The following is a 56,387-nucleotide window of genomic DNA, read 5'->3' as shown; positions in this document are numbered from 1 at the left end:
CGGCGGGTGGCTCGCCGACCGGATCCTCGGTTCGTACCGCGCCGTGCTGTGGGGCGGCATCCTGATCGCCTGCGGCCATTACGCCATGGCCGTGCCCACCGCCGCCATGACCTGGGTGGGCCTGGGCCTGATCAGCGCCGGCACCGGACTGCTCAAGCCGAACGTGGCCAGCATGGTCGGCAAGCTGTACCGGACGGACGACCAGCGGCGCGACGCCGGCTTCGCGCTCTACTACATGGGCATCAACATCGGCGCCTTCGCCGGCCCGCTGATCACCGCCTGGCTCGGCGAGAACGAGGGCTGGCACTGGGGCTTCTCGGCCGCCGCCGTCGGCATGACCGCGGGTCTCGTCCAGTACGTCGCCGGGCGCCGTCACCTGGCCGGGCGCAAGCACTCCGCCGAGTTCGCGCTGGCGCCCGACGCGATGCGCTCCACCGTGTGGAGGATCGTCGCCGGGCTCGTGGCCTTCGCCGCGCTCGCCACTCTTCTGGCCGTACTGGGCTGGCTGACGATGGACCGGTTCGTCGACCTCCTCACGCTGGTCTCGGTGATCGCCCCGGTCGTCTACTTCGCGGTCATGTTCCGCAGCGACCGGGTGACCACCGAGGAGCGGGGGCGCCTGCGCCCGTACGTGGTGCTCTTCCTGGCCTCGGTCGCCTTCAACTTCATCCTCTTCCAGGCGTACTCGACGATGATGCTGCTCGCCTCGACGAACGCCCGCACCGAGATCCTCGGCTTCACCTTCCCGGCCGGCTGGTACGCCTCCGCGCTCGGCGCGTTCGAGGTGCTGCTGGCCCCGGTCGTGGCCGCGCTGTGGGTCCGGATGGGCCCGCGGCAGCCGCACGCCTCCAACAAGATCGCCATCGGTGTGATCCTGGGCGGCCTGTCCTTCCTCCTGATGGTCGTCCCGACCTCGGGGCACAGCGGCGACACCTACCAGATCGCCGTCTGGTGGATCATCGGCTCGTACCTGCTGCTCGGACTCGGCGACGTCCTGCTGGAGACCTCGGGCATGTCGGCCACCACGAAGCTCGCCCCGAAGGCCTTCGGCAGCCAGACGATGGCGCTGTGGTTCCTCTCGCTGGCGCTGGCCAACGGCATCCAGGCCCAGGTGGTCAAGTTCTACGGGCAGGTCTCCCACCCCGTCTACTTCGGCGTCAACGGCGCCGTCGCGGTGGCCGTGGGCCTGGCCGTGATCGCGCTCGCGCCGTGGCTGAAGCGCACGATGCACCCCGTCCACTGACCGTCCCCGAGGCGATTGGCGAGAGAGCTTCGATGATCATCCGCACCGATTTCCCCTACGGGACCACCCACGAGGACGTCCGGATCCCGATGCGGGACGGCACGGAGCTGTACGCCCGCATCTGGCGCCCGGTCACCGACGAGCCCGTCCCGGCGCTGCTGGAGTACCTCCCGTACCGCCTCACCGACTGGACCGCGCCGCGCGACTGGCAGCGCCACCCCTGGTACGCCGGCCACGGCTACGCCTCCGTACGGGTCGACGTGCGCGGCCACGGATGCAGCGGCGGCGACCCGGGTGACGAGTACGACGCCCGGGAACTCGCGGACGGCGTCGCGGTGGTGGAGTGGCTCGCGGCGCAGCCCTGGTGCACGGGGTCCGTGGGGATGTTCGGGATCTCCTGGGGCGGCTTCAACAGCCTCCAGATCGCGGCGCTGGCCCCCGAGGCGCTGAAGGCGGTCGTGACCGTGTGCTCCACGGACGACCGGTACGACAACGACGTGCACTACATGGGCGGCTCGCTGCTCGCCGTGGACATGCACGCGTGGGCGGCGACCATGCTCGCCTTCGTCGCCCGCCCGCCGGACCCGCTCTACGCGGGCGACGGCTGGCGCGAGCTCTGGCTCTCGCGCCTCGGCGCGGTCGAACCCCTGATCCACACCTGGCTCTCCCACCAGACCCGCGACGCCTACTGGCGCCACGGGTCCGTGTGCGAGGACTACGGCGCGATCGGCGCGGCCGTCCTCGCCGTCGGCGGCTGGCACGACCCGTACCGGGACACCGTGCTGCGGCTGGTGTCCGCGCTCCCCGCCGACCGGGTGCGCGGCCTGATCGGCCCGTGGTCGCACCAGTACCCCGACCGGGGGCTGCCGCCGGGGCCCGCCATCGGCTTCCTCCAGGAGACCCTGCGCTGGTGGGACCACTGGCTCAAGGGAGCGGACAACGGCGTGATGCGGGAGCCGCTGCTGCGGTCGTGGATCTCCGGTTCGCACCCGCCGGCGACCACCTACGAGGTGCTGCCGGGCCGGTGGGCCGGCGAACCGTCCTGGCCCTCGCCGAACGTGGATCCGGTCACGTACGCCTTCCAGGGCGCCCCGGTGGTCGTGGCCTCCCCGCAGCACACGGGCCTGGACGCGGGCCGCTTCTTCCCCTTCGGCAACGACGCCGACCTGCCGCCGGACCAGCGCGAGGAGGACGCGAAGTCCGCGTGCTTCGAGTTCCCCGTCGGGGAGGGCTCCGGCCCGGTGGAGATCCTCGGCCGGCCCGTGGTGCGGCTGCGCATCCGGATGGACGTGCCGTACGGGCAGGTCGTGGCGCGGCTGTGCGACGTCGCTCCGGACGGGTCCTCGACGCTCGTGACGCGGGGCGCGCTGAACCTCTCGGCGCGCCAGGGGCGTGACAAGGCCGTGCCGTGGCCGGTGGGCTCGTACGAGGACGTGGCCTTCGAGCTGAACGGCATCGGGCACTCCTTCCCGCCGGGCCACCGGATCCGCCTCGCCCTGTCCTCGGCCTACTGGCCGTGGATCTGGCCGCGGGCCGGCTCGGAGGCGGGCTGGACGCTGGACCCGGCGGGGAGCGCGGTGGAGCTTCCGGTGCGGGACCCCTCCCGCGCCCCCGACGGCGAGCCGATCCTGTTCGAGGCTCCCGAACAGGCCGAGCCGCTGGGCGTGTCCTACCCGGAGACGCTGGACGGGCCGGGGCCGGAACGGCTCGTCGTACGGGACGTGGCGCGGGGCGTGTGGCGGCTGGAGGTCGACCCGCGGTACGGGGGCACGCGGGTGTATCCCGACGGGCTGGAGTTCAGCGAGGAGGCGAGGGAGGTGTACGAGATCCAGGAGGCGGACCCGCTGTCGGCGCGGACCCGCTCGGACTGGACCGTGCGGTTGCACCGGCCGGACCTGGGGTGGGACGTGTCGGTGGTGACGCGGTCGGAGATCTCGTGCGACGAGGGCGGGTTCCTGACGTCGAACGAGGTGGTGTGCCGGGAGGGCGGCGAGGTGCTCTTCCACCGCACGTGGGAGCGCCGGCTGCCGCGTACGGCGAGTTAGGGGGCCGGGCCCCCGGGCGGCGCGCCCGGGGCCCGCGGCGCCACCCGGGGCCCGCGGCGCCACCCGGGGCCCGGGGCGTCGGCCCGCGTCCGCGCCCCCGGTCACCTCCGCCAGAACAGGTGGTGCGCGACGCCGCTCGCGCTGGGCACGACCTCGAGGTGGAACCGGTCGAGCAGCTCGTCGGGCGAGTCCCAGAGGCGGAGTCCGGACCCGAGTTCCAGGGGCGAGACCACTACGTGCAGGGTGTCCACGAGGTCGGCGTCGAGGAACTGCCGGACGGTGGTGACCCCGCCGCCCAGGCGTACGTCCTTGCCCCGGGCCGCCTCCCGCGCCCGTTCGAGGACCGCGACCGGCTCGCCGCCGACGAAGTGGAAGGTGGTGTCGGAGAGCGTGATCGAAGGACGCGGGTGGTGGGTCATGACGAAGACCGGGGTGTGGAACGGGGGCTCGTCGCCCCACCAGCCCTGCCAGTCGTGGTCGTGCCAGGGCCCGCGCTGGGGGCCGAACTTGTTGCGGCCCATAATCTCGGCGCCGATGTTCCGGGCGAAGTCCCGCGTGAAGTAGTCGTCGAGGCCCCGGCTGCCTCCCGGGTCGGTGCGCATGGGCCAGCTCGCCGTGGCGCCCGCCCAGGAGAACAGCCTCCCGGGGTCGACGTGTCCGAACGGTTGCTCGAGGCTCTGGTGCTCCCCGGCACCGATTCCGTCACGCGAGACGCAGAAGTTCATGACTCTCAGTAGCTGGTCCATGTGGTTCCTCGTCAGGTCCTGTCGCATCCTCGTGTGGCGCGGTGCCCCACATCAGGATGTCGAACGGGACGTGCCCGGATCGACAGCGGCTCGCAGCTCTTTTCCGGGCGGGCCCGGCCTCCTGCCCGCGCTCCTGGAGGCCGGCCGCCCGAGGTCGCTTCGGGGCTTCACGGGAGGGTGAAGCGCCAGTTGTTGCTGACGTGGTGCTGGCCCGGGGGGTATTCGTGCACCGTTTGGGCGATGAGGGTGAAGCCCACCGCGCGGCAGACCGCGTTCGAGGCTGAGTTCGCCACCCGGGGAAAGGCGTGGACCGCCGGCCGGCGGTGCGCCGAGGGAAGGGCGGCCAGGTGGTCGAGGAGGGCTCGGACGGAGGCCGACGCCCAGCCTTGGCGCTGGTACTCAGGGAGGACGCCCCAGCCCACTTCGAAGACCGGGTTTCCCTCGTACTCCTTCGGTGTGAAGGAGACCGTGCCCACGGTGTCCCCCGGCGGGGATTCCACGCGGAACACCCGGCCCTCGTGCGCGGCGTTCGCGCTCATGGCTGTCCAGCGGCGATGGCGGGCGAGGAGCGCGGTATCAGGTTCGGGGCCGCCGAGGTGAGCCGTCATGTCCGAGGTATTGCGCCGCCGGAGCAGCCAGAGGTCGCGGTCCGCCCAAGGGTGGAGACGCACCGGTCTCGTCGTGTGCATGACGTGAGGAAACACTCTGGGGCCAGCGACCCGCACCCGCTTTTTTCGACTCCGGACTCGGCTTGACGAGCGGGCGCGCGGTCGTCACATGATCGGCCGGACGGCTCCTAGCCGTACAGCCGCTCCAGGACCACCGCGATGCCGTCCGCCTCGTTCGAGAGGGTGACCTCGTCGGCCACGGCGAGGAGTTCGCCGTGGGCGTCCGCCATCGCCACCCCGTGCGCCGACCACGCGAACATCGGGACGTCGTTCGGCATGTCGCCGAAAGCGATCGTCGACGACCCGGTGACGTCCAGGAGCTCCGCCGCCACCGCCAGGCCGCTCGCCTTGTCGATGCCCGGCGGCTGGAGTTCGACCGTGTGCTCCCCGGCCATGGTGACGTTCACCAGGTCGCCGACGACGGACCGGGCCACCTCCGTCAGCTCGTCGTCCGAGAGGCGGGAGTGCTGGAGCAGCACCTTGTTGATCGGGGAGGCCCAGAGGTCGCAGCGCCGGGCCACCGGCACCGTCGGCAGGTGCGGGTGCCACATCCGGTAGCCCGGCCCTATCAGCATCTCCGCGTCCAGGCCCTCCTGGTTGACCGCCGCGTAGACCTCGCCGATCTCCGCCTCGATCTTGCCGAGGGCGACCTCGGCCAACTCCCGGTCCATGGCCACGGAATGCAGCAGCAGCCCGGCCGCCGCGTCGTAGACCTGCGCGCCCTGGCCGCACACCGCGAGCCCCGTGTATCCGAGGCGGTCCAGGACGTGGCGGACCTGCGGGACGGGGCGGCCTGTCACGATGATGTGCCGGGCGCCGGCGGCGCGGGCGGCGGCGAGAGCGGCGTAGGAGCGGTCCGAGACGGTGTCTCCGGCACGCAGCAGAGTCCCGTCCAGGTCGGTGGCCACGAGCGCGTAGGGGAGGGCGGAAGTCACGGGTCAAGGATACGGACCCCTTCGGACAAGTCCTACAAATAGAGCCCGAATCCGGCCTCCCGCACGCCCCACCAGCCCCGTAACGTGTCAACCAGCTCCCGGGACACCCCCGGACCGCGTCGAAAGCGAGGCAGCACCCCATGCCCCAGCAGAGCCCCCTCGACCTCCCCGAGGGCGACCCGTTCGGGCCGCACAACCTCCCCTACGGGGTGTTCTCCACCGCCGGTGAGGCCCGCCGCCGCATCGGCGTCCGCATCGGCGGGTACGTCCTCGACGCCGGGGCGGCCGCGGCCGCGCTCGGGTCCCCGTACGCCGGGCTGCTCGGGCACCCCTCCCTCAACCCGCTGCTCGCCGCGGGCCGTACCGCCTGGCACGACGTGCGCCGCGCGCTGACCGCCTGGGTCACCGACCCCGGCCACCGGCCCGCCGTGGAACCGCACCTGCTGCCGCTGGACGAGGCGGTGCTGCACCTCCCGTACGAGGTCGCCGACTACGTCGACTTCTACGCGAGCGAGCACCACGCGACCAACGTCGGCAGGATCTTCCGCCCCGACGGCGACGCCCTGACCCCCAACTGGAAGCACCTGCCCATCGGTTACCACGGCCGCTCCGGCACCATCGTGGTCTCCGGCACCGACGTCGTGCGGCCCAGCGGGCAGCGCAAGGCGCCCTCCGACCCGGCGCCCGTCTTCGGACCGTCCGTGAAGCTCGACATCGAGGCCGAGGTCGGCTTCGTCGTCGGCACGCCCTCCGAGATGGGCCGCCCGGTGCCGCTGGGCGAGTTCGAGGACCACGTCTTCGGCCTGTTCCTGCTCAACGACTGGTCCGCGCGCGACGTCCAGGCCTGGGAGTACGTGCCGCTCGGACCGTTCCTCGGCAAGTCCTTCGCCACCTCCGTCTCCGCCTGGGTCACCCCGCTGGAGGCCCTGGACGCGGCCCGCGTCGAGCCGCCCGCCCGCGACTTCCCGCTGCTGCCCTACCTCGACGACTCCGGCGCGGAGCGCCCCGGCGGCTTCGACCTGCGCATCACCGTCGCCATCAACGGGCAGGAGGTGGCCCGGCCTCCGTTCGCGTCGATGTACTGGACCGCCGCCCAGCAGCTCGCGCACATGACCATCAACGGTGCCTCGCTGCGCACCGGCGACGTCTACGGCTCGGGCACCGTCAGCGGTCCGGAGGCCGGCCAGCGCGGCTCGCTGCTGGAGCTCACCTGGAACGGCCGTGACGCGATCGAGCTCGCCGACGGCAAGCGCACGTTCCTGGAGGACGGGGACGTCGTCACCCTGACCGCGTGGGCACCGGGCGCCGACGACACCCGCGTGGGCCTCGGCGAGGTCTCCGGCCGCATCGTGGGCTCCCGCTAGCCGGCGGGCGGGGGACGGGGCCGCTCCCCCATTGGGCGCCGCCCGCGTGCGGTGGGCGGCGCGGGCGGACAGGGTGGACGGACGGAACCTGCGAGGCCCGTGGCCCCGTATCCCGCACCCCCACCGCGAGGAGTCCCATGACCGCCCGTCACCTGAAGACCGCCCTGACCTGCGCGGCCGCCGTGTCCCTCGCCCTGGCCGCGGTGCCCTCCGCCCAGGCGGTGGACGGTCCGGCGCCCGACCCGCGCAATCGGCAGGCGATGCGCGACATGGCCACGGCGATGGCGGTGACCGCCAAGTACGCGGACGAGCGGGAGGCCCTCAAGGACGGGTACGTACCGCACGGCCAGGCGTGCATGACCAACCCGTTCGGGGCGGGCGCCATGGGCTACCACTACGTCAAGGAGGCCTACTGGGGTTCCCTCGACCCCAGCAGGCCGACCGCCCTCCTCTACAGCACCGAGAAGGACCGGCACGGCCGCCGCAAGCTCCAGACCGTGGAGTGGATGTCCACCGACCGGGACCAGGACCTGAAGACCACCGACGACCGGCCGAGCATGTTCGGACTACCGTTCGACGGGCCGATGCCCGGCCACTGGGCGGGCATGCCGAAGCACTACGACCTCCACCTGTGGGCCTACAAGGACAACCCGGCCGGCCGCTTCCACAACTGGAACACGGCCCTGACCTGCCCCAAGGGCTCCACCTCCGCAGCCCACCCGCACTGACCCGCGGGTCAACACGGCGCCCCCGTTCACACGTCCGGACGCTCGCGGTCCGATCCCCGGCGATACGCTGGACGGAATCGCGAGAATCCGGCTCATGGGAGCACTGATGAACCCGGAACACCGCTGGCCGATCCCGCCGCCGGGCGGCTGGACTGCCGACGACCTGGACACGCTTCCGAATCTGCCTCCGCACACGGAGCTGATCGACGGGAGCCTCGTCTTCGTGAGTCCGCAGACCCTCTTCCATTCGCGCGCGGTCAGCTTCTTCGAATGGCAGCTCCAGTCGCTGGCCCCTCCAGGTCTGGAAGTCGTCCGCGAGTTCACCATCGACATCGATCGGCACAACCGCCCCGAACCTGATGTGATCGTGGTCGACGAGGACGTCGTCGACGATGGGAACCAGACCCGGTTCCCGGCCGGGTCGGTCCTGCTGGCCATCGAGGTCGTGTCCCCGGAATCGATCGACCGAGACCGCGAAGCGAAGCCGCTCAAGTACGCCCGGGCCGGGATCACGCACTTCTGGCGCGTCGAGAACAAGGACGGCCGGGCCGTCGTCTACGTCTTCGAACGCGAGCCCGCCACCGGCGCGTACACGAGCACCGGCATCTTCCACGACCGTCTGAAGGTCTCCGTCCCCTTCCCGGTCGACCTGGACCTCACCGAGATCACCCCGAAGCGGCGACGTCCCGAGTAGTCCCCCTGGACCAGTCCCCCCTGCACGACAGGGCCCGGCCCCCTTTCGGGGGCCGGGCCCTGTCAGGTGACCCGATGGCTCAGCGCACGAACGTGCTCGCCTGACCCGCCAGGTCCAGGAAGTACTGCGGGGCCACACCCAGGACCAGCGTCACCGCTACGCCCACCGCGATCGTCGTCATCGTCAGCGGGGAGGGCACGGCCACCGTCGGGCCGTCCGCCTTCGGCTCGCTGAAGAACATCAGGACGATGACCCGGATGTAGAAGAACGCGGCGATCGCGGACGACAGGACACCGACCACGACCAGCACTCCCGCGCCGCCCTCCGCCGCCGCCTGGAACACGGCGAACTTGCCGGAGAAACCGGACGTCAGCGGGATGCCCGCGAACGCCAGCAGGAACACCGCGAAGACCGCCGCCGTCAGCGGCGAACGGCGTCCCAGCCCGGCCCACTTGGACAGGTGCGTCGCCTCGCCGCCCGCGTCGCGGACCAGGGTGACCACCGCGAAGGCGCCGATCGTCACGAAGGAGTACGCGGCCAGGTAGAAGAGGACGGACCTGACGCCCTCCGGCGAGGTCGCGATCACACCGGCCAGGATGAAGCCCGCGTGCGCGATCGAGGAGTAGGCGAGGAGCCGCTTCACGTCGGTCTGGGTCACGGCGATGATCGCGCCCGCCAGCATCGTGACGATCGCGACCGCCCACATCACCGGCCGCCAGTCCCACCGCAGGCCCGGCAGCACCACGTAGAGCAGGCGCAGCAGGGCGCCGAACGCGGCGACCTTCGTCGCCGCCGCCATGAAACCGGTGACCGGCGTCGGGGCGCCCTGGTAGACGTCCGGGGTCCACATGTGGAAGGGGACCGCGCCGACCTTGAAGAGCAGGCCCATGAGGATCAGCGCACCGCCGATGAGCAGCAGTGCGTCGTTGCCCATGGTCGTGGCGAGCGCGGGGTCCACGTTCGCCACGGTGCCGTCGACGACGTCCGCGATCACCGCATACGAGACGGAGCCCGCGTACCCGTAGACGAGCGCGATGCCGAAGAGGAGGAAGGCGGAGGAGAAGGCGCCGAGCAGGAAGTACTTGACGGCGGCCTCCTGCGACAGCAGCCGCTGGCGGCGGGCGACGGCGCAGAGCAGGTACAGCGGGAGGGAGAAGACCTCCAGGGCCACGAACAGCGTCAGCAGGTCGTCGGCCGCGGGGAAGATCAGCATCCCGGAGATCGCGAACAGAGCGAGCGGGAAGACCTCGGTGGTGGTGAAGCCCGCCTTGACGGCCGCCTTCTCGCTCTCGCTGCCCGGAACGGACGCCGCCTGCGCGGCGAAGGAGTCGACCCGGTTGCCGTGGGCGGCCGGGTCCAGGCGTCGTTCCGCGAAGGTGAAGACCGCGACGATCGAGGCCAGCAGGATGGTGCCCTGGAGGAACAGGGCCGGGCCGTCGACGGCCACGGCGCCCATCGCCGCGACGTGCGCCTTGGTGCTTCCGTACCCGCCGGCGGCGAGCCCGACGACCGCCGCGAAGGCACAGGCCAGTGCGGCGACGGCGAGGAACACCTGGACGTAGTAGCGGGACTTGCGCGGTACGAAGGCCTCTACGAGGATTCCGAGGATCGCCGCGCCCAGCACGATGAGGGTGGGCGAGAGCTGGGCGTACTCGATGTGCGGCGCCGGGATCTTGTCGATCGGCGCCGCGGCCGCCAGTGTCGCCAGCTTGCTCTGGGCAGCAGTCATGGTGCTCACTTCGCCGCCTCCCCCTTCAGGGCGTGCTCGGCCTCGACGGCCACGTCGGGCTTCGGGTCCGTCTGCTTCACGTCCGACATGGTGTGCTCCACCGCCGGGTTGACGATGTCGGTGAGCACCTTGGGGTAGACGCCCAGTCCGATCAGCAGCGCGATCAGCGGGGCGACCACCAGCAGCTCCCGCAGGTGCAGGTCCGGCAGGGTGCGGACCTCCTCCTTCAGGGGGCCGGTCATGGTGCGCTGGTAGAGGACCAGCGTGTAGAGCGCGGCCAGCACGATGCCGAAGGTCGCGATGATGCCGACGACCGGGTACCGGGTGAACGTGCCGACCAGGACCAGGAACTCGCTGACGAACGGGGCGAGCCCCGGCAGCGAGAGGGTGGCGAGGCCGCCGATCAGGAAGGTGCCGGCCAGGACGGGGGCCACCTTCTGGACGCCGCCGAAGTCGGCGATGAGCCGCGAGCCGCGCCGCGAGATCAGGAAGCCGGCGACCAGCATGAGCGCCGCCGTGGAGAGGCCGTGGTTGACCATGTACAGCGTCGCGCCCGTCTGGCCCTGGGAGGTCATCGCGAAGATGCCCAGGATGATGAACCCGAAGTGCGAGATCGAGGCGTAGGCGACCAGCCGCTTGATGTCCCGCTGCCCGACCGCGACCAGCGCGCCGTAGACGATGCTGATCAGGGCCAGTACGAGGATCACCGGCGTCGCCCACTTGCTGGCTTCGGGGAAGAGCCCGAGGCAGAAGCGGAGCATCGCGAAGGTGCCGACCTTGTCGACGACCGCGGTGATCAGGACGGCGACCGGGGCCGTGGCCTCGCCCATCGCGTTCGGCAGCCAGGTGTGCAGCGGCCACAGCGGGGCCTTCACCGCGAAGGCGAAGAAGAAGCCGAGGAAGAGCAGCCGCTCGGTGTTGGTCGCCATGTCGAGCGTGCCCGCGGCGCGGGCGGCGGCGATCTCCTGGAGCGAGAAGTTCCCGGCGACCACGTACAGCCCGATGACGGCGGCCAGCATGATCAGGCCGCCGACCAGGTTGTAGAGGAGGAACTTGACCGCCGCGTACGAGCGCTGCGCGGCCGCGTTCTCCCCGGACCCGGAGTGGGCCCGGTCTCCGAAGCCGCCGATGAGGAAGTACATCGGGATGAGCATGGCTTCGAAGAAGATGTAGAAGAGGAAGACGTCGGTGGCCTCGAAGGAGATCACCACCATCGCCTCGACCAGCAGGATCAGGGCGAAGAAGCCCTGGGTCGGCCGCCAGCGGGAGCCCGCGGCGAAGCTGCTGTCGGCCGCTTCGGCCTCCAGCGGGTCGGCGTCGTTCCAGCCGGCGCCGATGACGAAGGGGATCAGCAGCGCGGTGAGCGCGATGAGCACCACCCCGATCCCGTCGACGCCCAGTTCGTAGCGGACTCCGAAGTCGGGGATCCAGGAGTGGGATTCGGTGAGCTGGTAGCGGTCGCCACCGGGATCGAAGCGGACCGCGACGAGCACGGCCAGGGCCAGGGTCGCCAGCGAGAACAACAGGGCGAGCCATTTGGCGGCGGTCCGGCGGGCGGCCGGGACGGCCGCCGTCAGGACCGCACCGACCGCGGGGACCGCGGCCGTCACCGTCAGAAGCGGGAAACTCATCTCACACCGCCCTCATCAGCAGGGTCACGGCGATCAGGACCGCCGTGCCCCCGAACATCGAGACCGCGTAGCTGCGGACGTAGCCGTTCTGCAGCTTGCGCAGCCGGCCCGACAGCCCGCCGACTCCGGCGGCCGTCCCGTTGACCACGCCGTCGACCAGGCTGTGGTCGACGTAGACGAGGGAGCGGGTCAGGTGCTCCCCGCCGCGCACCAGGACCACGTGGTTGAAGTCGTCCTGGTACAGGTCCCGTCGGGCCGCCCGGGTGAGGAGCGAGCCGCGCGGGGCGACCACCGGGACGGGCTTCCTGCCGTACATCGCCCAGGCGACGGCCACGCCGACGACGAGGACGACCATGGTGGCCGCGGTCACCGTCATGGCACTCACCGGCGGATCGCCGTGCTCGTACCCGGTGACGGGCTCCAGCCATTTCACGAACCGGTCGCCGATCGCGAAGATGCCGCCCGCGAAGACCGACCCGAAGGCCAGGACGATCATCGGGACGGTCATGGACTTCGGGGACTCGTGCGGGTGCGGCATCTCCCCGGCCCGGTGTTCGGCGGCGGGCTCGGCGCTGGGCGCGGTGTCCGCGTCCGGCGCCGGCTGCCAGCGCTTCTCGCCGAAGAAGGTGAGGAGCATGACGCGGGTCATGTAGAAGGCGGTGATCGCCGCGCCGAGGAGGGTCACGCCGCCGAGGATCCAGCCCTCGGTACCGCCCTTCGCGAAGGCGGCCTCGATGATCAGGTCCTTGGAGAAGAACCCGGACAGTCCCGGGAAGCCGATGATGGCCAGGTACCCCAGGCCGAAGGTCACGAAGGTGACCGGCATGTACGTCCGCAGGCCGCCGTACTTGCGCATGTCGACCTCGTCGTTCATCCCGTGCATCACGGAACCGGCGCCGAGGAAGAGGCCCGCCTTGAAGAAGCCGTGCGTCACCAGGTGCATGATCGCGAAGACGTAGCCGATGGGTCCGAGGCCGGCCGCCAGGATCATGTAGCCGATCTGCGACATCGTCGACCCGGCGAGGGCCTTCTTGATGTCGTCCTTCGCGCAACCGACGATCGCACCGAAGAGCAGCGTGACGGCGCCCACGACGGTGACCACCAGCTGTGCGTCCGGCGCCCCGTTGAAGATCGCGCCCGAGCGGACGATCAGGTAGACGCCGGCGGTGACCATCGTCGCCGCGTGGATGAGGGCGGAGACCGGGGTCGGGCCCTCCATCGCGTCGCCGAGCCAGGACTGGAGCGGCACCTGGGCCGACTTGCCGCAGGCCGCGAGCAGCAGCATCAGGCCGATGGCCGTCAGCTTGCCCTCGCCCGCGTCGCCCACCGCGCTGAAGACCGGCCCGAAGGCGAAGGTCCCGAACGTGGTGAACATCAGCATGATCGCGATCGAGAGGCCGATGTCACCCACACGGTTGACGATGAAGGCCTTCTTCGCGGCGGTGGCCGCGCTGGGCTTGTGCTGCCAGAAGCCGATCAGGAGGTACGAGGCGAGACCCACGCCCTCCCAGCCGAAGTACAGCAGCAGGTAGTTGTCGGCGAGGACCAGCAGCAGCATGGCCGCGACGAACAGGTTGAGGTAGCCGAAGAAGCGGCGGCGCCGCTCGTCGTGCTCCATGTAGCCGATGGAGTAGATGTGGATGAGCGTGCCCACGCCGGAGATCAGCAGGACGAAGGTCATCGACAACTGGTCGAGCTGGAAGGCCATGTCGGCCTGGAAGCCCTCGACGGGGATCCAGGTGTACAGCCGCTGGTGCATGACACGGTCCTCGGCCCCGCGCCCGAGCATGTCGGCGAAGAGGGCCACGCCGATCCCGAAGGAGACGGCGGCCAGGAGAGTGCCGAGCCAGTGCCCCGCCTTGTCGAGCCGGCGGCCGCCGCAGAGCAGCACCACCGCTCCCAGCAGGGGCGCCGCGATCAGCAGCGCAATCAGGTTTTCCACTGTGAGCGCCCCTTACAGCTTCATCAGGCTGGCGTCGTCGACCGACGCCGAGTGGCGGGTACGGAACAGCGACACGATGATCGCGAGGCCCACCACGACCTCGGCGGCGGCGACGACCATCGTGAAGAACGCGATGATCTGGCCGTCGAGGTTGCCGTGCATCCGGGAGAAGGTGACGAAGGCGAGGTTGCAGGCGTTGAGCATCAGCTCCACGCACATGAACACCACGATCGCGTTCTTCCTGATCAGGACTCCGGACGCCCCGATGGTGAACAGCAGTGCCGCCAGGTACAGGTAGTTGACGGGATTCACTTCGAGGCCTCCTCACGGCCGAGCCGCTCGAACGACCGCTGCTCCAGTGCCTTCAGGTCGTCCAGCGCCTTGCCGGAGACGTCCCTGATCTGGCCGCGGGCGCGCAGCGTCTGGTTGACGGTGAGTTCGGACGGGGTGCCGTCCGGCAGCAGGCCGGCCACGTCCACGGCGTTGTGCCGGGCGTATACGCCGGGTGCGGGCAGCGGCGGGAGCTGGACGCCCTCGCGGACGCGGCGCTCGGCGAGCTCGCGCTGGGTGGCGGCCCGCTCGGTGCGCTCGCGGTGGGTGAGCACCATCGCTCCGACGGCCGCGGTGATGAGGAGGGCGCCGGTGATCTCGAAGGCGAACACGTACTTGGTGAAGATGAGCGTGGCCAGGCCCTCGATGTGTCCGCCGGAGTTGATGCGGCCGAGTCCGTTGAAGTGGGTGAGCCCGGCGTTGGCGATGCCGGCGATCAGCAGGATGCCGAAGCCCAGTCCGCACAGGACGGCGAGCCAGCGCTGCCCCTTGATGGTCTCGGTCAGCGAGTCCGCGGCGGTGACGCCGACGAGCATGACGACGAAGAGGAAGAGCATCATGATCGCGCCCGTGTAGACGACGACCTGGACGATGCCGAGGAAGTACGCGCCGTTGGCGAGGTAGAAGACCGCCAGGACGATCATCGTCCCGGCCAGGCTCAGGGCGCTGTGCACGGCCTTCTTCATCAGGATCGTGGACAGGGCGCCGATGACGGCGACCGTGCCGAGGACCCAGAACTGGATCGCCTCACCAGTGGAGGTGAGCGTGGCGGCCGCGGCGACGGTGCTCATGCCCCCACCTCCTCGGTGCCCTGGGAGGAAGGTGCGGTCCCGGCGGTCTCGCCCTTGGACACGGCGACCTGGCGGACCGTGCCGGGAGCCGCCCCGGTCACGAGCCCGCGGTAGTAGTCCGTGTCGTCGGTGCCCGGGAAGATCGAGTGCGGAGCCTCGACCATGCCCTCGGTCAGACCGGAGAGCAGCTGCTCCTTGGTGTAGATGAGCGCCTCACGGCTGGAGTCGGCCAGTTCGAACTCGTTCGTCATGGTCAGTGCCCTGGTCGGGCACGCCTCGACGCACAGCCCGCACAGGATGCAGCGGGCGTAGTTGATCTGGTAGACCCGGCCGTACCGCTCACCCGGGGAGTAGCGCTCCTCCTCGGTGTTGTCGGCGCCCTCGACGTAGATGGCGTCGGCGGGACAGGCCCAGGCGCACAGTTCGCACCCGATGCACTTCTCCAGACCGTCCGGGTGGCGGTTGAGCTGGTGCCGCCCGTGGAAGCGCGGAGCGGTGGTCTTCGGCTGCTCCGGGTACTGCTCGGTGAGCCGCTTCTTGAACATGGCCTTGAAGGTCACGCCGAAGCCGGCCACCGGGTTCTGCCACTTCTCGTTCTCGTCCGCGTCAGACATTCTCAGCACCCTCCTCTCGGTCGCTGTCGGAATTCGCCGCGCCACTGACGATCAGCTCCCGCTCGCTGCGAGGCCGCCTGCGCGGTACGGGTGCCAGGTGCTGGCCGGGCTTCGGCGGTACGGGGAATCCGCCCGCCAGCGGATCGAAGGGCTCGGCCGCGGCCTGCTCGGCGTCCGCGAGGGCCGCCTTCTCCTTCTTGCCGCGGAAGACGTCCGCGACGAAGGACAGCAGCAGGAGCGCGATGACCGCGCCGCCGACGTAGAGCACGATCTCCGTGAAGTCGTAGTTCTCGTTGCGCAGCGCCCGGACGGTGGCGACCAGCATCAGCCAGACCACGGAGACCGGGATCAGCACCTTCCAGCCGAGCTTCATCAGCTGGTCGTAGCGCACGCGCGGGAGCGTGCCGCGCAGCCAGATGAAGAAGAACAGCAGCAGCTGGACCTTGAGGACGAACCACAGCATCGGCCACCAGCCGTGGTTGGCGCCCTCCCAGTACGTGGAGATCGGCGCCGGGGCCCGCCAGCCGCCCAGGAAGAGGGTGACCGAGACGGCGGAGACGGTGACCATGTTGACGTACTCGGCCAGCATGAACAGCGCGAACTTGATCGAGGAGTACTCGGTGTTGAAGCCGCCGACCAGGTCGCCTTCGGACTCCGGCATGTCGAAGGGGGCGCGGTTCGTCTCGCCGACCATCGTGACGACGTAGATGATGAAGGAGACGGGCAGCAGCACGATGTACCAGCGGTCCGCCTGGGCCTCGACGATCGCCGAGGTCGACATCGACCCGGAGTAGAGGAAGACCGAGGCGAAGGCCACGCCCATCGCGATCTCGTAGGAGATCATCTGCGCGCAGGAGCGCAGGCCGCCGAGGAGCGGGTAGGTGGAGCCCGAGGACCATCCGGCCAGCACGATGCCGTAGATGCCGACCGAGGCCACCGCGAGGACGTAGAGCATCGCGATCGGCAGGTCGGTCAGCTGCATCGTGGTGCGCTGGCCGAAGATGGAGACCTCGTCGCCCGCGGGGCCGAAGGGGATCACCGCGATGGCCATGAACGCCGGGATCGCCGCGATGATCGGGGCGAGGACGTAGACGACCTTGTCGGCCCGCTTGACGACGAGGTCTTCCTTGAGCATCAGCTTCACGCCGTCGGCGAGCGACTGGAGCATGCCCCAGGGGCCGTGCCGGTTGGGGCCGATGCGCAGTTGCATCCAGGCGACGACCTTGCGCTCCCACACGATGGAGAAGAGCACGGTCACCATCAGGAAGGCGAAGCAGAACACCGCCTTGAGGACGACGAGCCACCAGACGTCCCTGCCGAACAGGGAGAGGTCCTCGGCAGCGATCTGAACGGTGTTCACGCGCCCACCTCCGCAGTGGCGTCGCTGCTGTCGGCCGGGGTCGCCGGGCCGATCCGTACGAGGGTGCCCGGCTGGGCGCCGGTGTCGGCGAGGACCCCGGACCCGGTGGAGTTCATCGGGAGCCAGACCACCCGGTCGGGCATCTCGGTGATCCGCAGCGGCAGTTCCACGGAGCCGGCCGGGCCGGTCACCGCGAGGACGTCGCCGTTCTTGACGCCGGTCTCGGCGGCCGTGGCGGCCGACAGGCGGGCGGGAGCCTCGTGCCGGGTGCCGGCCAGTGCCTCGTCGCCGGCCTGGAGGAGGCCCTGGTCGAGCAGGAGCCGGTGGCCCGCGAGGACGGCCTCGCCCGCACCTGGGCGGGGCAGGGGCTCGGTGTCCGCGGTCTGTTCGGCGGCGCGCGTCCCGGCCCACTGACCGAGCCCGTCGAGCTCCCGGCGCACGGCGTGTACGTCCCCCAGGGCGATCGGACGGCCGGCCGCGTCGGCCAGCATGTGCAGCACGCGGGAGTCGGCCGGAGCCAGCCGCCGGGTCATCTGCTCGGGCTTGAGCGCGGCCTCGAACGGCCGGACCCTGCCCTCCCAGTTGATGAAGGCGCCGGACTTCTCGGCGACGGCCGCGACCGGCAGGACCACGTCCGCGTGGTCGGTGACCTCGCTGGGCCGCAGTTCCAGGCTGACCACGAAGGCCTCCTGGAGCGCGACCCGGGCGCGCGCCGGGTCGGGCAGGTCGGCGAGCTCCACGCCCCCGACCAGCAGGGCGGACAGTTCGCGGGAGGCTGCCGCCTCGACGATCTGGCCGGTGTCGCGGCCGTAGCGGTGCGGGAGCTCGTCCAGGCCCCAGGCGGCGGCCACCTCGTCGCGGGCCCGCGGGTCGGTGGCCGGGCGGGCGCCCGGCAGCAGGGACGGCAGCGCGCCCGCCTCGACGGCGGCCCGCTCTCCGGCCCGGCGCGGGATCCACACCAGCCGGGCGCCGGTCGCGGCGGCGGCCCGTACGGCGGCGGTCAGCGCGCCGGGCACGCCCGCGAGGCGCTCTCCGACGACGATGACCGCGCCGGGCCGGCGCAGCGCCTCGGCGGCCTCCCGGCCGCCGTCCTCCAGGCCCGTGCGGGACGCCAGCGCGTTCAGCCACTCGGGCTCGGTGCCGGGGGCGGCGGCCAGCAGGGTGCCGCCGGCCTTGTCCAGGCCCCGCGTGGCGAACGGGGCGAGGGCGAAGGTCCGCTGCTTGTGCTTGCGGTGGGCCTTGCGCAGCCGCAGGAAGACGCCGGGGGCCTCCTCCTCGGCCTCGATGCCGACGAGGAGCACGGCCGGGGCCGCCTCCAGCGAGGTGTTGGTGACCGCCCTGTCGCCGCCGCCGAGGTCCTTGCCGGTGCCGGCGACCGAGGCGGCCAGGAACTCGGCCTCCTCCGCACTGTGCACCCGGGCCCGGAAGTCGATGTCGTTGGTGTCGAGCACGACCCGCGCAAACTTGGCGTACGCGTAAGCGTCCTCGACGGTGAGGCGGCCTCCGGTCAGTACCCCGGCCCGGCCGCGCGCGGCGGCGAGTCCGTTCGCGGCGGCTTCCAGCGCCTCGGGCCAGCTCGCCGGGGCGAGGACCCCGTCGCTCCCGCGCACCAGCGGGGTGGTGAGCCGGTCGGGGCGCTGCGCGTAGCGGAACCCGAAGCGGCCCTTGTCGCAGATCCACTCCTCGTTGACCTCGGGGTCCTCCGCGGCCAGGCGGCGCAGCACCTTGCCGCGGCGGTGGTCGGTCCGGGTCGCGCAGCCGCCCGCGCAGTGCTCGCACACGCTCGGGGAGGAGACCAGGTCGAAGGGGCGGGAGCGGAACCGGTAGGCCGCCGAGGTGAGGGCGCCGACCGGGCAGATCTGGATGGTGTTGCCGGAGAAGTACGACTCGAAGGGGTCGCCCTCGCCGGTACCGACCTGCTGGAGCGCACCGCGTTCCAGCAGCTCGATCATCGGGTCGCCGGCGATCTCGTTGGAGAAGCGGGTGCAGCGCGCGCACAGGACGCAGCGCTCGCGGTCCAGCAGCACCTGCGTGGAGATCGGGACGGGCTTCTCGTACGTCCGCTTGCGTCCCTCGAAACGGGACTCGGCGTTGCCGTGCGACATCGCCTGGTTCTGCAGCGGGCATTCGCCGCCCTTGTCGCAGACCGGGCAGTCCAGCGGGTGGTTGATGAGCAGCAGCTCCATCACCCCGCGCTGGGCCTTGTCGGCGACCGGGGAGGTCAGCTGCGTCTTGACGACCATGCCGTCGGTGCAGGTGATGGTGCAGGAGGCCATCGGCTTGCGCTGGCCCTCGACCTCGACGATGCACTGGCGGCAGGCGCCGGCCGGGGAGAGGAGGGGGTGGTCGCAGAACCGGGGGATCTCGATACCGAGCTGCTCGGCGGCCCGGATGACCAGCGTGCCCTTGGGCACCGACAGTTCGACGCCGTCGATGGTCAGGGAGACCGTGTCGTCCGGCGGCACCGCGGCCTCGCCGCCACCGGCGGGGGCGTTCGTGGTGACGGTCATGCGTTCACCTCGGAGTTCTTCTCGGGACCGTCAGCCCAGAGGGTCGACTTCTTGGGGTCGAAGGGGCAGCCCTTGCCCGTGATGTGCTGCTCGTACTCCTCGCGGAAGTACTTGAGCGAGGAGAAGATGGGGCTGGCGGCTCCGTCGCCGAGCGCGCAGAACGACTTGCCGTTGATGTTGTCGGCGATGTCGTTCAGCTTGTCGAGGTCGGACATGACGCCCTTGCCGGCCTCGATGTCGCGCAGCAGCTGGACCAGCCAGTACGTGCCTTCGCGACAGGGCGTGCACTTGCCGCAGGACTCGTGGGCGTAGAACTCGGTCCAGCGGGTCACCGCCCGCACGACGCAGGTCGTCTCGTCGAAGCACTGCAGGGCCTTGGTGCCGAGCATGGAGCCGGCCGCGCCCACGCCCTCGTAGTCCAGCGGGACGTCCAGGTGCTCGTCCGTGAACATGGGGGTGGAGGAGCCGCCGGGGGTCCAGAACTTGAGCCGGTGGCCGGGGCGGATGCCGCCGCTCATGTCGAGCAGCTGGCGCAGCGTGATGCCGAGCGGAGCCTCGTACTGGCCGGGGCCGACGACGTGGCCGGACAGCGAGTACAGCGTGAAGCCGGGGGACTTCTCGGTCCCCATGGACTTGAACCAGTCCTTGCCCTTGTGGAGGATCGCGGGAACCGAGGCGATGGACTCCACGTTGTTGACGACAGTGGGGCACGCGTAGAGCCCCTCGACCGCGGGGAAGGGGGGACGCAGCCGGGGCTGACCGCGCCGGCCTTCGAGGGAGTCCAGGAGGGCCGTTTCCTCGCCGCAGATGTAGGCGCCCGCTCCCGCGTGCACGGTGATGTCGAGCTTCAGCCCGCTCCCGAGGACGTTCTCCCCGAGGTAGCCGGCCTCGTACGCCTCGCGCACCGCTTCGTGCAGGCGCCGCAGTACCGGCACGGCCTCGCCGCGCAGGTAGATGAAGGCGTGCTCCGAGCGGATCGCGTAGCAGGCGATGATCATTCCCTCGATGAGGGAGTGCGGGTTGGCGAAGAGGAGGGGGATGTCCTTGCAGGTCCCCGGCTCCGACTCGTCCGCGTTCACGACGAGGTAGTGCGGCTTGCCGTCGCCCTGCGGGATGAACTGCCACTTCATTCCGGTGGGGAAGCCCGCGCCGCCGCGCCCGCGCAGACCGGAGTCCTTCACGTAGGCGATGAGGTCGTCCGGTGTCATGGCGAGCGCCTTGCGCAGGCCTTCGTAGCCCTCGTGACGCCGGTAGGTCTCCAGCGTCCACGACTGCGGCTCGTCCCAGAACGCCGACAGCACGGGTGCCAGCAGCTTCTCCGGGCTGGTGCCGTTCTCGTGCGTCTCAGCGGTCACCGTCATCACTCCCCCTCCTCGGTGGCGGTCTCGGCACGCGGGCGCACGACCTTGCCGAGCTGCGGTGACTCGCCGCGCGCGATGCGCAGGCCGATCAGCGAGGCGGGGCCGGCGCCGCCGCTCGCCTCCACCGCGCCCGCGCGCTCGTCCGGGAAGCCCGCCAGGATCCGGGCGGTCTCCTTGTAGGTGCACAGCGGCGCGCCCCGGGTCGGCTCGACCGGTCGGCCGGCCAGCAGGTCGTCCACCATGGCCTTGGCGGACTCGGGGGTCTGGTTGTCGAAGAACTCCCAGTTGACCATCACCACCGGCGCGTAGTCGCAGGCCGCGTTGCACTCGATGTGCTCGAGGGTGACCTTGCCGTCCGGGGTGGTCTCGTTGTTGCCGACCCCGAGGTGTTCCTTGAGCTCCTCGAAGATGGCGTCGCCGCCCATGACCGCGCACAGGGTGTTCGTGCAGACGCCGACCTGGTAGTCGCCCGAGGCCTTGCGCCGGTACATCGTGTAGAACGTGGCCACCGCGTTGACCTCGGCCGTCGTCAGGCCCAGCACCTCGGCGCAGAACCGGATGCCGGTGCGCGAGACGAAGCCCTCCTGCGACTGGATGAGGTGGAGCAGCGGCAGCAGCGCGGAGCGGCTGTCGGGGTAGCGGGCGATGATGTCGGCGGCGTCGGCCGCCAGCCGTTCGCGCACCTCGGCCGGGTAGTCGGGGGCGGGCAGCTGGGGCATTCCCAGGCTGAGGGGGGCCTGGGGGGTGTTCCCGTCAGAAAACGCGGTCGTCATCGGTCGACGCCTCCCATCACGGGGTCGATGGAGGCGACGGCGACGATGACGTCGGCGACCTGGCCGCCCTCGCACATCGCGGCCATGGCCTGCAGGTTGGTGAAGGACGGGTCGCGGAAGTGGACCCGGTAGGGGCGGGTGCCGCCGTCGGAGACCACGTGGACGCCGAGTTCGCCCTTGGGGGACTCGACCGCCGCGTACGCCTGCCCGGCCGGGACCCGGAAGCCCTCGGTCACCAGCTTGAAGTGGTGGATGAGGGCCTCCATGGAGGTGCCCATGATGTTCTTGATGTGGTCGAGCGAGTTGCCGAGGCCGTCCGGGCCCATCGCGAGCTGCGCGGGCCAGGCGATCTTCTTGTCGGCGACCATCACCGGGCCCGGCTCCAGCCGGTCCAGGCACTGCTCGACGATCCGCAGGGACTGGCGCATCTCCTCGAGGCGGATCAGGAACCGCCCGTAGGAGTCGCAGGACTCGGTGGTCGGCACGTCGAACTCGTAGTTCTCGTAGCCGCAGTACGGGTCGGACTTGCGCAGGTCGTGCGGAAGGCCGGCGGAGCGCAGGATCGGGCCGGTGGCGCCGAGCGCCATGCAGCCGGTGAGGTCGAGGTAGCCGACGTCCTGCATGCGGGCCTTGAAGATGGGGTTGCCGGTGGCGAGCTTGTCGTACTCCGGCAGGTTCTTCTTCATGGTCTTCACGAACTCGCGGAGCTGGTCGACCGCGCCCGGGGGCAGGTCCTGTGCGAGGCCGCCGGGGCGGATGAACGCGTGGTTCATGCGCAGTCCGGTGATCGTCTCGAAGACGTCGAGGATCAGTTCGCGGTCGCGGAACCCGTAGATCATGATCGTGGTGGCGCCCAGCTCCATGCCGCCGGTGGCGATGCACACCAGGTGGGAGGAGATCCGGTTGAGCTCCATCAGCAGGACGCGGATGGCGGTGGCGCGGTCCGGGATCTGATCGGTGATGCCGAGCAGCTTCTCGACGCCCAGGCAGTACGCGGCCTCGTTGAAGAACGGGGTCAGGTAGTCCATGCGCGTGACGAACGTGGTGCCCTGCGTCCAGTTCCGGTACTCGAGGTTCTTCTCGATGCCGGTGTGGAGGTAGCCGATGCCGCAGCGGGCTTCGGTGACCGTCTCTCCGTCGATCTCCAGGATCAGCCGCAGCACTCCGTGGGTGGAGGGGTGCTGGGGACCCATGTTGACCACGATGCGCTCGTCGTCCGCGCGGGCGGCGGACTGGACGACCTCGTCCCAGTCGCCGCCGGTGACGGTGTAGACGGTGCCTTCGGTCGTCTCGCGGGCGGAGGCGTGGTGCGATGCGTTCTGGGTGTTCATCAGCTGTACGACCTCCGCTGGTCGGGAGCCGGGATCTGGGCGCCCTTGTACTCGACGGCGATGCCGCCGAGCGGGTAGTCCTTGCGCTGCGGGAAGCCCTGCCAGTCGTCCGGCATCATGATCCGGGTGAGGGCCGGGTGCCCGTCGAAGACCAGGCCGAAGAAGTCGTACGCCTCGCGCTCGTGCCAGTCGTTGGTCGGGTAGACCGAGACGAGCGAGGGGACGTGCGGGTCGCTGTCCGGGACGGACACCTCGAGCCGCAGGATCCGGCCGTGGGTGAGCGAGCGCAGGTGGTAGACGGCGTGCAGCTCGCGGCCCTTGTCGCCGGGGAAGTGCACCCCGCTGACGCCGGTGCAGAGCTCGAAGCGCAGGGCCGGGTCGTCGCGCAGGGTCTTCGCCACGAGGGCGAGGTGCTCGCGCGCGATGTGCAGGGTGAGCTCGCCCCGGTCGACGACCGTCTTCTCGATGGCGTTCTCGGGGACCAGGTCCTGCTCCTCCAGCGCCCCTTCGAGCTCGTCGACGACCTCGTCGAAGTACGAGCCGTAGGGACGGGCGCTCTCGCCGGGCAGGGCCACGGTGCGCACGAGGCCGCCGTAGCCGCTGGTGTCGCCAGCGCCGGCGGCACCGAACATGCCCTTGCGGACGCCGATCACCTCGGGTCCGGCGGAGCCGCGGGGGGCGGGCACGTTCTCGCCGCCGTTGCCGTTGCCGTCGCCGGTGGGGGGGCCGTTCTGCACGGCCGGGTCGTCGCTCACCGCAGGAGCCCCTTCATCTCGATGGTGGGGAGGGCCTTGAGGGCCGCCTCCTCCGCCTCTCGGGCCGCCTCTTCCCGGTTCACGCCGAGCTTCGATCCCTGGATCTTCTGGTGGAGCTTGAGGATCGCGTCGAGCAGCATCTCGGGGCGCGGCGGGCAGCCGGGCAGATAGATGTCCACGGGGACGATGTGGTCGACGCCCTGGACGATCGCGTAGTTGTTGAACATTCCGCCTGAAGAGGCACAAACACCCATAGAGATGACCCACTTGGGAGCGGGCATCTGGTCGTACACCTGCCGCAGCACCGGGGCCATCTTCTGGCTGACCCGGCCCGCCACGATCATCAGGTCGGCCTGGCGCGGGGATCCGCGGAAGACCTCCATGCCGAAGCGGGCCAGGTCGTACCGGCCCGCTCCGGTGGTCATCATCTCGATCGCGCAGCAGGCCAGGCCGAAGGTCGCGGGGAAGACGGATGACTTGCGCACCCAGCCCGCGGCCTGTTCGACGGTGGTCAGCAGAAAGCCGCTCGGCAGCTTCTCTTCCAGTCCCATGGAAAATTCAGCCCCTCAGTCCCATTCCAGGCCGCCGCGGCGCCATACGTAGGCGTAGGCGACGAAGACGGTGAGCACGAAGAGGAGCATCTCGACGAGCCCGAAGATCCCCAGCGAGTCGAAGGTGACCGCCCAGGGGTAGAGGAAGACAACCTCGATGTCGAAGACGATGAAGAGCATCGCCGTCAGGTAGTACTTGATGGGGAAGCGTCCGCCGCCGGCCGGCATGGGAGTGGGCTCGATGCCGCACTCGTACGCTTCAAGTTTTGCCCGGTTGTACCGTTTTGGACCGATCAGCGTGGCCATGACCACGGAGAAGATCGCAAACCCTGCGCCGAGGGCGCCGAGCACGAGGATGGGCGCGTACGCATTCACGCTCCTCGCTCCTTCCAGTCGTCCTTGACCGTATGGACCGCTGCGCCGGCACCGCGTGCCCCGCCTCGCGAAGATCGCGCTCCTGATCGGGCGCTTGCATGTGAGGCAGTTCACAAGCCGGACTGGTGCGCATCCTATGCCTGCCCGTCTGTGATCTGCGACACGGGTTGCAACAACGAGTTTGTGATCTCCACCACCTGACGAACGATCATGAAGTCCGATGAGTGGTGATCTTCATACGCGAAGCATCCACATGATCACCAAAGGTGACATCCGCCTCTGTCGTCGCAGGTGGAAGGGGTGTCGCACTATCAAATCGTGGCCTCTGCACGCAAATTGGCATCGTGATGTGCGTGATGATAAAGGGATCGGCGTCCCCCGGCCGGGGGAGCCCTCGCGTACGGGAGTGGACGCGTGCGCGCGTTCACTAGGTCGGGACGCGGGCGGACGGGCGCGCGGGACCGGGAGCGGACGGGGGGCGCGGCCGGGAGTGCGGAGTGCGCGGGCGCGGCCGGGAGCTCGACGGGAGGTGCGGACCCGGATCGCGAGGGGAGCCGCGCTCCGGCGGCGGGTCCGGATGTGATCCGGGCGGAAGTCTGGGCAGGAGGGCCCGCAGAGGGGCCGTCGGCGGCCGGGCGGCCCTACCCCGGCACGGCGGTGGCGCGATCCCGACCGGGCGGTGGCGCGGACCCGACCCGGCGATGCGTTCACGAACAGGTCACGAACGGGCTACGGCGTCCGCATCCCGTGACGCTCCTGTGACCTGCGCCACTCCCGCTTCGCGCTGCCGAAAGGGGGCTTGGCCATCTGCCCGGCGGGATGGTAGGCCAGGGATCATTCCGGACTTATTTCGAAAAACCCATGATCACAGCCTTGCGACGGGGTGTCCGTTTAGCCCGTTAGGGCGTCAATAAGTGGTCCGACGCGCCCGGTTAACGGCCTTCGCGCACAACTGTGGCGCAGACCACGTTTCTTGAAGGGAACCGTGACGCCCTGATAGCGGTTGTACCCATGTCCCTCACCGCTCACATACCCAGCCACCGGAAGCCCCGCCGCAGCGCCTCGAAGCTCGCGGTCCGCGCCGGAGTTGCCGGTGGCGTCCTCAGCACCCTGGCGATGGCCGGCACCGCCAGCGCCACGCCCTCCGCCGAGCCCGCGCACGAGACCACCCTCGAGATGCCGGTCCTCAACATGGACCTGGCCGCCGAGGTGTCCTCGTCCGTCGCCAAGGCCGCGGAGAACACTCGGGCCGCCGCCGTGGACGGCGAGCTCAACGCCCTGGAGGAGAGCGCCCGCACCGGCGCCGCCGCCGAGGCCAAGAAGGCCAAGGAAGACGCGCAGCAGAAGGCCGACGCCGAGCAGAAGGCGAAGGAGGAAGCCGACCGCAAGGCCGAGTCCGAGCGCGCCAACCGCAGCTCCGCCCGCGCCTCGCTGTCGGCCAAGTCCGCCTCGGCGCCCTCGGAGGGCTCCTCCTCGCAGGGCTCCGGCACCGTCTCCGCCCCGGCGACCGGTTCCGCCGCCGCCATCGTGAACTTCGCCCGCGCGCAGGTCGGCAAGGCCTACGTCACGGGTGGCACCGGCCCGTCCTCGTTCGACTGCTCGGGTCTGGTCCAGGCCGCGTACCGACAGGCCGGCATCAGCCTGCCGCGCATGTCGCAGGCGCAGTCCTCGGCCGGTACCTCGGTCTCCCTGAACGCCCTTCAGCCCGGCGACATCCTGTACTGGGGTGCCAAGGGCAGTGCTTACCACGTGGCCGTCTACGTCGGCGGCGGCAAGTTCGTCGGCGCGCAGAACTCCAGCACCGGCATCGTCGAGCGCTCCCTGAGCTACGACAAGCCGACGGGCGCCGTCCGCGTCCTCTGACCGAACCGTTCGACGGATCCGCCCGCGTACGTCCGTCCCCGCGGACGCGCGAAGGCCGGTACTCCCCCGCTCGGGGGTGGAGTACCGGCCTTTCGGCTGCCCTGGGCCCGTACGCGGGGCCGCAGGGGTCGTTGGGGCCTCCTGAGGGCTCTGATGCCCCGGGGACCCGCCCGGGGCCGTCGTGGACCGCTCGGGGCCGCCACTGCGGGCCCCGTTGCCTTCCGTCCCGTCGCCGCGGGCCCCTCGCCGCGGGCCCGGCCGCCGGTCTCAGTCGGAGCGGAACGTGGCCGAGGTGATCTTGTTCTTGAAGTTGATGCTCGCGTTGCCCACGTAGCCCGGGGGGACCGACCCGACGAGGCCGCCGAGGTTGATCTCGGTGGCCACCCGCCAGGTGTAGGTGTCGCGGTTGCGGTAGGACGCGGTGTCGTCGTCCACCAGCCCGGCGATGCCGGTGCAGTTGTACGGGCCGGTGAAGTAGTCGTTGGCGAAGTTCCAATCCGACCCGTACAGGTCGAAAACGCAACCCCCGGAGTTCGAGTTGTAGTAGAGGCCGAACTCGGAGTCCTCCAGATAGCCGTTCCGCTCCGTAGCGGCCGACGGGCCGGCCGTCGCCACCAGAACGGCCCCCACCGAAACCGCGGCGGCACAGCCGGCGGCGAGTTTTCGAATGACTTTGTTCATCAGGTACGCCTCTGTCTTCGGATCTTCAAGGAATTCCGTCCAGCCCGGGATTCAACCCGCCGGACCGTTCCGGAGCAAGCATCTTCTCGGCTTACCGGCGCACAACTGGCCTGGCTCATACCGGGCTTGTCCGCTCCATCGGCGCCCGCCTACGATCGCCCGGCGGCGAGCGCCCCGCCGCCGCACCCTCCAGTCCTTCCGCCCGCACCTCCGGACGCGCTCGTTCCATTCCACCGACCGCAAGGGAAACGACGTGCGCGTACGCGATTTCGCCCTGTTAGTCCTCATGTGCAGCGCACTGACCGGATGCGGGGAAAAGGGAATGCAGCAGGCGGACACCGGGGCGATGCCCGGCGCCTCACCCGGCACCTCCCCCGGGGCGACGCTGGCGACGCCCGGCGCCTCCCCCGGCTCTCGGGCGAATCCCTCGGCCGTGGCCGCGGAAATGCCCTTCTACCGGTGCATGGAGGAGCACGGACTGACCCTCGCCTACCGGGACAGCGGAATCCCCCGGGTGGTGGAGGAGGACGGTCCGCGGTTCGCCGCGGCGCAGGAGACCTGCCTGCCGCTGCGCCCGTCGCGCACCCCCGTACAGGCTGCTCCCCGGGACCTCACCGCCGCGCGGATGGCGTCCGAGTGCATGCGGGCGCAGGGCATCGACTGGTATCCGGACCCGGATCCGGTCACGGGCGAGATCAACCAGGCGGCCGGCGGGACCCCCGCGCAGTGGTCGGCGCTGAAGCAGGATCACATGGACGCCATGCTGAAGTGCATGCCCAGGCCGTGAGCGGTCCGCGGGCCGGACGGCCCCGGACTGGGCGGGGGTGGCCGCTCAGCCGGGGGTGGCCGATGAGGCGAGGGTGGCCGCCAGCTTGAAGCGGGCCTCGCGCTGCTTCTTGTACAGCGCGAGCGTCTGCGCGTGCTCCTCCACCAGCCGCTTCTGGTAGGCCTCCTCCACCGCCGCCCAGATGCCCACGAGGTTCACCTCGCGCTTGCAGGCGACGTCGGCCTTGGCCGCCGCGATCGCCTTGGGACCGCCCGGGCCTCCGTCCGGCCCCGCGGCCGGGCCGCCGTCCAGGCCGAGCTTCTCGGTGACGTCGTACGGTGATTTCACCTCGCCGTAGCCCGATTTCGCCATGCACGCCGACCAGTTCTTCAGCACCTCGACGACCCGGGAGTCCCGTTTGGACCGGTCGTGCGCTTCCGAGGCCAGCCCGAAGGGGAAGAGCAGGTCGACGCTGTCCTTGGTCGGGGCGTACAGCTTGCGGTACCCCTCCCGCCCGCACCCGCCGGACGGCACCTTCTGGCCGCCGGCCGTCAGGCCGCTGTCCAGCTGCGCGGCCTCCTCCTCCGTCCGGGCGTCGGCGGGCGGCTGACTGGTTCGGGTGCCGCGCTGCTCGCCGTTCAGGACCACGTACGCGCTGTCGCTGACTTCGGGGGCGGGCGGTTTGACCGGGCTGCCCGCGCCCGCCGTCTGGTCGTAGCCGTGCGCAGCGGCGTACGCCGGGTCGGCCAGGCCGAAGAGGTAGCGGTGCCGGTCCTCGGGCGCCGCGCCGGGGGCCCCCTGCCGCGGTGTCGGGCCCTCGTACGTGAACCCGTACCGGGCCATGCACTGGGAGACGAGCATCCCCTGCACCTGGGCCATCCGGCCCGCCTCGGCGTCGGTGTCCGTGTACGCGTCCATGGGCAGCGAGAGCGCGGACGTGGCGGGCCGGACCGCCACCGGTCCGAGCTCGGGCTCGCCCTTCCCGTCCGCGCCCCCGCCGCCGCCCTGACCGCAGCCCGCCAGCAGCGCGGCCGCCAGCAGGACGGCCGCGGGGGCGGCTGCGGGCCGGGGGCGGCGGGTGGGACGCATCGGGGAGCTCCTTCTGGGGGCGGTGGCGCGGTGGTTCGGGGGTGCGGTGGTGCGGTGGTTCGGTGGCTGGTGGACGGTGACGGCGGATCAGAGGACAAGGGCGGCTGAGCTGATCTCGTTCGTGAAGGTGGTCGAGGCGATTCCCCGGTAACCGGCCGGGAGCGTGCCGGCCTTTCCGCCGAGGTTCTCGTCCTGTGCCTCGCGTATTCCCTCGCTTTCCGAGTGAAAGGCGGGTACGGCGACAGGACGTTCCGGGGGATGGACACCCGGCCGGGATTCAACCGTCCGCCGCCGATCGCGAGCAAGCAGTTTTGAGCCTGCCGGATCCTCAGATTGTTTGGCAAGGAGGGGACTTGCGGACTTCGGAAGGCGCGCCTTAACTGTCACGCGGCGCGCCCCGGGCCGTCCCTCCCACGGACGCGCCCGTTCCATTTTTCTCACGCCCAAGGAATCGCCGTCGTGCGCGCACGTCATTTGGTCCCACCGCACCGCGTATGCATTCCCTTGGCCGGGTGCGCGGAGGGAGAGCGGGAGCCCGGGGCCGAGGACGGGCCGCCGCACGCCTCCGTACTCCAGACGTGCCGGAACCCCCGTTGACCCGCCTCGAACCCCACCGACCCCGCCAGGCCGCCGGCGAGGACGAACCCACGGACCACGCCGGGGCGGAGGCGGACACCGGATCCGATCCCGGGGCCGAGCGCTCGGCCGGGCCCTGGGCCGGGACCGGGGACGAGGCCAGGGACGAGGCCAGGGCCGGGCGCTCGGAGCGGGGCAGGTCCGGGCGTCAGGGTCCGGCCGGGGTCGCGCGCGGGCGGCGAGTCGTGCTCGGGGTGGTCGGGGGAGCCGCGTTGATGGCGGTGGGCGGGTTGCTCACCACCACGTGGGTGCGGTCCCCGGCCCAGGTGGTGGCGGACACCGCGCCGCCCGCGCAGGGCGCGTTGACCGCCGAGGTCGAGCGGCGGGTGCTCGCCGAGACCGTCGTGATGCGCGGGACCGTGGTCGCGGACCAGAGCGTCTCCGTGTCCCCGCAGGGGATACGGACCCCTGGGAGTGACGGCGCGGGCGCGGGCGCGGCCGTGGTGACCAAGCTGCCGCTGAAGGCGGGGGATCCCGTCCGGGCGGGCCAGTTGCTCGCCGAGGTGTCCGGCCGGCCGGTGTTCGCCCTGCACGGCGGCCTGCCGATGTACCGGGACCTCAAGCCGGGCGCCACCGGCGATGACGTCGCGCAGCTCCAGCAGGCGCTGCGCGAACTCGGGCACGACACCGGCGCGGACGCCACGGGCGTGTTCGGGTCCGGTACGAAGGCGGCGCTCGCGGCGCGCTACCACGCCGTCGGATACGCCCCGCTCCCCGCCGTGGCCGACGGCGGTACGTCGCTCAAGGCGGCGCGGGAGGCCGTGCGCTCGGCCCAGTGGGCCGTGGAGGACGCGGAGGCGGTCGTCGCGGGCGGAGGCGCGGGCGGGGGCGCGGGCGGGGCCGGTTCCGGCGCCTCGACCGGGCCGGCCGGCGCCACGGCCCCGGGAGGCCGGGGCTCCGCCGAGTCCGGCGGCACCGGAAGTTCCGGGGCCACGGGGAGCATCGGGGGCACGGGGAGCGCCGGAGGTTCGACAGCCTCCGGAGCCACGGCGGGCGCGGGCATCGGGGTCGCGGCGGCCACGGCCGGGCCCGGTGCGGGCGCCGGGGGGGCCGGGGGATCGGTGGACGCCGGGGCTCGGCGGGCCCTCGACCGGGCCCGGCAGTCGCTCGTCGAGGCACGGGCCGCGCTCGCGGTGGCCGAGGCCGCCGACGGGCCGATGCTGCCCGCCGCCGAGACGGTGTTCCTCGGAGGTTTCCCCGCACGGGTCAGCGCGGTCAGCGCACGCATCGGCGCCCCCGTGTCCGGTCCGGTGCTGACCTTGTCCGCCGGTGAACTCGTCGTCGAGGCCTATCTCAAGGACGACAGGAAGCAGCTGCTGCGCGCCGGGATGACGGTGGTGATCTCCTCGGAGCTCGCGGGCAGCGACACCCGGGCCAAGGTGGTGTCGGTCGCCACCGAACGCTCGAGCGCCCCGCCCTCGGGGCCGCAGCAGGGCCAGGGCCAGGGCCAGGGCCAGGTCCCGGGCCAGGTCCCCGGCAGCGGTGGCGGCGGAGCCGGTGGTGGCGGAGCCGATCTCGGCTACCGGATGGTCGTCCGCCCGGACCAGCCGTTGCCCGCCTCCTTCGCCGGGCAGGACGTACGGCTCACCATCGAGTCGGCCGCCACCGACGGCGAGGCCCTCGTCGTCCCGGTCACCGCGGTCTCCGCGGGCGCGGACGGCCGTACGGTCGTCACGGCCGTGGCCGCCGACGGCGCGCAGCGGCGCATCGAGGTCCGCACCGGCACCACCGGCGACGGCTTCGTGGCCGTCACCCCGGTGGAGCCGGGCTCGCTCGCCCCCGGAACCAAGGTGGTCACCGGCGTCGCCCGCAAGGGAACCCCCGGATGAGGTTCCGCTTCCGCCGGCCCGGCCCCCCGCCGGAGTACGACCCCGGAGGCTTGGGTGAGGGGGGCGTCACCGTGCCCGTCACCGTGCCCGTCATCGAGTTCCGGGAGGTCGGGCTCGTCTATCCCGGGCCGCCGCCCGTCGAGGCGCTGCGGGGGTGTGAGCTGGTCGTGCGGCGCGGGGAGTTCGTGACCGTCGTCGGGCCTTCCGGGTCCGGGAAGTCCACCTTCCTCAACGTCGCCGGGCTGCTCGATTCGCCCACCGCCGGCCGCTACCTGCTCGACGGGGTCGACACCGCCCGGCTGCCCGACCGTGAGCGCACCGCCCTGCGCGGGCGCCGGATCGGCTTCGTCTTCCAGTCCTTCCACCTGCTGCCCCACCGCTCGGCCCTGGAGAACGTCACCCTCGCGATGCTCTACACCGAAGTGCCGCGCCGCCAGCGCCTCGTTCGGGCCCGCGAGGCCCTCGACCAGGTCGGGCTCGGGCACCGGGCCGACGCCGTCCCCGGGCGGCTCTCCGGCGGCGAACGCCAGCGCGTCGCCATCGCCCGCGCCCTGGTGGGGCGCCCCTCGCTGCTGCTCTGTGACGAGCCGACCGGAAATCTCGACTCCGCCAACGCCGCCTCCGTACTCGCGCTGCTCGACGCGCTGCACGGCGCGGGCCTGACCGTGCTCGTGATCACCCACGATCCGGACGTGGCCCGGCGCGGGCAGCGGACCGTGACCATCCGCGACGGGCGGCTGAACTCGTGAAACCCTTCACCAGCCCCAGCCCCGGCTCCAGTCCCGCCCCCCACCGCCCCCGCATCCCGCGCACGCGGCTCTCCGTGCGCGACGCCCTCGGCGAGGCCGTCGCCGGGATGGTGCGCCGGCCCGGGCGGACCGTCCTGACCGCGCTCGGAACCGTGCTTGGCGTGGGGAGTTTCGTCGCCGTCCTCGGGCTGACCGCCACCCTCTCCTCCCAGATCGACGGCCGCTTCAACGCCCTCACCGCCACCGAGGTGACCGTCGAGGACATCGCCGCCCGCCAGGACCCCTTCGCCGCCCCCGGCTTCCCCGCGGACGCCGAACAGCGGCTGCGCCAGGTCGCCGGGATCGAGCACGCGGGGGTGTTGTGGACGGTGCGCCTGGACCCCTCGGCCACGCTCGGCTCGCTGCCCTCCGGCGGCACCCGCGCCACCGGCACCCCCGTCGTCGCCGCCTCCCCGGGGGCGGTGGCCGCGCTCGCGCCGACCCTGCAGCAGGGCAGGCTCTACGACGAGTTCGCGGAGCGGAGCCACCAGCGCGTGGTGGTCGTCGGGAGCGGGGTCGCGGAGCGCCTCGGCATCACCACCCTCGCGACGCGCCCCGCCCTGTACATCGGTCAGGAGCCGTTCACCGTCGCCGGGATCGTCTCCGACGTGCGCAGGCGGCCCGAGCACCTGCTCTCGGTGCTGGTCCCCCGGGCCACCGCCGAGGAGTTGTGGGGCCCGCCGGAGCCGGGCGCCGCGAGCATGCTGATCTCCACCGACCTCGGGGCCGCCCGCCAGGTCGCCGCCCTCGCCCCGCTGGCCCTGCGCCCCGACCACCCCGACCACCTGAAGGCCGTCCCACCTCCGGACCCGCGGCTGCTGCGCTCCGGCGTCGGCTCCGACCTGAGCGCGCTGTTCCTGCTGCTGGCCGGGATCTGCCTGGTCATCGGCGCGGTCGGGATCGCCAACACCACGCTGGTCGCGGTCCTGGAGCGGACGGCCGAGATCGGGCTGCGGCGGACCCTGGGGGCGCGCGGGCGGCACGTGGCGGCGCAGTTCCTCACGGAGTCCGCCGCGTTGGGCGCGCTGGGCGGCCTGGTGGGGACCTCCCTCGGCGAACTCACCGTCGTCGCCGTGTCCCTGGTCCGGGACTGGACCCCGGTGATCCATCCGGTGACGGTCGCCGTCGCCCCGCTCGTCGGGCTGCTGACCGGACTGCTCGCCGGGGTCCATCCCGCCTGGCGGGCGGCACGTGTCGAACCGGCCGAAGCCCTGCGAAGATAGGTCCGGCGAGCCCGCCCGAGTCCCGCCAGAAGGTGGTGATCCGTGATCACCAGGCCGTCCGACGCATCCTCCGGCCCCGACCGCAGCCGTGGCCCCGGCCACGACGCCCTAGCCGCCCAAGCCGCCCAGACCGCCCAGACCGCCGATCCCACGTCCCTCCCGGCCGCCGCGGGGCTGGGTCTGCTGTCCCTGGGCGGCTGGCTGCTGACCACCTCGCGCCCCTGGCAGAAGCCCGGTTCGCCGCTCACGCTCACCCTCGACTGGACGGCCTCGGCGACACTGCTGCTCTGCGGTCTGCTCCTCCTGGCCCGCTGTGTCCGGACCGTCCACCGCCCGGCCGCAGCCCCGTACGCGGTCCCGTACGCCGACCCCTGCGCCATCCCCCGGCAGCCGTGCGATCCGGGTGGCGGTTCTCCCGGTTCCCTCGATCCGTCCGATCAGTCCGATCACTCCGGTCCGTCCGCCGCACCTGCGCGGCCGACGGACCGGTGACGTCACGAGGCGCGAACGGTCACGGCCACACCCCACGAGCCGGGCCGCTCGACTGTCCGGCGAACGGCCCGGCGTGGAACCGTCAAGCGCGGGGAGCCACCTTCGAGAGGCCGTTGATGACGCGGTCCATCGCGTCGCCGCCCGTCGGGTCGGTGAGGTTGGCCAGCATCTTCAGGGTGAACTTCATCAGCACCGGGTGGGACAGGCCGCGCTGGGTGGCGATCTTCATGATCTTCGGGTTTCCGATGAGCTTCACGAACGCGCGGCCCAGCGTGTAGTAGCCGCCGTAGGTCTCCTTGAGGACCTTCGGGTAGCTGTGCAGGGTCAGTTCGCGCAGCGCGGGCGTGGCGCGGGAGTGGGCCTGGACGATGACGTCGGCGGCGATCTGGCCGGACTCCATCGCATAGGCGATGCCCTCGCCGTTGAACGGGTTGACGAGCCCGCCCGCGTCACCGACGAGCAGCAGGCCCTTGGTGTAGTGCGGCTGCCGGTTGAAGGCCATCGGGAGGGCCGCGCCGCGGATCGGCTGCGTCATGTTCTCGGGGGTGTAGCCCCAGTCCTCCGGCATGGACGCGCACCAGGCCTTCAGGACCTCGCGCCAGTCCAGCTCCTTGAAGGCGGAGGAGGAGTTGAGGATGCCGAGGCCGACGTTGGAGGTTCCGTCGCCCATGCCGAAGATCCAGCCGTAGCCGGGCAGCAGGCGGTCCTCGGCGCCGCGCCGGTCCCACAGCTCCAGCCAGGACTCCAGGTAGTCGTCGTCGTGCCGGGGCGAGGTGAAGTACGTACGGACGGCGACGCCCATCGGGCGGTCCTCGCGGCGGTGCAGGCCCATCGCGAGGGAGAGGCGCGAGGAGTTGCCGTCGGCCGCGACGACCAGCGGGGCGCTGAAGGTGACCGGGGTCTTCTCCTCGCCCAGCTTGGCCCGCACGCCCGTGATGTGGCCGGTACGGGGGTCACGGACGGGCTCGCCGACGTTGCAGCGCTCGTAGAGGCGGGCACCGGCCTTCTGCGCCTGGCGGGCCAGGGTCTCGTCGAAGTCGTCGCGCTTGCGGACGAGGCCGTAGTCGGGGAAGGAGGCGAGTTCCGGCCAGTCCAGCTGGAGCCGCTGTCCGCCGCCGATGATCCGCAGGCCCTTGTTGCGGAGCCAGCCGGCCTCTTCGGAGATGTCGATGCCCATCGACACCAGCTGCTTCGTGGCGCGCGGCGTCAAGCCGTCGCCGCAGACCTTCTCGCGGGGGAACGCCGTCTTCTCCAGGAGCAGGACGTCGAGTCCGGCCTTGGCCAGGTAGTAGGCGGTGGTCGAGCCGGCGGGCCCGGCCCCGACGACGATCACGTCCGCGGAGTGCTCGGAGAGGGGCTCGGTCACGGCGGGGTCTCCCGGAAGGCTCGTAATGGGGTGCCGGGGGGCACCAGACGTGTGCAGTCTATGCAGCGAGAGAGATCGCGATTCGAAGGGCTGCCCACTGTGACCACCTCGCCGACCCGGCCGCTCCCCGCCGTCCAGCTCCGTGTGCCCACGGACGAGGACGCGCACGCGTGGTACCGCATCTTCAACGACCGTGACGTCATGGAGTTCCTCGGGGGGCCGGCCGAGCCGTCCCTGTACGAGGAGATGACCGCGCGGCAGCGGATGCACGACGCCCGTCTCGGTTTCTGCCTGTGGACGCTGCTGGACGCCGACGGGGAGGTCATCGGCTTCGCCGGAGCCCAGCCTTGGCCGGCGGAGAAGGGGTGGGGGCCGGTCGGTGAGATCGAGATCGGCTGGCGGCTCGGCCGTGCGGCGTGGGGCCGGGGGTACGCGTACGCCGCCGCGCTGGCGACCGTGGAGCGGCTCCGGGAGGCGGGGCCGTCGCGCGTGGTGGCGATGATCGACGCCCGCAACGCCCGCTCGGTGGCGGTCGCGGAGCGCCTGGGCATGACCCTGGCGGAGGAATTCCCCAACCCGGTGGGCGACCTGAGCCGTCGCTACGAACTGACGCTGCCGCACGTGGCGGACGTGGCGGCCCTGCCGGACGTGGCGGCCCTGCCGGCCCCGCGGGCGTAGGACCGCGCCTCGCGCCCGGCGGGCCCCGGCCCCCGGGCGCCCGGGCGCGAGGCGCGAGGCCCTGGGCGCGAGGCCCTGGGCGCGACGACGCCCCGACGCCCGAGGCGTCAGAAGACGGAGAGCCCCGTCAGGGTCGTGAACCGGTCCAGTGCCGCCACCGCCGCCACCGAGTTGCCCTGCGGGTCGAGCCCCGGGCTCCACGCGGCCAGCGTGCACGCGCCCGGGACCACCGCGACGATCCCGCCGCCCACACCGCTCTTGCCCGGCAGGCCGACCCGGTAGGCGAACTCCCCCGCCGCGTCGTACGTCCCGCACGTGAGCATGACCGCGTTGATCTGCTTCGCCTCGCTGCGCGTCAGCAGCCTCGTGCCGTCCGCGCGCAGCCCGTGGCGCGCCAGGAAGCGGCTCGCGCGGGCGAGGTCGGCGCAGCTCATCTCGATCGAGCACTGCCAGAAGTAGTGCTCGAGGAGGGCCGGCACCGGATTGTCGATGTTCCCGTACGAGGCCATGAAGTGGGCCACGGCCGCGTTGCGGTCCCCGTGCTCGTGCTCGGAGGCGGCGACCTCCGCGTCGAAGGCGAGGTCCGGGTTGCCGCTCTCCTCGCGGAGGAAGTCCAGCAGTTCGCTGCTCGCGTCACCCGTCAGGGTCAGCAGCCGGTCGGTGACGACGAGCGCGCCCGCGTTGATGAAGGGGTTGCGCGGGATGCCGTTCTCGTACTCCAGCTGCACGAGGGAGTTGAACGGGTTGCCGGAGGGTTCCCGTCCCACCCGCTCCCACAGGCTGTCGCCGCCCTCGGCGAGCGCGAGCGCCAGCGCGAAGACCTTGGTGATGGACTGGGCGGAGAACGGCGTCCGCCAGTCCCCCACCCCGAAGACGTTGCCGTCGAGGTCGGCGATGGCCATGCCGAACTGCCGGGGGTCCACGGAGGCCAGCGCCGGGATGTACTCGGCGGGGGTGCCGCCGCCCACCAGCGGGGCGATGTCGGCGGCGACCTGCTCCAACAGCGCTTGGTAGTCCATCGCCGTGGCCCGTCCTACCGCTTGACGCCGCGGTGCAGCGCCACGATGCCGCCGCTCAGGTTCCGCCAGGCCACCTGGGACCAGCCGGCCTTCTGCAGCAGCGCCGCCAGCTCCGGCTGGTCGGGCCAGGCGCGGATGGAGTCGGCGAGGTACACGTACGCGTCGGGGTTGGAGGAGACCGCGCGGGCCACCGGCGGCATCGCGCGCATCAGGTACTCGGTGTACACGGTCCGGAAGGGCGCCCAGGTGGGCTGCGAGAACTCGCAGATCACCACCTGGCCCCCGGGCTTGGTGACCCGGTACAGCTCGCGCAGGGCGGCGTCGGTGTCCTGGACGTTGCGCAGGCCGAAGGAGATCGTGACGCTGTCGAAGACCCCGTCCTTGAACGGCAGCTTCGTCGCGTCGCCGGCGGTCAGCGGGAGCCAGGGGTTGCGCTTCTTGCCCTCGCGGAGCATGCCGAGGGAGAAGTCGCAGGGGACGACGTACGCGCCGGTCGCGGCGAAGGGCAGCGAGGACGTGGCCGTGCCGGCGGCCAGGTCGAGGACCTTGTGGCCGGGGCGCGCGCCGACCGCCTTGGCGACCTCCTTGCGCCACAGGCGGGCCTGCCCGAGGGAGAGGACGTCGTTGGTGAGGTCGTAGTTCGCCGCCACACCGTCGAACATGGAGGCGACTTCGTGCGGCTGCTTGTCCAGGGAAGCGGTGGTCACTGGCATTGGCCCCTCGGGTGCGGTGCGAATGGTTCGGCGTGGTCCGGCGCGGGTCCCGGAGGGGTCCGGCGGATACCGGGCCATTCTCGCAGGCCGTCCCCGGGTCCCGCTCAGCGGCGGCGGTGCAGCAGCCTGCCGCCGATGACCGTGGCCACGCAGGTAGTCGGACCCCGCTCCAGGAGCTCCGCCGGGCCGTCCACGGCGAAGGCGGCGAACCGGGCCGGTGCGCCCGGCTCCAGAGTCCCGTGGAAGGCCTGCTCCGCCGCGTCCCGCCCCGCGAACGGGTCCAGGCGGGCGGGGCCCTCGTAGGCGGCGGGCGGCAGGACGGCGAGCCCGGAGCGGATCACCGCCGTCCGCACGGCGGGGCTCGTGAAACGGCCGGTCACGGCCACCACCCCGCGCGCCAGGAGCTTCTGCGTGCCGCGCCGGGCGCTGTTGCCCCAGCGCGGCTCGGTCATCTTCAGGGCGGCCAGCGCCTCGGGGCCGCTGATCGGTCCGGTGCCGAGCTCGGTGGTCTCGTACGGGTCGTCCGGGTAGTACGTGCGCTCCAGCAGCTCGTCGCCGCCGCGGACCAGCAGCCCGGGGGTCAGCGTCCCGGGCCAGCGGCGGGTCCGCGCGTGCGGGGAGGCCGCGGCGAGCTCCTCGTACGGGCCCACGTCCGCGATCCTGTCGCCCTCGACGAGGACCGCGCCGCCGGGCAGCGGCGCGGATCCGCTCCCGGCGGGGCCGGTGACGAGGAGATCGGCGGTGTGGATCGTCAGCACCGGCGCGTCAGTTCGAGGAGATGAGCTTCAGCTCGGGGTGGGCCGTGCCGCCTTCGATGGCGGTGGAGGAGATGTGCGAGACGACGCGGTCGTCGACCGGGTCGTTCGCCGGGTCGTCGTGCACGAGGAGGTGCTCGTAGGTCGTCGCGCGCTGCGCCGGGACGCGGCCCGCCTTGCGGATCAGGTCGATGATCTCCATGCGGTTGGAGCGGTGCTTGGCACCGGCCGAGGAGACGACGTTCTCCTCCAGCATGATCGAGCCGAGGTCGTCGGCGCCGTAGTGCAGGGAGAGCTGGCCCGCCTCCTTGCCGACGGTGAGCCAGGAGCCCTGGATGTGGGCGATGTTGTCGAGGAAGAGCCGCGCGATGGCGATCATGCGCAGGTACTCGAAGACGGTCGCCTGGGTACGGCCCTTGAGGCGGTTGTTCTCGGGCTGGTAGGTGTACGGGATGAAGGCGCGGAAGCCGCCCGTACGGTCCTGGGTGTCACGGATCATCGCGATGTGCTCGATGCGCTCGGCGTTGGTCTCGCCGGTGCCCATCAGCATGGTGGAGGTGGATTCCACGCCCAGCGCGTGGGCGATCTCCATGATCTCCAGCCAGCGTTCGCCGGACTCCTTGAGCGGGGCGATCGCCTTGCGCGGCCGCTCCGGCAGCAGTTCGGCGCCGGCGCCCGCGAAGGAGTCGAGGCCGGCCGCGTGGATGCGGCTGATGGCCTCTTCGGCCGAGACGCCGGAGATGCGGGCCATGTGGTCGATCTCGGAGGCGCCGAGGGAGTGGATGACCAGCTGGGGGTAGGCCTTCTTGATGGCGGAGAAGTGGTGCTCGTAGTACTCCACGCCGAAGTCCGGGTGGTGGCCGCCCTGGAACATGATCTGGGTACCGCCGAGTTCGACGGTCTCCGCGCAGCGGCGCAGGATGTCGTCGAGGTCACGGGTCCAGCCCTTGTCCGTGTCCTTCGGGGCCGCGTAGAAGGCGCAGAACTTGCACGCCGTCACACACACGTTGGTGTAGTTGATGTTCCGCTCGATGATGTACGTCGCGATGTGCTCGGTACCGGCGTAGCGGAGGCGGCGCGCGGCGTCGGCGGCCTGGCCGAGCGCGTGCAGCGGCGCGTGGCGGTAGAGGTCGAGCGCCTCTTCCTTGGTGATCCGGCCCCCAGCGGCGGCGCGGTCGAGGACAGACTGGAGATCGGCCTGGTCGGTCACCGGTGCGTCACCTTTCGGCTGTGTCATTCGGCTTGTGTCAAGGGTCCGGACCGATCCAGCCTACGCCAGCGGCCGCGGCCGCCTCTCAGACACCCCCCAGGCCCGCGTAGACCACCCCGACCAGCGCTCCGCCCGCCATGAAGGGGCCGAAGGGGATCGGGGTGGTGCGGTCGCCGCGGCGCAGGACCATCAGGGCGAGGCCGTGCACCGCCCCCGCGAGGAAGGCGGCGAGGGTGCCGGCGAACAGGACGGGCCACCCGTACCAGCCGAGGACCTGGCCGACGGCGAGCGCGAGCTTGACGTCGCCGAAGCCCATGCCGCGCGGGTTGACGAGGTGGAGCAGGCCGTAGCAGCCGCCGAGGACGAGCCCGCCGAGCAGCGCGCGCCGCCAGGAGCCGCCGGCGCCGGGGACGAGGGAGGCCGCGCCGAGCGTGACGGCCGTCGCGGCGGCGAGCGGAAGGGTCAGCACGTCGGGGAGGCGGTGCACGGCCGCGTCCACGAGGCAGAGCAGGACGGTGAGCGGCGCGAGCAGCAGCCAGGCGAACAGTTCGGGCCGCCCGCCGACCCCCGCCCCGAGGGCGAGGCAGACGAGGGTGGTGAGCAGTACGGCCGCCCCGGCGGGCGCGAAGGCGGCCGTGCACCGGGGGCACGTCGCGCGGCCCAGCCAGCCGCGGGCCGGGCCCGTCAGGGGATGACCGGAGGGACAGGAGGAGCGCCACGGGCTGTCCGGCTCGACGGAGAGGCGGTAGACGACCCGGGGAACGAGCAGTCCGGTCGCCGCGCCCCAGAGCGCGACCGCCGCCACGAGCGCCGTGACGCCCATGGGTCCCACCCCCTTCAGCCAGCCGCCCCCGTACCCCGCGCCCCGACCCGCGACGGAGGAGAGGGCACGGTAGCAGCGGCTTCCGCACGCCTCAAGGAGTCCCGGAAAGCCTGGGGAAACAGCCCGTCAAACCGGCCCGGAGAGGGAAAGGGAACACATTCCCGCTCAAGAGGGCAATCGCCTTTCCCGGTGGGGGAAAGGCGAACGGTCATAAGCCTCGCTAATACCCCGCGGCTTCGACCGCCAGAAGCTCCACGGCCACATCCGACGCATAGCCGGTCGTCTCTCCCGTGCGCCTCGCGAATTCACGTACGCCGGCCAGCTGCTCCGAGCCGAAGCGGAAGTCGAGCGTCGTGAAGTAGCGCTCCAGGAGTTCCGCGTCGAAGGCCTCCCAGCGGGCCGCCTGCTCGGCGACCTTGGTGACTTCCTCCAAGGACACGTCCCGGGACGCGAGGAAGGCCTCGTGGACCTTGCGGACGACGTCCGGCTCACGCTTCAGGTAGTCCTTGCGGGCGGCCCAGACGGCGAAGACGAACGGCAGCCCCGTCCACTCCTTCCACATCTGCCCGAGGTCGTGCACGGCGAGTCCGAGCCGGGGCGCGTCGTGCAGCGAGGCGCGCAGCGCGGCGTCGCCGATCAGCACCGCCGCGTCCGCCTCCTGCATCATCACCCCCAGGTCCGGGGGGCAGGTGTAGTAGTCGGGACGCACGCCGTACTGCTCGGTGAGCAGCAGCTGAGCGAGGCGTACGGAGGTCCGCGAGGTCGATCCCAGGGCGACGCGGGCGCCGTCCAGCTGGTCCAGGGGCACCTGGGAGACGATCACGCAGGACATGACGGGACCGTCGCAGCCGACCGCGAGGTCGGGGAAGGCGACGAGGTCGTCGGCGTTGCGGAGGAACTCCACGAGGGTGATCGGACCGATGTCCAGGCCGCCCTGGACGAGGCTCGCACTGAGCTTCTCCGGGGTGTCCTTGGTCAGCTCCAGGTCCAGCAGCGTGCCGGTTCTCGCCAGCCCCCAGTAGAGGGGCAGGCAGTTCAGGAACTGAATGTGGCCGACACGGGGCCGGCTGCGATAGGCGTCCACATCGCGAGACTAGCCCCCCTGTCTCCGTCAGCCGTCTGGCGGGTCTCAAACGTCCGAGTGACGTGATCTTTCCCTCTGGTCTCGGCCGCGGGGTGCGTGCTAGGCTCGTCGCAAGTTGCAGTTTGGTTTCCCTTGCAGTACGAGGCCTGCGGAGAATGTGACCCGCAGGCTTTTGTAGTTTTCAGACTTCTTAGCAGGTTCTGGAGCAGGGCGACCCTTTGGCCCATAGGAGGGCTCATGGCTACCGGAACCGTCAAGTGGTTCAACGCTGAAAAGGGCTTCGGCTTCATCGCCCAGGACGGCGGCGGCCCGGATGTCTTCGTCCACTACTCCGCGATCAACGCCGCCGGCTTCCGCTCCCTCGAGGAGAACCAGCTGGTGAACTTCGACGTCACCCAGGGTCCGAAGGGCCCGCAGGCGGAGAACGTCACCCCGGCCTAGTCGCCTGGGCCAACCGGTCGCGGTTGGAAAACGCAGTACCCAAGGAGCCCTGTCTTCTCCGCGCGAGCGGGGTCGACGGGGCTCCTGCCTTTGCCCTGGCCGGGTCGTTGGATCTGGGGGCTGGGCCTTGGCCTTGGCCTTGGCCTTGGCAGGCTACGGCCGTGCGCCCCCGTACCGGTTTCCGGTGCGGGGGCGCTCATGTCGGGGCGGCCGGAGCCGTGGGCCCGGTGCGGGCCCGTTGCCGGGGGCCAGCCCCCGGACCCCCGCGCCTCAAACGCCGACGGGGCTGAAAGGGGCCGGCGTTTGAGGCGCGCGTCCGGACTATGCCGCCGGCGCCGGGGTGATGGTGATCTCCAGGGTGACGAGCACCTTTTCCGAGATGCGGACGCGGAGCGCGTACTTGCCGGGGGTCACGCCCGTCGTGATCAGTTCCGGGAGGGCGATCTTCCCGTCCGGTCCCGTCGGCGCGAGCTCCGACTCCGTGAGCTTCTTGCCGTCCTTGTCCAGGAAGTACGGCGTCGTGCCCGCCTTCGCCGGGTCGGCCGGGACCCACGTGCCGTCCTTGTCCATCGTGCCGACCGAAGCCGTGGCCTTCGCTCCGGCGACCGGCGCGCCCTTCGCCGTCGCGAGGAACTCGACGCCCGTGATCTTGGCTCCGGCCACCGCTTCCAGCGGCTTCGCCGCGTCCGCGTCGCTGCGCACCAGCAGGTCCGCCACCGGGGCCGGCTTCGGGGTGACCGTACCCGTGAACTTCACGGTGACCTCGCGCGAGGAGTCGTAGCCCGACGCGCGCAGCACGAACGTGCCGGCCTTGGCGCCCGCCTTCAGCGCGGGCATCGTCGCCAGGCCGTTCGCGTCGGTGTGCAGGACCGCGAAGTTCTTGCCGTCGGCCGCGAAGACCGTCCCGCCGGTGCCGTCCTCGTCGACCGACAGCACCACGACCTGGTCGGCGGCCGGCTTGCCGTCGCTGAGGACCGCCTTGACCTGCGGGGCCTGCGTGAACGCGGTCCCCGCCTCGGCCTTGAGCTCGGTGGAGCCGACCGCCTCGAGGCGGTCCAGGTGCGGGGCGGCCGGAGGCGTCACGGGCGGAGTGACCGGCGGCGTGGTCACGGGCGGCGTCGTCACCGGAGGGGTGGTGACGGGCGGAGTGACCGGGGGCCTGGTCACCGGAGGCCGGTACACCGGCGGCGTCGGCAGGACCGGCGGGTTCGGGGTCGGGTAGTTCCCGGCCGGCGGGTTCGGGACCCCGACGACGCCGTCCCCGGCCTGGTACTGCCGCATGTACCCGAGCACGGTGTTCACGTACTCGCGCGAGCTGTTGTAGCTGAGGATCGCCTTGTCGAGCTGCGCCGCGTCGGAGAGGTTGCGGCCTCCCGCGCACAGGTAGAGCCCGGCGCCCAGGGAAGCGTCGTAGATGTTGTTCGGGTCGCGCTTGGAGTCGCCGTTGCCGTCGGCGCCCCACGTGGTCCACGTGGAGGGGATGAACTGCATCGGGCCGACCGCGCGGTCGTACACCGCGTCCGCGTCCCACTCGCCCTTGTCCGTGTCGCGGATCTCGGCGAAGCCGTTGCCGTCCAGGCGCGGCCCGCGGATCGGCTTCTCGGTGTACCCGTCCGCCTTGAGCCCGTAGCCGGAGGCGTGCACGGACTCCGTCCGGCCGATGCCCGCCAGGAGCTGCCAGGGCAGGTGGCAGCCGGGGAGCGCGGCGGCCACGGAGAGCTCGGCCCGCTTGTACGCGTCGAGCGCGGTCGCGGGTATGCCGCTGACCGCTCCTTCGGGGCTGGTCGCGCCCGGCGGCGGCGCCGGGTCCGCGAGCAGGTCCGGCAGGTCCAGCCGTGCGTCACCGCGGTCTTCGGCCTGGGGGCTGTCCGGAGTCGGTTCGGCTTCCCCCGCGCCCGCGATCGGCGAGTTGGTCACGACCGCGGCGGTGGTCAGGCTGGCCGCGAGAGCTGCGGTGCACACGACCTTGCGCGAGGTGTTGACGAGGTGACGGTGAAGTGGCTTCAGTGGCTTCACGGTGCGGCAAATCCCCCCAAGGCGGCCGATCGGGGCCACCGTAAAACGGCTACGCATCCAGGTACGCGTACGACTGCGTGTACGACCGGTCGGGCCGTGGATGTTAACTGTCTATCAGGTCACAGGGCGCGACTCACCGTCCCCCCACGAGATGTGGCACACCATTCGTCTCGTCTTCACCGGTGCCCTGGCCCGTTATGGACCAGAGCCTCAACTCCCCGCCCCATCCGCCCCAATGGTTCGTGTTGACCGCTCTGCGGCCCTTTGGGCCGGTGTGACGGCAACCGGCGGCGCGACGCGCTCACCCCCCGGCCGGGAAGGCGTCCCCGCACTCGGTGCAGTGGCGGGGAGCGCCGGCGGCGACCGCGGCCGCGCGGTCGGCCGCGTCCTGCGCCCGCTGCCGGTCCCGGTGGTCACTGCGGACGACGGCGATCGTGGCGGCGAGCACGAGCAGCGCGACGACGGCCCCGACCGGAGTGAGCCACGGCCAGCCCCGGGCGTCCGCGAAGTGCTTGCCGGCGGCCGCGGCCATGGCGGCCATCACGGTGCCCTCGAGGAAGTGCAGGCACCCGTTGCCGTCGGGGACCTCGGGGACCGCCGCCCCGGTGTCCTCCGCCCCGCACCACGGACACACCGGCGGGCCGCCGGGTTCCCCGCTCTTCGCCCCGCTCCCCGCCCTGTTCGTCATGTCCCCATCATGACCGTTCCCCGTGCGCGCGCGTCAACCGGCCTGCCGGGGCGTGCGGGAGGGGCAGGCGGCCCGTCTGGCCGGTCGGTCACAGACACGCCCACACCGTCTTCCCCGGGCCGCCCGGCCCGCGCGGGGCGACGCCCCACTCCCGCGCCACGGCCTGTACGAGCGCCAGCCCGCGCCCGCCCTCCGCCGACCAGTCGTCGACCCCGGGCAGCGCCTCCGGAGGCGCCTTGTCGCCCCGGGCGTCGCTCACCTCCACCCGGACCCGCAGCCCGTCGTATCCCAGCCGGATCTCGAAGTCCCGTCCGGGCACCCGCCCGTGCTGGACGGCGTTCGGGACGCGGCATCCGGACTGGTTCAGGAAATTCGCGGAGGCGGAGGCTACATCTGTGGCCTTGCACTACTACGAGGTCCAGGCCATTCCTGGCTTGTTGCAGACCGAGGCGTACGCGCGGGCGCTCTTCCGTCACCGCCGTCCCATGCTGGACGAGGAGACAGTCGAGAAGCGGGTTACGGACCGTCTAGCCCGCCAAGTGATCCTGGAGCAGTGGCCTGCTCCTGACGCTGGGAGAACGATGAACATCACGGACCTGGCCTGGTTCAAGAGCAGTTACAGCTCCAGAGAGGGCGGCGAGTGCCTCGAAGTCGCCTTCGACTGGCGGAAGTCCAGCTACAGCGGCGGCGAAGGCGGCCAGTGCGTCGAGGTCGCCGGATGCGCCGACTCCGTCCACGTCCGGGACTCCAAGGTCCAGGCGGGCCCGCAGCTCGCCGTGGCCCCCGCCGCCTGGGTCGCGTTCCTCGGTGGAGTCACCACGGCTTAGTGCCTCCGCCGGCAGGTGAGGCAGCCGGGCGGGCAGACGCGCGAGTTGGGTCGGCCGACTGGGTGGACTCTTCGTGGGTCAGTGCCAGTAGGAGGGCGAAGACGACGATCCGGAGCCGTTCCAGGAGATGATCAGGAGAATGACGATGATCGCCAACGGGATGGCCACGAGCAGGGCGCACCCGATGGCACCGGGCAGGTTCTCCCTGCGCAGGCGCTGATCGAGCAGCTTGGCCTCGGGGGTGTCGTTCCGCCAGTGCGGCTGGAGCTCCGCGGTGCCGTCGGCGATCGCCCTGGCCACCCGGGCGACGTCCGCGGGGTGGTACGTGCGCCACTGGCTCTCGCCCCACGTGGAGTGCGATACACGGTTGTCGTTGCGGACTCCGTTGGCCTTCACGGTGGCGTTCAGGCAGGTCTTTCGGATGGTCGGCCAGGCTCGGGCCAGCTGTCTCTCGGACAACCAGGCGACGTGCTCCGGTTCGGCTGCTGCCACGGGCGCACCTACTCTCGGCTCATCAGCAGTCTCTCCCCGCTCCGGCCGGATGGGCAACACCCCCTTGAGGGGACGGCGGGCACGGATCCCCGGTGATCACGAAGCACAGAGAACTCCGTGATCGGGCGAACCGTGCCCACCCTCCTCCTTCCGCTTTCGCTTTCGCTTCTGCTTCCGCGTCAGCCCAGAAGGGCCTTGACCGCGCTGATCACGGGAACTCCGGCTTCGCCGATGAGCGCCGCAATTCCGGAGAACGTCCGGAGCAGTCGCTGGAATCGCTCCTCGGGCGGATTCGAACTGATTTCCTCGACCGCCGCGTCCACTTCCGCCCGGTCACTCGCATCCAGGTGCTGCCTCATCTCCTGGACTTCCGCGAGGAGCTTTTCGACGGCCGACGCGTCCGGCGCCGCTCCTCCGCCGTACTTTCCTCCGGCCACGATGTCCCCGGAGCCCGTGTGCGAGGCCCTGCCGATGCTCCCGGCCCCGTGCTGCGTGTAGCTGTCACCCTCCATCAGCGGCCCCCTCCCCTGATGTTGCCGGAACCGCTGTGCTCGGCGATGCCGATGCTCCCGGCTCCGTACTGCTTGATCTGGTCACCCATGACGGCTTCCTTGATGTTGATGGTCACCGGGCCCGCGTCCGGGCGCCCGATGGCCTTCGTGATCTCGAAGACGAGGGTCTCGATCTCGCTGTGGTCCAGGGACCACACGGCGTCGCGCTGGGTGCCGGAGGTGTTGAGGACCAGCCCGTACACCGGGGGCCGGCTGATCACCTGGACGAGCTGCCAGATCAGCAGGCCGAGGACGGCGACCATCAGGACCGCGGCGAAGTTCCCGAAGATGGCCGTCGCGATCATGCCGACGATCAGGCAGAGCAGAGCCCGGCGGATGAACTGTTTCCATGCGGCGCCCTTGTTGACCTCCAATACGCGCTGTCCGACGTGGGAGATGTTGCGCAACGGGTAGGCCTCACCGTCGACCCACAGCACGCCCTCTTGCACACGGACTTGGACCGTCGAATTGCTAGACGCCATTTTTCGCCCCCCTGGCTTTTTTTGGCGTTGACGGCTCGAAGTGTAGGGCGGGCCCGACCGGACACGTAGGGATTGGGCCATTTCGACGTAGTCATGATCCATTTACCATTCCGCTTGACGCGAGCGGCATCGGAATGCGCGTTTCCCGTGGTGGGCGCCCTCAGGCCAGGAGGGGGATGAGGCCGAGGGCGAAGACGCCGTAGAACCCGGCCGCGACGGCCAGGCGGGCCGGGGTGAGCTTGTGGGCGCGCATCGTCAGCAGGAGGTAGACGATCGCCGCCGTGGTGACGACGCCGGACCACAGCAGGGCGCCGTCGAAGTGCCACGTGGTGAACAGCAGGCCGATGCCGCTGGGGACGGTGGCCTGGATCATCATGGAGCCCGAGATGTTGGCCAGGGCCAGCTTGGTCTTGCCCTGGCGGACCCAGATGACCGCGTTCATGATCTCCGGGAGCTCGGTGGCGATCGGCGAGAGCAGCAGCGCGGTCACGGTGGCGGACAGGCCGAGCATGGGGCCGATGACGTCGAGCTGCTTCACGAAGAAGTGCGCGGCGAAGAAGATCACCACGAGGGTGGCCAGGGTCTGTGCGACGACGGCCCAGGTGGCCGGGGAGGTCTTCTCGGGCTGGAACTTCAGCGGCTCCAGCTCCTGCGCGTCCTCATCCGCGTCGTCCTCGGCAGCCTTGCTGCTGCGGATCTCGCGCCAGAAGTACACCGCGTAGGCGGCGAAGAACAGCAGGCCGAGGGCGGGCTTGAAGGCGAAGGCGACCAGGCCGAGCGCGACCTTGACGATGAAGATCGCCAGGAACCACTTCTGGTCCTTGGCCAGCCGCTTCATGTCCCTGGCGTCGCCCAGGGTCTCACCGCCCGGCGGTGAGACCTCGGCGCGAGGGCCGCCGGCCATGACGAGGCAGGCGGCGCGCTCCTTGCGGCGTTTGAGGAGCAGCATGGTGCCGGTGACGCCGTAGGCGACGGTGGCCAGGGCGAGGGGGCCGCCCATCGCGGCGCCCACGCCGATGTTCTTGGCTTCGTCGGTCGTGCCGGTGGTCACCGCGACCAGCGTCACCACGGACTCCGGGAGGGCGGTGCCGAAGGCGGCCAGGATCGTGCCGACCGCCATCTTCCCGACGTTGAGGCGCTCGCCCAGCCACTCCACCGCGTTGACGAACCACTCGCAGGAGAGGTAGATCGCCACCGCGCAGACGATGAGCAGTACGAAATGGATCACGGGACTCGTCCAGCCTTCCCGCACCGGCAGGGGCCGAAGGGCGGGCGGCGCGAGGGGCGGCGGCACGGCTTCGACCCCGCCGGCGCGCACAAAGTGTCGTCGACAAAGGGCCGAAGGTCTCGCCCGCCCGCAGTCTCACTCGACGACTCCGGGCCCGGCCACCGGGAACCCGGGGGTTCCAGTGTGTCGACGACCGGTATTGCGGGGCTACTCCCCTTCGCAGCCGCCCATATTACACAGCCGGGGCGTCGCCGACTTCATGGGGCCCGCCCGTGATCGCATGACGAGCCATTAGACGAAGTTCTTGTCGATCAAGAGGTTCATGATATCGGGGCGGTAGTTGGGGAAATCCATGGGCACGATGCCGAAGCGGGCGCGCTGAGCCTTCCTGGGCTCCAGGTACGCGTAGACACTCGGGAAGATCTTCTGGGCCCCGACGGAAGGTTCGGGGACGGGCCCCTTTGCGGTGCTGGTGAAGTTGATGAACATCTTGGAAGTGGTCTGGTCGAACCACGCCGCGTCGAACCAGTCGACGATCGCCTTCTTCTTCTCGTCGTCCGAGACGTTGTACTGGTCCTGAATCTTGCAGTGGTCGTTCCATTTGAGGACGGTCCACTCGTCGCTGAAGTCGGTGAGGAGCACGACCTTGCCGCGGGCCTGGCCCAGGGTGGGCCACTCGGGGCTGGTCCAGAAGAGCGGACGGAAGTTCATCGACGGATCGTCCAGGTGCCAGTTGAAGCGGCGCCTGAATTCCTCCGCACCGAGCGCCTGACCTCCCGCATTCTCATTCTTGACGCGCATGATGATCAATTCCTTCGGATTGCTCCGCAGGAAGTAGTCGCAGTCATTGAGGACATCCTGGAACCGCTTCTCCATGAATACGTTGCCGTGATATAGGCCCATCTCGTTCGAGGAGCCCTGCAATCCGTTCAGACGGATATCGAGAAATCGGATGCCCTTGTTGAGCTGTGTCAGCAGGTCCCAGTCCTGGCACTTGGCGACGAAGATGCCACTGTTGGCGCAGGTGTTGTGGGTTCCGGGGATCGTCAGCTTCGTGACGGGAAGGCTGTTGGAGAGTTGTCCCATCCAGGACCGGGCGGACCAGCTCGCGGCAGTTGCCGTACTCGGGAGGCCGAGCACGGTGGCAGCGGCCACGCCACCGGCTCCGGCTGCCCACTTCAGGACGTCACGACGGTGAGGACTCATGCCTGTTCTCCGATTCAGGACGAAACACGGGGAAGAACGCACTCTGGACGCCGAGGCAGGCGCACGGGTTCTGCGGCTCACGGCTCCCAGAGCTGATCAATCAGCGGGGGCCGGCCATGCGTTGGGGTCCCAGCCGATCCGTACGACACCGTAAACAGGGCCGTTGACGTTTCACTGTCGTGCGCTAACGCTCTTGCGGAGGGGAACGGGATGCGGTCATCCGCTCCCCGACCCCGCCCCGCGCTGCCTTTGCCCGCCGAGGTGGCTGGACGGGCACGACGCCGGGGGCGTACCGGATCGCGTCGGGCGGCTAGGACGTGGGTCATCGCCCGGCGGACGCGGGTGGCCGGGGAGGCCGGGGAGGCCGGGTGATGCTCGTCGTCGCGAACCAGGGCCAGTTCGGATGCTCATGCATGCCTGAAGGCGTAATCTGAGTTTGTCGGCTGCGGAGACCCGCAGCGTCAGGCGATGTGCAGGGCAGCGGCCAGACTCGCCTAGAGTTTTACTCTCGGATGCCCGGGTCACCGAACAGCGCATCCCACAGTGCAGTGCATTCACTGCAATTCGGCGTGGGTGAAGACCGCTGTTTGTCGTGTGATTTCACATTTCCCGCACGTCAAGCTCGTGAACGATGACCGTATCCGACATGGCGATGTATGCCCGGACGGCGGGTGGCGCGTCCGGCGTGCCCATGTCCTGCCCATGCCCTACCCATCTGTCGCGCCGTCGTGCCGTCGTGCCGTCCATCACGTACGACGGCGGATATGGCAGCACGGCGACGCCCTTGGAGGTGATGAACATGCGACACCTGTTCACTACTGCGGCCCTAGTGGTCCCTCTCGTCTTTGCGGGGGGCACGGCCGTCGCGGTACCTGAGAGCGCCTCTTCTGCGACCAGTGCGGCGGTCGAAGTTCAGGCGCATCATGAGGCGACGACGAAAGCAGTGGACGTCTGTCACTACACCATCAGCCGCCCCACCCTCAAGCTCGGCTCCTCAGGAAGGGCAGTCCGACAAGCCCAGTGCTATCTGAACCAGGCCATGACAGGCGCAGGCCTGGCCGAAGACGGGAGGTTCGGCCCGGTCACCGACGCGGCGACGAGGCGGTTCCAGGCTTGCGCCGGCATTGTCGTGGACGGCCTCATCGGAGCTCAGACATGGTCGTCCCTCGTCTTCTGGGCCAACGGGTCGGATCTCGTTTGCTGATCGCCGGGGGGCGGGGTCAGCCGGCCCCGCCCAGGAGGCGCAGGATCGCGGTCACCGCCGCGAGGACCGGGACCCCGATCTCGCCGGCGACCGCCGCGATGCCCGCGACCGCCATCAGCGCGCCGTGCCGCCGCTCCTCGAAGCCACCCTCGACGGCCGCCGTCTCCTCCGCGGGCCCGGACGTGATCGCGGGGAGGTTGCGGTCGATGCTCCGCGCGCTCGCCGGTTCGACCTGGGCGCGCAGCTCCAGCAGCATCCGCCGGAGCGCCTCGATCTGCCCGTCCAGGGCCGGTGTGGCCGACGGGGAGACGCTCGGGGAATGGTTCTTGACGATGCCGATGTTGTGCGATCCGTTGACGGTGACGTTGTCTCCGATGTGGTGGTAGGCGCCTGCGCCCGCACCGTCGCCGTTCCCGTCCGTCATCACTTCATCACCCCTATGTTGCCGGAGCCGCTGATGTTCGCGGTGTCTCCGTTGTGGACGTATTGCCCGATGTTCACCGCCGGTCGCAGCACGTACGCCGAGAACTCCGGCGCCGCCGGATGTTCGATGACGTCGACGATGCGCGCGACCAGCCTTCGCAGCTCGGCGTGGTCCGCCAGCGTCACCACCGCGGCGGGCGCACCGGAGGTCTCCACGCCCATGACGTACAGGTCCGGCCGGGTCAGCCGGTGCACGAGGCGCGTGGCGAGGAAGAGCGCCACCACGACGATCGAGATCATGCCGGCTCCGCTGCTGTCGGCAGTGGCCAGGTAGAAGAGCACGGCCAGCACGAGCACGGACAGCGCGAACTCACCCAGCGCCTTACCACGATCGGGCTTGAGCACGTAGGTCCGCACCCGGACGACGTTGTGCAGCGGATAGGCCGCTTCCCCCACCCACAGCAGGCGCTTGCTGACCCGCAGCACGATGCCGGATTCGCCGAAGTCCTGCCTCTGGTGCAGTGCCGGCGCCGGCGTCGGTGCCGGTGCCGGTGCCGGTGCCGCCATCCACGACGGCGGCACGGGCGGCTGCGAAGGTAACGGCGGTAGTGGTGGCGCCGCTTCGTTGGATTCCATGCTTCCCCCGTGTGTTCGTGTGTCCCTGCCCCGTGTCCCCGTTCCGCATGGTCCCTGCCCAGGGAGCCGGGGAGGCGTGAGGATCCATTAAGCACACCGAGGAGCTGACATGTATGTAGCCAGAATGCGCCAACTCGGCTCTGAATCAACTGGATTGAGGCCGATGTGCGCGCTGCGGCGGACCTGCGGCCACGCGGCCGGGGCGCCTGCGGTCCCGGGCCAGGAAAGCTGAGCTGCGCGGTCAGGGAGCTCCTACCGGTCCGTCACCACCTCGCCCGGCCGCCCGGCCCGCACCCGCCGCCCACCGTCCCTCACGTGTCGGCGGGGCAGGAGCGCGTACCGGACGGCAGCCGGCCGTCGATGAGGAAGTGGTCCACGTACCCGCGCACGCAGGGCGAGGACAGGTAGCCGGTGTGGCCCTCGCCCTTGTAGTCCAGGACCACGGCGTTGCCGAGCCGCTGCGCCGTCTCCTCCGTCCACTCGTACGGGGTCGCCGGGTCGCCGCGGGTACCGACGAGCAGCATGCGCGGGATCCCGGCCGGGTGGTCGATCCTGCGGATGAAATCGGTGCCGGCCGGGCGCCCGTAGCAGGCCAGGACCGTCATCAGCTGGCGCGGCCCGAAGACCGGCGAAGCCGCCCGGAAGACGGGCGCGAGCGCCTCGATCTCCCGCGCGACGGCCGCCGGGGACGCCTTGTCGTCGCCGCGGTCGGGGTCGTCGGCGCAGTTCACGGCGACGAGCGCGGCGCGGGCGTTGTCGCCGGGCACCTCGGTGCCGTGGTGGTCCGCCCGCTCCTCGGGGGGCGGGTCGGCCGGGCCGCCGAGTTGCATCAGGCCCACCGGGTCGCCGTGGTCCTCGACGCGTGCGAGCGCGTCCGCGAGGGCGGGCCACATCTTCGGCGAGTACAGGGCCACGCCGATCGCCTCGACCACGTCCTGCCCGGTGAAGCTCATGCCGCCACCGCCGGTCAGGGGCTCGGCGTCGAGGCGGGTGACCAGGGCCAGGACCTTCTCCTTGGCGGTACGGGTGTTCGTGCCGTAGACGCAGGCCTGCCGGTGCGCGCACCAGACGAGGAAGTTGTCCAGCGCCCGCTGCTGGCCGGCCGCCGACATGAGGGCCTGCTCGGCGAGCGGCTCACTGAGGGTGTCGACCCCGTCGAGGACCATCCGGCCGGTGTGCCGCGGGAACAGGGCGGCGTAGACCGCGCCGAGGCGGGTCCCGTAGGAGAAGCCGAGGAAGTCGAGCTCGTCCTCACCTAGGGCCTCGCGGACGAGGTCCATGTCGCGGGCCACGTGGACGGTCCCGATGTACGGGAGCACCGGGCCGGACTCGCGCGCGCAGCGTGCGGCCGCGGCGCGGAGGGCGGCGAGCTGGGCGGCGGGGGTGTCGGCGGCGGGGTCGTCACCTGCGGGGTCGTCGTCGCCCCCGGGGTCTTCGCCGACGGCGGTCGCGGCGCCTCCCGACACACCATCGCCACCGCCACCGCCACCGCCGTCGCCACCGCTATCGCCGCAGGTGACGGGCTCGCTGAGGCCGACGCCGCGGGGGTCGAAGACGACGAGGTCGTAGCGCTTGTTGAGCTCCGCGAAGGCGTTGGGGTCGGCGGCGAGGGTGGCGATCCCGGGGGCTCCGGGGCCGCCGAAGTTCAGCACGAGGGACCCGATCCGCCGGGCCGGGGGCCCGGTGGCGGGAAGTCGGGCCAGGGCCACCGCGACGGTGGCCTTCGCCGTCTTCGCCGGGGCGGTGGGGTCGAGGGGGACGCGGAGCGTCCCGCAGCGGAGGGAGGCGGGAGCGGGGACCGGACGGTCGGGGCAGGCGCCCCAGCGAATGGCCGCGACGGCGGGGGTGGGAGCGGGGCTCGGCGCGGCGGCCAGCGTTCCCAGCAGCAGGGCGCCGACGGACACGCCGACGGCTATCCGCGGACGCGCACCGCGGCGCGGCCGGGACCGGATCCGCACACGGCTGCGGGAACGGGAACGGCGCACTGCACCCTCCTCGGGCAACCCCCCGAACCGGTCAGCCCACCATAAACGGCTCCCGAGCCAGGCGCCCGCCCGCGAGACCCACCCACCGGCCCGCCGCGCGGGTCCTGTCCCCCTCCCCGCACTTCCAACTTTCCCCGGACTCCGCCCGGACCCGACCCGAACGCCCCTGGGCTCCGCCGACGCCGCGCCCCCCACGCCGACCGGCCGAACCGGTCCTCCGGACGCCGGGCGGAGCTACGTCACTGGCGATGGTACAAACGTTCGATCTCCTTCTCGTGGTCCCGCGCGATCGCGCCCCGGCGGAGTTTCAGCGACGCGGTCAAGTGGCCCCGCGCCTCCGTGAACTCCCCCGTGAGCACCGCGAAGCGCCGGATCGACTCCGCCCGCGACACCAGCCGGTTCGCGTCGTCCACCGCCCGCTGGAGGTCCGCCCGCAGTTCCTCGTCGCCCACCAGCTGGGCGATCGGCACGCCCACCTTCTTGTGCATCTGCCGCCAGTGCTGCAGCCCCTCCGGTTCCAGGGTGATCAGCGCGGTCACGTAGGGCCGGTTGTCTCCGACGACCATGCACTGGCCGACCAGCGGGTGGGCCCGCAGCCAGTCCTCCAGCGGGGCGGGGGCGACGTTCTTGCCTCCCGAGGTGATGAGCATGTCCTTCTTCCGGCCGGTGATGGTCAGGTACCCGTCCGCGTCGAGCTCCCCGATGTCCCCGGTGGCCAGCCACTGGTCCCCGCCCACCGGCGGGCCGTTCCAGTACCCCGCGAACACGTGCGGCCCGCGCAGCAGCACCTCCCCGTCGTCGGCGATCCGCACCGCCGTCCCCGGCAGCGGCCATCCCACCGTGCCCAGCCGGGGACGCAGCGGCGGGGTGAGGGTCGCGGCGGCGGTCGTCTCCGTGAGCCCGTAGCCCTCGAAGACCTCGATGCCCGCGCCCGTGTAGAACGCGGCCAGGCGCCGCCCCAGCGGGGAGCCGCCGCTCAGGACGTACCGCACGCGCCCGCCCAGCGCCGCCCGGATCCGCCGGTACACGAGCGGGTCGTACACCGCCCGCGCCGCCCTCAGCCCGAGCCCGGGCCGCTTGCCCTCGGCGACCTCCCCGACGCGCCGCGCGATCCGCGCGGCCCGGTCGAAGGAGGACGCCCGGCCCATCTTCTCGGCGGTGGCCCGCGCGGTGTTGTAGACCTTCTCCAGGACGTACGGGATCGCCAGCAGGAACGTCGGCCGGAAGCCGGCCAGGTCGGCGAGGAGGTCCTCGCCGCGGATGCTGGGCGCGTGGCCGACCTTCACCCGCGCCCGCATGCAGCCGATGGCGACCATCCGCCCGAAGACGTGCGACAGCGGCAGGAAGAGCAGGGTCGAGGCCGGGTCCTTGCTGACCGACTTGAAGACGGGGTGCAGCAGCTCCACCGCGTTGTCCACCTCGGCGAAGAAGTTGCCGTGCGTCAGCACGCACCCCTTGGGGCGCCCGGTGGTGCCGGAGGTGTAGATGAGGGTCGCGACGGATTCCGGCGCGCATCCGGCCAGCCGGTCGCGCACGACCTCGTCGGGCACGTGCTCGCCTGCCTTGACCAGCCGGGCCACCGCACCGGTGTCGAACTCCCACAGGTGCCGCAGCCACGGCAGGTTGGCCCGTTCCGCGCTGATCATCCGCGCCTGCGCGGTGTCCTCGACCGCGCAGGCCACGGCGCCGGAGTCGTGGAGGATCCAGCGCGCCTGGATGGCGGAGGAGGTCGGGTAGACCGGGACGGTGACCAGCGCGGCCGCCCAGCCGGCGAAGTCCAGCAGGGTCCATTCGTAGGTGGTCCTCGCCATGATGGCCAGCCGGTCGCCGGGCCGCAGCCCCTCGGCGATCAGCCCCTTGGCGACGGCGAGCACCTCGGCGGCGAACTCGGCCGCGCTCACGTCCCGCCAGGTCCCGTCGCGCTCCTTGCGGGCGAGGACCGCCTCGCCGGGCGCCTCCCGGGCGTTGGCGAAGGGGATGTCCCCGAGGGACCCGCTCACCGGCACCCGGGCCAGTGCGGGCACCCACACCTCGCGGACCCGCCCGTCGATCAGCGTTTTGCCGGGCTCCACGGGCTCGTTGACCCTGACCAGGTTCGATTCGGCTGCCACGGCTTTGCTCTCCTCGGTCGGACGGAGCGTTACCGCCGGTAATCTACTGAGAGGTAACTGGCCTGAACACCCCCGCCCGCCCTTTTTCACGGACCCTCCACGCCACCGCCCGCACCCGGACACGGGGTGCGCGCAGGTGCGGTACGCAGAGCCCCGCCGCGCAGGAGATCAGGCGCGGAGCAGTTCCAGCGCCTGCTTCAGGTTGTGCTCGGCGATGCCCGCCATGACCGTCCGGTCGGGGAAGTCCCCGTCGAGCAGGCGCAGCGGTCCCGCCGTCAGCGAGAGTCGCTGGGCGAGCGTGTAGAGCGCGAGCCGGTCCTCGTCCAGTCCGTCCACACCGAGCGGCCGGTAGGCGTCGGGCAGGCGGATCCGCAGGAATACGTGCTCCCACTCGACGTCGAAGTACATCGACCCCTCGATGTCGATCACCACGGGGCTCCCGTCCGCGGCCACCAGCACGTGATCGGGTCCCAGTTCGCCGTGCACGACCGCGTACTGCGCGCGCGGCCGCACGGCCGCCGCCAGGCTCCGCAGCCGCTCCTCCAGCCGGTCGCGGACGCCGCCGCCTGGATCGTCGGCGAGCTCAGCAAGGCGGTCAACGGCACG

General features: G+C 71.2%; 55 protein-coding genes and 1 pseudogene (1 of these 56 running past the window's edge). 16 read left to right on the top strand and 40 right to left on the bottom strand.

Going from position 1 to position 56,387, the window contains the following annotated elements; genetic code table 11:
• Positions 1–1,243, top strand: the 3' portion of a protein-coding gene (locus ABZY44_RS01265; RefSeq protein ID WP_356649484.1) for a peptide MFS transporter. It extends 275 nt beyond the left edge of the window; the window shows 1,243 of its 1,518 coding nt (coding positions 276–1,518); its start codon lies beyond the left edge, outside the window; it ends in the stop codon at positions 1,241–1,243.
• Between the two features lie 32 nt (positions 1,244–1,275).
• The gene (locus ABZY44_RS01260; RefSeq protein ID WP_356649483.1) at positions 1,276–3,288 is read left to right on the top strand and encodes a CocE/NonD family hydrolase; all 2,013 of its coding nucleotides are present in this window, start codon (positions 1,276–1,278) and stop codon (positions 3,286–3,288) included.
• A 101-nt stretch (positions 3,289–3,389) separates the two neighbouring features.
• Here ABZY44_RS01260 and ABZY44_RS01255 read toward each other — a convergent pair whose 3' ends face one another.
• The 3 genes from ABZY44_RS01255 to ABZY44_RS01245 form a co-directional block, all read right to left on the bottom strand.
• On the bottom strand, positions 3,390–4,034 hold the full coding sequence (locus ABZY44_RS01255) for a dihydrofolate reductase family protein (protein ID WP_356649482.1): 645 nt from the start codon (positions 4,032–4,034) through the stop codon (positions 3,390–3,392).
• Positions 4,035–4,201: 167 nt separating this feature from the next.
• A complete protein-coding gene (locus tag ABZY44_RS01250; RefSeq protein ID WP_356649481.1) occupies positions 4,202–4,723 on the bottom strand; it encodes a GNAT family N-acetyltransferase in 522 nt (173 codons plus the stop codon).
• A gap of 107 nt (positions 4,724–4,830) precedes the next feature.
• A complete protein-coding gene (locus ABZY44_RS01245; protein ID WP_356649480.1) occupies positions 4,831–5,637 on the bottom strand; it encodes an HAD family hydrolase in 807 nt (268 codons plus the stop codon).
• A 140-nt stretch (positions 5,638–5,777) separates the two neighbouring features.
• Here ABZY44_RS01245 and fahA point away from each other — a divergent pair, with 140 nt between their 5' ends.
• From fahA to ABZY44_RS01230, 3 genes are all read left to right on the top strand, one after another.
• On the top strand, positions 5,778–7,001 hold the full coding sequence (gene fahA, locus ABZY44_RS01240; protein ID WP_356649479.1) for a fumarylacetoacetase: 1,224 nt from the start codon (positions 5,778–5,780) through the stop codon (positions 6,999–7,001).
• Positions 7,002–7,138: 137 nt separating this feature from the next.
• On the top strand, positions 7,139–7,729 hold the full coding sequence (locus tag ABZY44_RS01235) for a hypothetical protein (RefSeq protein ID WP_356649478.1): 591 nt from the start codon (positions 7,139–7,141) through the stop codon (positions 7,727–7,729).
• Between the two features lie 94 nt (positions 7,730–7,823).
• Positions 7,824–8,423, top strand: coding sequence for a Uma2 family endonuclease (locus ABZY44_RS01230; protein ID WP_356649477.1), 600 nt, complete (start codon positions 7,824–7,826; stop codon positions 8,421–8,423).
• A 79-nt stretch (positions 8,424–8,502) separates the two neighbouring features.
• On the opposite strand, the gene nuoN is transcribed toward ABZY44_RS01230, so the two are convergent.
• The 14 genes from nuoN to ABZY44_RS01160 are packed head-to-tail and all read right to left on the bottom strand — an operon-like array spanning position 8,503 to position 24,476.
• Positions 8,503–10,152 (bottom strand): NADH-quinone oxidoreductase subunit NuoN, encoded by a 1,650-nt coding sequence (gene nuoN, locus ABZY44_RS01225; RefSeq protein WP_356649476.1) that lies wholly within the window; start codon positions 10,150–10,152, stop codon positions 8,503–8,505.
• A gap of 5 nt (positions 10,153–10,157) precedes the next feature.
• Positions 10,158–11,783 carry an NADH-quinone oxidoreductase subunit M gene (locus ABZY44_RS01220; protein WP_356649475.1) on the bottom strand — a complete coding sequence of 542 codons (1,626 nt, stop codon included), beginning with the start codon at positions 11,781–11,783 and terminating at the stop codon, positions 10,158–10,160.
• A gap of 1 nt (position 11,784) precedes the next feature.
• Positions 11,785–13,725 (bottom strand): NADH-quinone oxidoreductase subunit L, encoded by a 1,941-nt coding sequence (gene nuoL / locus ABZY44_RS01215; protein ID WP_356649474.1) that lies wholly within the window; start codon positions 13,723–13,725, stop codon positions 11,785–11,787.
• 12 nt (positions 13,726–13,737) lie between these two features.
• Entirely contained in the window at positions 13,738–14,037 is a 300-nt protein-coding gene (gene nuoK, locus ABZY44_RS01210; protein WP_356649473.1) for an NADH-quinone oxidoreductase subunit NuoK, read from the bottom strand.
• Positions 14,034–14,846, bottom strand: coding sequence for an NADH-quinone oxidoreductase subunit J (locus tag ABZY44_RS01205; protein ID WP_356649472.1), 813 nt, complete (start codon positions 14,844–14,846; stop codon positions 14,034–14,036). The genes nuoK and ABZY44_RS01205 overlap by 4 nt, the downstream gene beginning before the upstream one ends.
• Positions 14,843–15,460, bottom strand: a complete 618-nt coding sequence (gene nuoI, locus ABZY44_RS01200; protein ID WP_356649471.1) for an NADH-quinone oxidoreductase subunit NuoI — start codon at positions 15,458–15,460, stop codon at positions 14,843–14,845. The genes ABZY44_RS01205 and nuoI overlap by 4 nt, the downstream gene beginning before the upstream one ends.
• Complete coding sequence (nuoH, locus tag ABZY44_RS01195; RefSeq protein WP_356649470.1) at positions 15,453–16,820, bottom strand: NADH-quinone oxidoreductase subunit NuoH; 1,368 nt, start codon at positions 16,818–16,820, stop codon at positions 15,453–15,455. The genes nuoI and nuoH overlap by 8 nt, the downstream gene beginning before the upstream one ends.
• The gene (locus ABZY44_RS01190) at positions 16,817–19,330 is read right to left on the bottom strand and encodes an NADH-quinone oxidoreductase subunit G (RefSeq protein ID WP_356649469.1); all 2,514 of its coding nucleotides are present in this window, start codon (positions 19,328–19,330) and stop codon (positions 16,817–16,819) included. Before ABZY44_RS01190 ends, nuoH begins: the two co-directional genes overlap by 4 nt.
• Complete coding sequence (gene nuoF / locus ABZY44_RS01185) at positions 19,327–20,691, bottom strand: NADH-quinone oxidoreductase subunit NuoF (RefSeq protein WP_356649468.1); 1,365 nt, start codon at positions 20,689–20,691, stop codon at positions 19,327–19,329. The genes ABZY44_RS01190 and nuoF overlap by 4 nt, the downstream gene beginning before the upstream one ends.
• A complete protein-coding gene (gene nuoE / locus ABZY44_RS01180) occupies positions 20,691–21,410 on the bottom strand; it encodes an NADH-quinone oxidoreductase subunit NuoE (RefSeq protein WP_356649587.1) in 720 nt (239 codons plus the stop codon). The genes nuoF and nuoE overlap by 1 nt, the downstream gene beginning before the upstream one ends.
• A gap of 50 nt (positions 21,411–21,460) precedes the next feature.
• A complete protein-coding gene (locus ABZY44_RS01175) occupies positions 21,461–22,795 on the bottom strand; it encodes an NADH-quinone oxidoreductase subunit D (RefSeq protein WP_356649467.1) in 1,335 nt (444 codons plus the stop codon).
• On the bottom strand, positions 22,795–23,532 hold the full coding sequence (locus ABZY44_RS01170) for an NADH-quinone oxidoreductase subunit C (RefSeq protein WP_356649586.1): 738 nt from the start codon (positions 23,530–23,532) through the stop codon (positions 22,795–22,797). Before ABZY44_RS01170 ends, ABZY44_RS01175 begins: the two co-directional genes overlap by 1 nt.
• A 14-nt stretch (positions 23,533–23,546) precedes the next feature.
• Complete coding sequence (locus ABZY44_RS01165; RefSeq protein ID WP_123079911.1) at positions 23,547–24,101, bottom strand: NADH-quinone oxidoreductase subunit B; 555 nt, start codon at positions 24,099–24,101, stop codon at positions 23,547–23,549.
• 15 nt (positions 24,102–24,116) lie between these two features.
• Positions 24,117–24,476, bottom strand: a complete 360-nt coding sequence (locus ABZY44_RS01160; RefSeq protein ID WP_030010013.1) for an NADH-quinone oxidoreductase subunit A — start codon at positions 24,474–24,476, stop codon at positions 24,117–24,119.
• Between the two features lie 1,011 nt (positions 24,477–25,487).
• Between ABZY44_RS01160 and ABZY44_RS01155 the strand changes: the two genes are divergently transcribed.
• Positions 25,488–26,339: a C40 family peptidase gene (locus ABZY44_RS01155; RefSeq protein WP_356649466.1), complete on the top strand. Its 852-nt coding sequence runs from the start codon at positions 25,488–25,490 to the stop codon at positions 26,337–26,339.
• Positions 26,340–26,606: 267 nt separating this feature from the next.
• On the opposite strand, the gene ABZY44_RS01150 is transcribed toward ABZY44_RS01155, so the two are convergent.
• Entirely contained in the window at positions 26,607–27,020 is a 414-nt protein-coding gene (locus ABZY44_RS01150; protein WP_356649465.1) for a hypothetical protein, read from the bottom strand.
• Positions 27,021–27,342: 322 nt separating this feature from the next.
• Between ABZY44_RS01150 and ABZY44_RS01145 the strand changes: the two genes are divergently transcribed.
• Positions 27,343–27,807, top strand: coding sequence for a hypothetical protein (locus ABZY44_RS01145; RefSeq protein ID WP_356649464.1), 465 nt, complete (start codon positions 27,343–27,345; stop codon positions 27,805–27,807).
• 45 nt (positions 27,808–27,852) lie between these two features.
• Here ABZY44_RS01145 and ABZY44_RS01140 read toward each other — a convergent pair whose 3' ends face one another.
• The gene (locus tag ABZY44_RS01140) at positions 27,853–28,875 is read right to left on the bottom strand and encodes a hypothetical protein (protein WP_356649463.1); all 1,023 of its coding nucleotides are present in this window, start codon (positions 28,873–28,875) and stop codon (positions 27,853–27,855) included.
• Between the two features lie 578 nt (positions 28,876–29,453).
• On the opposite strand from ABZY44_RS01140, the gene ABZY44_RS01135 reads away from it, so the two are divergent.
• The 4 genes from ABZY44_RS01135 (at position 29,454) to ABZY44_RS01120 (ending at position 33,843) form a co-directional block, all read left to right on the top strand.
• A complete protein-coding gene (locus ABZY44_RS01135; protein ID WP_356649462.1) occupies positions 29,454–31,340 on the top strand; it encodes a peptidoglycan-binding domain-containing protein in 1,887 nt (628 codons plus the stop codon).
• Between the two features lie 71 nt (positions 31,341–31,411).
• The gene (locus tag ABZY44_RS01130; RefSeq protein ID WP_356649461.1) at positions 31,412–32,089 is read left to right on the top strand and encodes an ABC transporter ATP-binding protein; all 678 of its coding nucleotides are present in this window, start codon (positions 31,412–31,414) and stop codon (positions 32,087–32,089) included.
• Between the two features lie 53 nt (positions 32,090–32,142).
• A complete protein-coding gene (locus ABZY44_RS01125) occupies positions 32,143–33,351 on the top strand; it encodes an ABC transporter permease (protein WP_356649585.1) in 1,209 nt (402 codons plus the stop codon).
• 42 nt (positions 33,352–33,393) lie between these two features.
• On the top strand, positions 33,394–33,843 hold the full coding sequence (locus ABZY44_RS01120) for a hypothetical protein (RefSeq protein WP_356649460.1): 450 nt from the start codon (positions 33,394–33,396) through the stop codon (positions 33,841–33,843).
• An 82-nt stretch (positions 33,844–33,925) separates the two neighbouring features.
• Here the strand turns inward: ABZY44_RS01120 and ABZY44_RS01115 are convergent, their stop codons facing one another.
• A complete protein-coding gene (locus ABZY44_RS01115) occupies positions 33,926–35,209 on the bottom strand; it encodes a geranylgeranyl reductase family protein (RefSeq protein ID WP_356649459.1) in 1,284 nt (427 codons plus the stop codon).
• A 99-nt stretch (positions 35,210–35,308) separates the two neighbouring features.
• Here ABZY44_RS01115 and ABZY44_RS01110 point away from each other — a divergent pair, with 99 nt between their 5' ends.
• Positions 35,309–35,887, top strand: coding sequence for a GNAT family N-acetyltransferase (locus ABZY44_RS01110; protein ID WP_356649458.1), 579 nt, complete (start codon positions 35,309–35,311; stop codon positions 35,885–35,887).
• Between the two features lie 107 nt (positions 35,888–35,994).
• On the opposite strand, the gene ABZY44_RS01105 is transcribed toward ABZY44_RS01110, so the two are convergent.
• The 6 genes from ABZY44_RS01105 to ABZY44_RS01080 form a co-directional block, all read right to left on the bottom strand.
• Positions 35,995–36,906 (bottom strand): glutaminase, encoded by a 912-nt coding sequence (locus tag ABZY44_RS01105; protein ID WP_356649457.1) that lies wholly within the window; start codon positions 36,904–36,906, stop codon positions 35,995–35,997.
• 14 nt (positions 36,907–36,920) lie between these two features.
• Complete coding sequence (locus ABZY44_RS01100; RefSeq protein WP_356649456.1) at positions 36,921–37,613, bottom strand: demethylmenaquinone methyltransferase; 693 nt, start codon at positions 37,611–37,613, stop codon at positions 36,921–36,923.
• A 110-nt stretch (positions 37,614–37,723) separates the two neighbouring features.
• A complete protein-coding gene (locus tag ABZY44_RS01095) occupies positions 37,724–38,377 on the bottom strand; it encodes a hypothetical protein (protein ID WP_356649455.1) in 654 nt (217 codons plus the stop codon).
• Positions 38,378–38,384: 7 nt separating this feature from the next.
• The gene (gene mqnC / locus ABZY44_RS01090) at positions 38,385–39,584 is read right to left on the bottom strand and encodes a cyclic dehypoxanthinyl futalosine synthase (protein WP_356649584.1); all 1,200 of its coding nucleotides are present in this window, start codon (positions 39,582–39,584) and stop codon (positions 38,385–38,387) included.
• 85 nt (positions 39,585–39,669) lie between these two features.
• Positions 39,670–40,407, bottom strand: coding sequence for an A24 family peptidase (locus tag ABZY44_RS01085; protein WP_356649454.1), 738 nt, complete (start codon positions 40,405–40,407; stop codon positions 39,670–39,672).
• Positions 40,408–40,627: 220 nt separating this feature from the next.
• A complete protein-coding gene (locus ABZY44_RS01080; RefSeq protein ID WP_356649453.1) occupies positions 40,628–41,491 on the bottom strand; it encodes a menaquinone biosynthesis protein in 864 nt (287 codons plus the stop codon).
• A gap of 237 nt (positions 41,492–41,728) precedes the next feature.
• Here ABZY44_RS01080 and ABZY44_RS01075 point away from each other — a divergent pair, with 237 nt between their 5' ends.
• Positions 41,729–41,932, top strand: a complete 204-nt coding sequence (locus ABZY44_RS01075) for a cold-shock protein (RefSeq protein WP_112451444.1) — start codon at positions 41,729–41,731, stop codon at positions 41,930–41,932.
• A gap of 321 nt (positions 41,933–42,253) precedes the next feature.
• Here ABZY44_RS01075 and ABZY44_RS01070 read toward each other — a convergent pair whose 3' ends face one another.
• From ABZY44_RS01070 to ABZY44_RS01060, 3 genes are all read right to left on the bottom strand, one after another.
• A complete protein-coding gene (locus ABZY44_RS01070; RefSeq protein ID WP_356649452.1) occupies positions 42,254–43,948 on the bottom strand; it encodes a hypothetical protein in 1,695 nt (564 codons plus the stop codon).
• A 301-nt stretch (positions 43,949–44,249) separates the two neighbouring features.
• Positions 44,250–44,636 (bottom strand): hypothetical protein, encoded by a 387-nt coding sequence (locus ABZY44_RS01065; protein WP_356649451.1) that lies wholly within the window; start codon positions 44,634–44,636, stop codon positions 44,250–44,252.
• Positions 44,637–44,724: 88 nt separating this feature from the next.
• Entirely contained in the window at positions 44,725–45,003 is a 279-nt protein-coding gene (locus ABZY44_RS01060; RefSeq protein ID WP_356649583.1) for an ATP-binding protein, read from the bottom strand.
• A 28-nt stretch (positions 45,004–45,031) separates the two neighbouring features.
• Here ABZY44_RS01060 and ABZY44_RS01055 point away from each other — a divergent pair.
• Both ABZY44_RS01055 and ABZY44_RS01050 read left to right on the top strand, forming a co-directional pair.
• A pseudogene (locus ABZY44_RS01055) lies at positions 45,032–45,139 on the top strand (Scr1 family TA system antitoxin-like transcriptional regulator); the annotation flags it as partial.
• A gap of 78 nt (positions 45,140–45,217) precedes the next feature.
• Positions 45,218–45,463: a DUF397 domain-containing protein gene (locus tag ABZY44_RS01050; protein ID WP_356649582.1), complete on the top strand. Its 246-nt coding sequence runs from the start codon at positions 45,218–45,220 to the stop codon at positions 45,461–45,463.
• Between the two features lie 78 nt (positions 45,464–45,541).
• On the opposite strand, the gene ABZY44_RS01045 is transcribed toward ABZY44_RS01050, so the two are convergent.
• The 6 genes from ABZY44_RS01045 to ABZY44_RS01020 form a co-directional block, all read right to left on the bottom strand.
• A complete protein-coding gene (locus tag ABZY44_RS01045; protein ID WP_356649450.1) occupies positions 45,542–45,955 on the bottom strand; it encodes a hypothetical protein in 414 nt (137 codons plus the stop codon).
• Positions 45,956–46,134: 179 nt separating this feature from the next.
• Entirely contained in the window at positions 46,135–46,467 is a 333-nt protein-coding gene (locus ABZY44_RS01040) for a hypothetical protein (protein ID WP_356649449.1), read from the bottom strand.
• Positions 46,467–46,988 carry a DUF6232 family protein gene (locus ABZY44_RS01035; RefSeq protein ID WP_356649448.1) on the bottom strand — a complete coding sequence of 174 codons (522 nt, stop codon included), beginning with the start codon at positions 46,986–46,988 and terminating at the stop codon, positions 46,467–46,469. Before ABZY44_RS01035 ends, ABZY44_RS01040 begins: the two co-directional genes overlap by 1 nt.
• 160 nt (positions 46,989–47,148) lie before the next feature.
• Positions 47,149–48,216: a sodium:calcium antiporter gene (locus ABZY44_RS01030; RefSeq protein ID WP_356649447.1), complete on the bottom strand. Its 1,068-nt coding sequence runs from the start codon at positions 48,214–48,216 to the stop codon at positions 47,149–47,151.
• 291 nt (positions 48,217–48,507) lie between these two features.
• Positions 48,508–49,371 carry a phosphatidylinositol-specific phospholipase C gene (locus ABZY44_RS01025; RefSeq protein ID WP_356649446.1) on the bottom strand — a complete coding sequence of 288 codons (864 nt, stop codon included), beginning with the start codon at positions 49,369–49,371 and terminating at the stop codon, positions 48,508–48,510.
• Between the two features lie 651 nt (positions 49,372–50,022).
• Positions 50,023–50,223, bottom strand: a complete 201-nt coding sequence (locus ABZY44_RS01020) for a hypothetical protein (protein ID WP_356649595.1) — start codon at positions 50,221–50,223, stop codon at positions 50,023–50,025.
• Here ABZY44_RS01020 and ABZY44_RS01015 point away from each other — a divergent pair.
• Complete coding sequence (locus ABZY44_RS01015) at positions 50,216–50,626, top strand: peptidoglycan-binding domain-containing protein (RefSeq protein WP_356649581.1); 411 nt, start codon at positions 50,216–50,218, stop codon at positions 50,624–50,626. The genes ABZY44_RS01020 and ABZY44_RS01015 overlap by 8 nt on opposite strands.
• 16 nt (positions 50,627–50,642) lie before the next feature.
• Here ABZY44_RS01015 and ABZY44_RS01010 read toward each other — a convergent pair whose 3' ends face one another.
• The 5 genes from ABZY44_RS01010 to ABZY44_RS00990 form a co-directional block, all read right to left on the bottom strand.
• Positions 50,643–51,050 carry a hypothetical protein gene (locus ABZY44_RS01010; protein WP_356649445.1) on the bottom strand — a complete coding sequence of 136 codons (408 nt, stop codon included), beginning with the start codon at positions 51,048–51,050 and terminating at the stop codon, positions 50,643–50,645.
• Complete coding sequence (locus ABZY44_RS01005; protein ID WP_356649444.1) at positions 51,050–51,685, bottom strand: DUF6232 family protein; 636 nt, start codon at positions 51,683–51,685, stop codon at positions 51,050–51,052. Before ABZY44_RS01005 ends, ABZY44_RS01010 begins: the two co-directional genes overlap by 1 nt.
• A gap of 311 nt (positions 51,686–51,996) precedes the next feature.
• Positions 51,997–53,589: an alpha/beta hydrolase gene (locus ABZY44_RS01000; RefSeq protein ID WP_356649443.1), complete on the bottom strand. Its 1,593-nt coding sequence runs from the start codon at positions 53,587–53,589 to the stop codon at positions 51,997–51,999.
• Positions 53,590–53,909: 320 nt separating this feature from the next.
• Positions 53,910–55,724 (bottom strand): AMP-dependent synthetase/ligase, encoded by a 1,815-nt coding sequence (locus ABZY44_RS00995; RefSeq protein WP_356649580.1) that lies wholly within the window; start codon positions 55,722–55,724, stop codon positions 53,910–53,912.
• Positions 55,725–55,949: 225 nt separating this feature from the next.
• The coding region (locus ABZY44_RS00990) for a phosphotransferase (RefSeq protein WP_356649442.1) at positions 55,950–56,387 on the bottom strand (438 nt) is incomplete at its 5' end.

Source organism: Streptomyces sp. NPDC006544 (assembly GCF_040611715.1).
GTDB lineage: Bacteria > Actinomycetota > Actinomycetes > Streptomycetales > Streptomycetaceae > Streptomyces.
The sequence above is the reverse complement of the archived record's forward strand: the minus strand, read 5'-3'. Positions and strand labels throughout refer to the sequence as shown.

What these genes read in the sequence shown, in the direction of transcription:
- ABZY44_RS01260 (WP_356649483.1), top strand. Translation starts at nt 1,276, where the DNA reads ATGATCATCCGCACCGATTTCCCCTACGGGACCACCCACGAGGACGTC.
- ABZY44_RS01255 (WP_356649482.1), bottom strand. Translation starts at nt 4,034, where the DNA reads ATGGACCAGCTACTGAGAGTCATGAACTTCTGCGTCTCGCGTGACGGA.
- ABZY44_RS01230 (WP_356649477.1), top strand. Translation starts at nt 7,824, where the DNA reads ATGGGAGCACTGATGAACCCGGAACACCGCTGGCCGATCCCGCCGCCG.
- ABZY44_RS01220 (WP_356649475.1), bottom strand. Translation starts at nt 11,783, where the DNA reads ATGAGTTTCCCGCTTCTGACGGTGACGGCCGCGGTCCCCGCGGTCGGT.
- ABZY44_RS01155 (WP_356649466.1), top strand. Translation starts at nt 25,488, where the DNA reads ATGTCCCTCACCGCTCACATACCCAGCCACCGGAAGCCCCGCCGCAGC.
- ABZY44_RS01235 (WP_356649478.1), top strand. Translation starts at nt 7,139, where the DNA reads ATGACCGCCCGTCACCTGAAGACCGCCCTGACCTGCGCGGCCGCCGTG.
- ABZY44_RS01005 (WP_356649444.1), bottom strand. Translation starts at nt 51,685, where the DNA reads ATGGAATCCAACGAAGCGGCGCCACCACTACCGCCGTTACCTTCGCAG.
- ABZY44_RS01035 (WP_356649448.1), bottom strand. Translation starts at nt 46,988, where the DNA reads ATGGCGTCTAGCAATTCGACGGTCCAAGTCCGTGTGCAAGAGGGCGTG.
- ABZY44_RS01190 (WP_356649469.1), bottom strand. Translation starts at nt 19,330, where the DNA reads ATGACCGTCACCACGAACGCCCCCGCCGGTGGCGGCGAGGCCGCGGTG.
- ABZY44_RS01050 (WP_356649582.1), top strand. Translation starts at nt 45,218, where the DNA reads ATGAACATCACGGACCTGGCCTGGTTCAAGAGCAGTTACAGCTCCAGA.
- nuoE (WP_356649587.1), bottom strand. Translation starts at nt 21,410, where the DNA reads ATGCCCCAGCTGCCCGCCCCCGACTACCCGGCCGAGGTGCGCGAACGG.
- ABZY44_RS01015 (WP_356649581.1), top strand. Translation starts at nt 50,216, where the DNA reads ATGAACATGCGACACCTGTTCACTACTGCGGCCCTAGTGGTCCCTCTC.
- ABZY44_RS01040 (WP_356649449.1), bottom strand. Translation starts at nt 46,467, where the DNA reads ATGGAGGGTGACAGCTACACGCAGCACGGGGCCGGGAGCATCGGCAGG.
- nuoI (WP_356649471.1), bottom strand. Translation starts at nt 15,460, where the DNA reads ATGTCTGACGCGGACGAGAACGAGAAGTGGCAGAACCCGGTGGCCGGC.
- ABZY44_RS01105 (WP_356649457.1), bottom strand. Translation starts at nt 36,906, where the DNA reads ATGGACTACCAAGCGCTGTTGGAGCAGGTCGCCGCCGACATCGCCCCG.
- ABZY44_RS01140 (WP_356649463.1), bottom strand. Translation starts at nt 28,875, where the DNA reads ATGCGTCCCACCCGCCGCCCCCGGCCCGCAGCCGCCCCCGCGGCCGTC.
- ABZY44_RS01205 (WP_356649472.1), bottom strand. Translation starts at nt 14,846, where the DNA reads ATGAGCACCGTCGCCGCGGCCGCCACGCTCACCTCCACTGGTGAGGCG.
- ABZY44_RS01150 (WP_356649465.1), bottom strand. Translation starts at nt 27,020, where the DNA reads ATGAACAAAGTCATTCGAAAACTCGCCGCCGGCTGTGCCGCCGCGGTT.
- ABZY44_RS01010 (WP_356649445.1), bottom strand. Translation starts at nt 51,050, where the DNA reads ATGACGGACGGGAACGGCGACGGTGCGGGCGCAGGCGCCTACCACCAC.
- nuoF (WP_356649468.1), bottom strand. Translation starts at nt 20,691, where the DNA reads ATGACGGTGACCGCTGAGACGCACGAGAACGGCACCAGCCCGGAGAAG.
- ABZY44_RS01250 (WP_356649481.1), bottom strand. Translation starts at nt 4,723, where the DNA reads ATGCACACGACGAGACCGGTGCGTCTCCACCCTTGGGCGGACCGCGAC.
- fahA (WP_356649479.1), top strand. Translation starts at nt 5,778, where the DNA reads ATGCCCCAGCAGAGCCCCCTCGACCTCCCCGAGGGCGACCCGTTCGGG.
- nuoN (WP_356649476.1), bottom strand. Translation starts at nt 10,152, where the DNA reads ATGACTGCTGCCCAGAGCAAGCTGGCGACACTGGCGGCCGCGGCGCCG.
- ABZY44_RS01020 (WP_356649595.1), bottom strand. Translation starts at nt 50,223, where the DNA reads ATGTTCATCACCTCCAAGGGCGTCGCCGTGCTGCCATATCCGCCGTCG.
- ABZY44_RS01065 (WP_356649451.1), bottom strand. Translation starts at nt 44,636, where the DNA reads ATGACGAACAGGGCGGGGAGCGGGGCGAAGAGCGGGGAACCCGGCGGC.
- ABZY44_RS01165 (WP_123079911.1), bottom strand. Translation starts at nt 24,101, where the DNA reads ATGGGACTGGAAGAGAAGCTGCCGAGCGGCTTTCTGCTGACCACCGTC.
- ABZY44_RS01085 (WP_356649454.1), bottom strand. Translation starts at nt 40,407, where the DNA reads ATGGGCGTCACGGCGCTCGTGGCGGCGGTCGCGCTCTGGGGCGCGGCG.
- ABZY44_RS01145 (WP_356649464.1), top strand. Translation starts at nt 27,343, where the DNA reads ATGCAGCAGGCGGACACCGGGGCGATGCCCGGCGCCTCACCCGGCACC.
- ABZY44_RS01075 (WP_112451444.1), top strand. Translation starts at nt 41,729, where the DNA reads ATGGCTACCGGAACCGTCAAGTGGTTCAACGCTGAAAAGGGCTTCGGC.
- ABZY44_RS01175 (WP_356649467.1), bottom strand. Translation starts at nt 22,795, where the DNA reads ATGAACACCCAGAACGCATCGCACCACGCCTCCGCCCGCGAGACGACC.